Consider the following 57,671-nt stretch of genomic DNA (forward strand, 5'->3'; position numbering starts at 1 on the left):
GGTCTGAGTCCAATTGAATATCGAACCCAGACCTATGTGCCTCGTGTTTAACTGTCCAACTTTTTGGGGTCAGTACAGAATGAGGCCAATTCCATGCCCAAACAACATGAGAATAGCCTCTTAACTGCCGAAAGGCAACGACGGAGGCCGGAATGCCGAAACGTAATCTGCTGTATGGATTAATGGTGATTTGCTTCACCCTGTTGATATTCACGTGGATGGTGCGCGACACGCTGTGTGAGCTGCACCTGAAACGGGGAAACACAGAGTTTGCGGCGATTCTGGCCTGTGAAGTAAAACGTTAAGAGGAGAGGCGGGGGGGTATCCCCGCCGATCGTGATGTTAAGGTAGCCTCAATGCACCCCTTTTACCCCATAAACGCAGGCTGTTTATTTTCATAAGCGGCAATGGCATCATCGTGCTGGAGTGTCAGGCCGATGCTATCCAGGCCGTTCAGCATACAGTGGCGGCGGAACGCATCGAGCGTAAAAGCGTAAGTTTTATCTCCTGCTTTAACGACCTGTTCTTCCAGATCCACCTCAAACTTTATCCCCGGGTTTGCCTGAACCAGGGCAAACAGCTCGTCGACCTGTTCATCGCTCAGCGTGACCGGCAGAAGCTGGTTGTTAAAGCTGTTGCCGTAAAAAATATCGGCAAAGCTCGGAGCAATCACCACCTTAAAGCCGTAATCGGTCAGCGCCCACGGCGCGTGCTCGCGTGACGAACCGCAGCCAAAGTTTTCCCGCGCCAGCAGGATGGATGCGCCTTTGTATTGCGGAAAGTTGAGCACAAACTCCGGATTTGGCTGCTGACCGTTCTCGTCAAGAAAACGCCAGTCGTTAAACAGATGTGCGCCAAAACCGGTGCGGGTGACTTTCTGTAAAAACTGTTTGGGGATTATCGCGTCAGTGTCGACGTTTGCGGCATCCAGCGGAACCACCAGGCCAGTATGCTGCGTAAATTTTTCTGCCATGATGTTTTCCTTATTTGATGCTACGGATATCGGCGAAATGACCAGAAATGGCGGCGGCGGCAGCCATTGCCGGACTGACCAGATGAGTGCGTCCGCCGCGTCCCTGACGGCCTTCGAAGTTACGGTTGCTGGTCGAGGCGCAACGCTCGCCCGGGTTCAGGCGATCGTTGTTCATCGCCAGGCACATGGAGCAGCCGGGCAAACGCCATTCAAAACCCGCTTCGATAAAAATCTTATCCAGACCTTCCGCTTCCGCCTGCGCTTTTACCGGACCGGAACCGGGTACCACCAGCGCCTGCACGCCCGGTGCCACTTTACGCCCTTTGGCAATTTCCGCTGCCGCACGTAAATCTTCAATACGTGAATTGGTACAGGAACCAATAAACACTTTATCAATGGCTACGTCCGTCAGCGGCACGCCCGGTTTCAGGCCCATATAGGCCAGCGCTTTTTCTGCGCTGGCGCGCTCAACCGGATCGCTAAAGGAGGCGGGATCGGGGATGATCTCGTTCACGGAAATAACCTGGCCGGGATTAGTGCCCCAGGTCACCTGCGGCGCGATCTCTTCTGCCTGCAAGGTCACCACGCTGTCAAAATGGGCTCCGTCGTCGGTATTCAGCGTTTTCCAGTACGCCACGGCCTCGTCAAAATCCTGGCCTTTCGGCGCGTGCAGACGGCCTCTGACGTAATTAAAGGTGGTTTCATCTGGCGCGACCAGACCCGCTTTAGCGCCCATTTCGATGGCCATATTACACAGGGTCATCCGGCCTTCCATGCTCAGCGCACGGATGGCATCCCCGCAGAATTCGACGACGTGACCCGTGCCGCCCGCGCTGCCAGTTTTTCCGATGATCGCCAGCACAATGTCTTTCGCCGTAATACCCGGCGCAGCCGTGCCCTGGACCTCGATTTTCATAGTTTTTGCCCGGCCCTGTTTCAGCGTTTGCGTGGCCAGAACGTGCTCGACTTCCGAAGTGCCGATGCCAAAAGCCAGTGCGCCAAATGCACCGTGGGTAGCGGTATGCGAGTCGCCGCATACAATAGTCATGCCCGGCAGCGTGACGCCCTGTTCCGGTCCCATCACATGCACAATACCCTGATAAGGGTGGTTCAGATCGTACAGCTCAACACCGAATTCTTTGCAGTTTTTGATAAGCTCCTGCATCTGAATGCGGGCCATTTCGCCCGACGCGTTAATGTCTTTGGTCTGCGTTGAAACGTTATGATCCATCGTGGCGAAGGTTTTACCCGGCTGACGCACCGGGCGACCATGTGCACGCAGGCCATCAAACGCCTGTGGCGAGGTCACTTCATGTACCAGATGCCGGTCGATATACAGCAGCGGGGTTTCGTCTGGCGCTTCATAGACGACGTGAGCGTCAAACAACTTTTCATACAGTGTCTTAGCCATGATTACACCCCTTCGGCAACATAGCGGGCGATGACGTCACCCATTTCATCAGTACTGACCGCCGCCGCACCGTGCGCTAAATCTCCGGTACGGATGCCTTCTTCCAGCGCACGGTTAATCGCCGTCTCGATCGCCGTTGCCGCTTCAGCGGCGTCCAGGCTGTAGCGCAGCAGCAGCGCCAATGACAGGATCTGCGCGATCGGATTAGCGATATTTTTGCCCGCAATGTCCGGCGCAGAGCCGCCCGCTGGTTCATACAGGCCGAAACCTTCTTCATTCAGGCTGGCGGAGGGCAGCATGCCCATCGAGCCGGTAATCATTGCGCATTCGTCAGACAGAATGTCGCCAAACAGATTAGAGCACAGCAGCACGTCGAACTGAGACGGATCTTTAATCAGTTGCATGGTGGCGTTGTCGATGTACATATGCGCCAGTTCAACGTCCGGATAGTCGCCGGCGATTTCATTAACGATTTCACGCCACAAAATAGAAGACTGTAAGACGTTGGCTTTATCAATCGACGTCACTTTACGGCGGCGCTTGCGGGCAGATTCAAAGGCGATGCGTGCAATGCGCTCGATTTCGAAACGGTGATAAACCTCGGTATCAAATGCTTTTTCATGCTGGCCACTACCTTCGCGCCCTTTCGGCTGACCAAAATAAATACCACCGGTCAGTTCACGCACGCAGAGGATATCAAAGCCGTTAGCAGCGATATCGGCGCGCAGCGGACAGAAGTTTTCCAGTCCCTGATACAGTTTAGCCGGGCGCAGGTTGCTGAACAGCTTGAAGTGTTTACGCAGCGGCAGCAGCGCGCCGCGTTCTGGCTGCTGCACAGGCGGCAGATGTTCCCATTTCGGGCCGCCAACAGAGCCAAATAAAATCGCATCGGCCTGCTCACAGCCAGCGACAGTCGCCTGTGGCAGCGGGTTGCCGTGACGGTCAATCGCAATACCGCCAACATCGTACTGGCTGGTGGTAATACGCAAATCAAAACGCTGACGGATTGCATCCAGTACTTTCAGGGCTTGCGCCATCACTTCCGGGCCAATGCCATCACCCGGCAAAACGGCAATATGGTAGTTCTTCGACATTACACGGTTTCCTTGTTGTTCTCTTTATTTTGCGCTTTACGTTGTAACTCTTTTTCCACTTCGGCGGCGCGCCAGATGTTGTTCAGCACGTGCACCATCGCTTTTGCAGAGGATTCAATGATATCGGTCGTCAGGCCAACACCATGGAAGCGGCGGCCGTTGTAGTTAGCTACGATATCGACCTGGCCCAGGGCGTCTTTACCATGGCCTTTAGCAGTCAGGCTATATTTCACCAGTTCAATGTCATAACCGGTGATGCGGTTAATCGCCTGATACACGGCGTCTACCGGACCGTTGCCGTTGGCGGCTTCGGCTTTAACGTCGTCGCCACAGCCTAATTTGACGGCGGCGGTGGCAATGTCAGCTGAGCCGGACTGCACGCTAAAGTAGTCCAGACGGAAGTGCTCAGGCTCTTCCTGCTGTTTATTGATGAACGCCAGCGCTTCCAGATCGTAGTCAAAGACCTGGCCTTTCTTATCCGCCAGTTTCAGGAAAGCGTCGTACAGGTTATCCAGATTGTAGTCGCTCTCCTGATACCCCATCTCGTCCATCCGGTGCTTCACAGCCGCGCGCCCCGAGCGGGAGGTCAGATTCAATTGAACCTGGTTCAGGCCGATGGATTCCGGGGTCATGATTTCGTAGTTAGAACGGTTCTTCAGCACGCCATCCTGGTGAATACCGGAGGAGTGAGCAAATGCGCCGGTACCCACGATAGCTTTGTTCGCCGGGATCGGCATATTGCAGATTTGGCTGACCAGTTGACTGGTACGCCAGATTTCCTGGTGATTGATGCGCGTGTGGACGTTCAAAATGTCCTGGCGAACTTTAATCGCCATGATCACTTCTTCCAGTGAGCAGTTACCGGCGCGCTCGCCGATACCGTTCATTGCGCCTTCAACCTGACGCGCACCGGCATGCACCGCCGCCAGCGCATTACCGACGCCCAGGCCCAGGTCATCATGGGTATGGACTGAAATAATAGCTTTGTCGATGTTAGGCACGCGCTCATACAGTCCCTGAATGATGCCGCCAAATTCGAACGGCATGGTGTAGCCAACGGTATCAGGAATGTTAATCGTACGTGCGCCTGCATCAATTGCCGCTTCCACCACGCGCGCCAGGTCGGCAATCGGTGTACGGCCTGCGTCTTCACAAGAAAATTCAACATCGTCGGTATAGTTGCGTGCGCGCTTAACCATATAGACGGCGCGTTCGATCACCTCATCCAGCGTGCTACGCAGCTTAGTCGCAATATGCATGGGTGAGGTGGCGATAAAGGTATGAATGCGGAAAGCTTCGGCGACTTTCAGCGACTCCGCCGCCACATCAATGTCCTTTTCAACGCAGCGTGCCAGGGCGCAAACACGGCTATTTTTCACCTGACGAGCAATGGTCTGCACAGATTCAAAATCGCCGGGGGAGGAGACCGGAAAGCCCACTTCCATTACGTCAACACCCATACGCTCAAGCGCCAGCGCAATCTGTAATTTCTCTTTCACACTCAGACTGGCCTGTAACGCCTGTTCACCGTCGCGTAAGGTGGTATCGAAAATAATGACTTGCTGGCTCATGGTTTAGGTCCTTGTTGTCTGTCCGGGGCGCTTTGCGACGAGCATAAAAAAACCCGCGCAGTGGCGCGGGTTTTTTTCTTACTGAAGAGGCTTAAAGTTGATTATCGCCCGCCAGTCTACCGCGCAGATGAATTGCGTTTAGTAGTAGTAGACCGGTGAAGCGAGTTGTATGAATCATTTAAGCCATGCTCCAGATGAATACGATATGCTTTTAGTGGTACTTGATAGCCTGGTCGATGTCAACCCTTATGACTTAAAATGGCGAACATTTCGTGTAAATGCCGGTAAATTCTTTAGCTAATTGTGCTGGAAAAGTCGTTCCCTGAAAAATAAAAATAATGTTGCCATCAGTAAACAGCAGCCTGAATGTAACAATAATAACAATATTTGCAATTTGATATTATTTGATATCTTTTTATTGTATTGATTTTATTAGCTTTTGATAATTTCGCCCACTGATTTTAACCGTGTTGGGATTTTTTTGATAATATCTTGTAAATAAGAAGTTCTAAAAGATAGAACACTTAAGTATTACTTAAAATGTTATTAACCAGATGGCCGATTGTGTATTTATACAATTTATGATTAAACTGTATTCATCAAGTAGTGGTTATGGTTTGGATAAAATTTTAGCACTTTTCGCCTGATTTTTATCATCATTGCCATCATGTAAATCTTTATATATTCCTAAAAATCAATATTTCCCTTTTGCAAATTCTATATGCATGATAAATCATATTAACAGGATTTATCGCTGCGTAATGGCAAGGGAACTAGTGTGACAGTGGAGTTAAATATGCAGGCTGAACAAATGGAACATCCTAAAACCCGCGAAGAGATTAAACCGCAACTTCGCATGGTCGATTTAAACCTACTTACAGTATTTGATGCAGTAATGCAGGAGCAAAATATTACGCGTGCTGCGCATACATTAGGTATGTCTCAACCTGCTGTCAGTAATGCGGTGGCGCGTCTTAAAGTGATGTTTAATGATGAGCTTTTTGTCCGTTATGGGCGCGGTATCCAGCCCACAGCAAGAGCTTTCCAGCTTTTTGGCTCCGTGCGTCAGGCGCTGCAACTGGTACAAAATGAATTGCCAGGCTCCGGTTTCGAACCGATTAGCAGCGAGCGTGTTTTCAATCTTTGCGTGTGTAGCCCGCTGGATAACTATCTGACCTCAATCATTTATAATAAAGTTGAAGAAATCGCCCCAAACATTCACTTAGTCTTTAAATCCTCGCTGAATCAAAATACCGAACATCAGCTGCGTTATCAGGAAACCGAGTTTGTTATTGGCTATGAAGACTTCCGCCGTCCGGAGTTTTCCTGCGTACCGTTATTTAAAGATGAAATGGTACTGGTCGCCAGTAAAAAACATCCACGCTTAAAAGGACCGTTGCTGGAAAGTGATATTTACCGTGAGGAGCATGCGGTTGTTGCGCTCGATCGTTTCGCGTCTTTCAGCGCGCCATGGTATGACTCCCCGGAAAAACAGTCCTGTATTGCTTACCAGGGTATGGCATTAATTAGTGTACTGAACGTTATTTCTAAAACGGACCTTGTTTGTATTGCGCCACGCTGGCTGGCTGAAGAGTTTGCTGGCAAGCTGGAGTTGCAAATTCAACCGCTGCCGCTGAAGCTGAACAGCCGTACCTGCTACCTTTCCTGGCATGAAGCTGCCGGGCGCGATAAAGGCCATCAATGGATGGAAGAGCTGCTGGTTTCTGTTTGCCGCCGCTAATTTTTACTTCGTACATAAACCGGGCCTGGTGTCCGGTTTATGCTCTCTGCTGATTCATTTTTAGTATATTATTCTGTTGACGGTGCCAGGCGTTAACGGGCTGACCGCAAAAAATGGATATTTTTCTGTATTTTTCCCAATCTGTAGCGCAAAGCTCATCCTGTTTACACTCTCTAAGCGTTTTACACTAACTTTTCGTTTATTCATGTGATTTCCTCTCTTAAACCCATAAATGGCCATTTGGCTAATTCATTGCCTGCCTCATATCAAGCGGTTATGTTAGATAAACGTGAAGATGGTGAGTGCGTAACGGCTTTCAAAGGGAGATGAATTCCGCTATTGACTAAAAACAAATGCCGGGAGGCAAACCATGGAGATGTTGTCAGGAGCTGAAATGGTAGTCCGGTCGCTTATCGACCAGGGAGTAAAGCAGGTCTTCGGTTATCCCGGAGGCGCAGTCCTTGATATCTATGATGCCCTGCATACGGTTGGTGGTATTGACCATGTTCTGGTACGCCATGAGCAGGCAGCGGTACATATGGCGGACGGTCTGGCACGCGCCACAGGCGAGGTGGGCGTTGTGCTGGTCACCTCCGGCCCGGGGGCGACGAATGCCATTACGGGAATTGCAACAGCCTACATGGATTCTATTCCTCTGGTGATCCTCTCCGGGCAGGTGGCCTCGTCACTCATTGGTTACGATGCCTTTCAGGAATGCGACATGGTGGGGATTTCCCGCCCGGTGGTAAAACACAGCTTTCTGGTCAAGCAAGCGGAAGATATTCCGGGAGTACTGAAAAAAGCGTTCTGGCTGGCAGCGAGCGGTCGCCCTGGCCCGGTAGTTGTTGATTTGCCAAAAGATATTCTGAATACGGCCAATAAATTTCCCTACGTCTGGCCGGACTCAGTCAGTATGCGCTCTTACAATCCCACCACATCCGGGCATAAAGGCCAAATTAAACGTGCGCTGCAAACGCTCATCGCCGCGAAAAAACCGGTGGTGTATGTCGGTGGCGGAGCAATAAATGCTGAATGTCATGATCAGTTACGCTGGCTTGTCGAAAAACTCAATTTGCCGGTGGTGTCTTCTCTGATGGGGCTGGGAGCCTTCCCGGCAACACACCGGCAGGCGCAGGGTATGCTGGGAATGCATGGCACGTATGAAGCGAATATGACGATGCATCATTCGGATCTGATTTTCGCCGTTGGGGTGCGCTTTGACGATCGCACGACTAATAATCTGGCGAAATATTGCCCTGACGCCACCGTGCTGCATATTGATATTGATCCGACCTCTATTTCAAAAACCGTGGCGGCAGACGTGCCGATTGTCGGAGACGCCCGGCGGGTGCTGGAGCAGATGCTGGATCTTCTGGATCAAGAGAATGCCGCGCAGCCGCTGGATGAGATCCGTGACTGGTGGCAGCAAATCGAACAATGGCGGGCCCGTCAGTGTCTGAAATACGATACGCAGAGTGAAAGCATTAAACCGCAGGCGGTGATTGAAGCTATCTGGCGGCTGACAAACGGGGATGCCTATATCACTTCCGATGTCGGCCAGCATCAGATGTTTGCCGCCCTCTATTATCCGTTTGATAAACCACGACGTTGGATCAACTCTGGCGGTCTCGGCACCATGGGCTTTGGCCTTCCTGCGGCGCTGGGCGTCAAAATGGCGCTGCCGAATGAGACGGTGGTGTGCGTGACCGGCGATGGCAGCATCCAGATGAACATTCAGGAACTGTCTACGGCGCTGCAATACGATTTGCCGGTGCTGGTGCTCAATCTCAATAACCGCTATCTCGGCATGGTGAAACAGTGGCAGGATATGATTTATTCGGGCCGCCATTCACATTCTTATATGCAATCATTGCCGGATTTTGTCCGCCTGGCCGAAGCTTATGGTCATATCGGCATTCAAATTAATCATCCGCACGAGCTGGAGGCAAAGCTCGGCGAGGCGCTGGAACAGGTACGCCATCAACGGCTGGTGTTTGTTGACGTGACCGTTGATGGTAGTGAGCATGTCTACCCGATGCAGATCCGTGGGGGTGGAATGGACGAGATGTGGCTGAGCAAAACGGAGAGGACCTGATTATGCGCCGGATATTATCGGTTTTACTGGAAAATGAGTCTGGCGCACTGTCGCGGGTTATTGGTCTCTTTTCGCAGCGCGGCTATAACATTGAAAGCTTGACCGTGGCTCCCACGGACGATCCAACCCTTTCACGCATGACCATTCAGACCGTCGGCGATGAAAAAGTCATTGAGCAAATCGAAAAGCAATTGCACAAGCTGGTGGATGTGCTGCGCGTCAGTGAACTGGGGCAGGGGCCGCACGTTGAGCGGGAAGTTATGCTGGTGAAAGTACAGGCCACCGGCTACGGTCGTGAAGAGGTCAAGCGCAACACCGAGATCTTCCGTGGGCAGATCATCGACGTCACACCGTCTATTTACACCGTGCAACTGGCCGGAACCAGCGACAAACTGGATGCGTTTCTGGCGACCTTACGTGATGTTGCCAGGATTGTAGAGGTTGCCCGCTCCGGGATTGTTGGCTTATCACGCGGCGATAAAATTATGCGCTGATGATGAAAAACACAATAATGAGAAGCCCGACCAGCGCTGTTCGGGCGTTTTTTTGCGAAAACCGGGATGAGCGCATAGAAAAGCGGTTGCCCATGTGATTATTCTGCGCTTAGCATGTTAAAGGAATTTAACCTTAAAAAGGTTATGGAGTATCTTTTCTCTTAAGGGGCAATTGTGAAACTGGATGAAATCGCCCGGCTTGCCGGCGTCTCAAGGACTACCGCCAGCTATGTGATCAACGGTAAAGCGAAGCAGTACCGGGTCAGCGACAAAACCGTCGAAAAAGTCATGGCTGTAGTACGTGAGCACAACTACCATCCGAATGCGGTGGCGGCAGGGTTACGCGCAGGACGCACGCGTTCTATTGGCCTTGTCATCCCGGATCTGGAAAATACCAGCTACACGCGCATTGCTAACTATCTGGAACGCCAGGCGCGCCAGCGTGGTTATCAATTGCTGATTGCCTGCTCGGAAGACCAGCCTGATAACGAAATGCGCTGTATTGAGCATTTGTTACAGCGCCAGGTGGATGCCATCATTGTGTCTACCTCTTTACCGCCAGAGCATCCTTTTTATCAGCGCTGGGCGAATGATTCATTTCCGATTGTCGCCCTCGATCGCGCTCTGGACCGCGAACACTTCACCAGTGTGGTCGGCGCAGACCAGGATGATGCAGAGATGCTGGCCGCGGAACTACGTACTTTTCCGGCAGAAAACGTGCTGTATTTAGGCGCATTGCCGGAGCTTTCGGTTAGCTTCCTGCGTGAGCAGGGTTTCCGTACCGCCTGGAAGGACGATCCGCGCGAGGTACAGTATTTGTATGCCAACAGCTATGAGCGGGAAGCGGCGGCGCAGCTTTTCGAAAAATGGCTGGAGACCCACCCGATGCCGCAGGCATTATTTACCACTTCATTTGCCCTGTTGCAGGGGGTGATGGACGTAACGTTGCGTCGTGACGGTAAATTGCCCTCCGATCTGGCCATCGCTACCTTTGGTGATAACGAACTGCTCGATTTCCTTCAGTGCCCCGTACTGGCCGTGGCTCAGCGTCATCGCGATGTTGCCGAGCGCGTGCTGGAAATCGTGCTGGCAAGCCTTGATGAGCCGCGCAAACCCAAACCGGGCCTTAGTCGCATTCGCCGTAACCTCTATCGCCGCGGTGTGCTGAGTCGCCATTAGAAATATCATCCGACACCGGGTTAGTGGATTGAATCCTGCAGCCTGTGCGCTGATACTGTCAGCGCTTTAACCCGGAGCGTCGTTTTCAGATAAATCCTTATTCTGTTGCTGGCCTTTTATTTCGTTTTTAATTACGCCTCTTAATAGGCCCGTTTTATACCTCAGAAGTAAAATTATATTTCTATTGTATTATTTTGTTACATTGGCTTTGCCCATAACGGCTCCATCCTGCTGCTTTAACCAATTAAACGCATGAATAGTGCGCAACCAGACGCAGGCCCGTAGCCTGAATGACCAGGATGTGCTGTTAACCACCGCAAGAATGTCCTAAAATGCCGCTCGCGTCGCAAACTGACACTTTATATTTTTGTCTGATGAGGACCCTCTCTTTCGTGCTGAAAGAGAAAGCGTCGTTTTTTTCTTACAAATATTCATAGCGTTAATTTGTGCCGCGTATTGCTCTGTATTTAATCAATGCCGTTATTACCTGTCAGGATCTGTTTTTTTACTGGCCCTGAGGTTTTTGCTGGCTTGACAAGCTTTTCCTCCGCTCCGTAAACTCCCTCTGGTGGGAATTTGTGGGATAAAGTGGCGAAAAGGGGTGAGCGGGCATGTTCCGTGGAGCGGCACAGGTCAATCTTGACAGCAAAGGGCGGTTAGCCGTACCTACCCGTTACCGGGAAATGCTGATTGAAAGCGCCTCCGGTCAGATGGTGTGCACCATCGATCTCCATCACCCCTGCCTGCTGCTTTACCCACTGCCTGAGTGGGAAATTATTGAGCGTAAATTATCCCGTTTGTCGGGCATGAATCCCCTTGAGCGCCGCGTGCAGCGTTTGCTTTTGGGACACGCCAGCGAATGCCAACTGGACAACGCTGGTCGTTTATTAATAGCGCCGGTTTTACGGCAACACGCCGGACTGACCAAAGAAGTGATGCTGGTTGGACAGTTTAATAAATTTGAACTGTGGGACGAAACGGCCTGGTATCAACGTGTCAGGGAAGATATCGACGCTGAGCAGTCCGCCACCGAAGAGTTATCGGAGCGGCTGCAGGACTTATCCTTATAAAAATGATGGAAAATTTTAAACATACAACGGTGCTGCTGGATGAGGCCGTTAATGGGCTGAACATTCGTCCGCAAGGCATCTATATTGACGGCACCTTTGGGCGCGGCGGGCATTCACGTCTGATCCTCGGCCAGCTTGGGCCGCAGGGACGTCTGTTGGCGATCGATCGCGATCCCGAGGCCATTGCCGTTGCACAAACTATTAACGATCCGCGCTTTTCCATCGTCCATGGTCCTTTCTCTGCTCTCGCCGACTATGTCGGCGAACGCGATCTTACCGGTAAGATCGACGGTATCCTGCTTGATCTTGGCGTGTCATCCCCACAGCTCGATGACGCTCAACGTGGCTTCTCCTTTATGCGTGATGGCCCGCTGGATATGCGCATGGACCCGACCCGTGGGCAATCCGCTGCCGAATGGCTGTTGCATGCTGAAGAAGCCGATATTACCTGGGTTCTGAAAACCTTTGGCGAAGAGCGTTTTGCCAAACGTATCGCCCGGGCCATCGTTGAGCGTAATCGCCTTGAACCCATGACTCGTACCAAAGAGTTAGCAGAAGTGGTGGCAGCAGCAACACCGGTAAAAGACAAATTCAAGCATCCCGCGACCCGTACCTTCCAGGCGGTACGTATTTGGGTGAACAGTGAACTGGAAGAGATCGAGCGAGCGCTAAAAAGCTCGCTTGACGTCCTGGCTCCGGGCGGCCGTCTTTCCATTATCAGTTTTCATTCGCTGGAAGACCGTATCGTAAAACGCTTCATGCGTGAGCAAAGTCGCGGTCCTCAGGTTCCGGCAGGGTTGCCGATGACGGAAGCGCAGCTCAGCAAGCTCGGTGGCCGACAGTTACGGGCTTTAGGTAAGTTAATGCCAGGCGAAGAAGAAGTGGCAGAGAATCCACGCGCCCGTAGTTCAGTGCTGCGCATTGCAGAAAGGACAAATGCATGATCGGCAGAGTGACAGAAGCCATAGGCAAAGTAAAAGGATCGTTAGGCAGCAACGAGCGCCATGCGTTGCCTGGTGTGATCGGCAGCGATCTTATGCGTTTTGGCAAGCTGCCACTCTGTTTATTTATTTGCATCATTATCACGGCGATCACGGTCGTCACGACAGCTCACCATACGCGCTTATTAACCGCGCAGCGTGAGCAACTGGTTGTTGAACGCGATGCGCTGGATATTGAATGGCGCAACCTGATCCTCGAAGAAAACGCGCTCGGCGATCACAGCCGGGTTGAGCGGATCGCAACGGATAAGCTGCAAATGCAGCATGTTGATCCTTCGCAAGAAAATATCGTGGTACAAAAATAGGACGAGTGTAACGCATGAAAGCAGCGGCTAAGACGCTTAAGTTAAAACGCCAGGAAGAACCAGCCAACTTTATCAGTTGGCGTTTTGCGTTGTTGTGCGGCTGCATTCTGGTGGCGCTGGGCTTCTTGCTGGGTCGCGTCGCCTGGTTACAGATCATTGCCCCGGACATGCTGGTGCGTCAGGGTGACCTGCGCTCGCTGCGCGTGCAGGAAGTGTCTACCTCACGTGGCATGATCACCGACCGCTCCGGTCGGCCGCTGGCGGTCAGCGTGCCGGTAAAAGCAATCTGGGCCGATCCTAAAGAACTGCATGACGCTGGCGGCATCACGCTAGATGGCCGCTGGAAAGCCTTATCAGATGCGCTGAAAATGCCGCTCGACCAGCTTTCTGCGCGGGTAAATGCCAATCCGAAAGGGCGCTTTATTTATCTGGCGCGCCAGGTAAACCCGGATCTCGGCGAGTACATTAAAAAACTCAAATTACCCGGTATTCACCTGCGGGAAGAGTCGCGCCGTTACTACCCTTCCGGTGAAGTGACTGCTCACCTCATTGGTTTCACCAACATTGATAGCCAGGGTATCGAAGGGGTCGAAAACAGCTTCGATAAATGGCTTACCGGCCAGCCGGGCGAACGCATCGTGCGTAAAGATCGCTACGGGCGTGTCATCGAAGATATTTCCTCCACCGACAGCCAGGCCGCGCACAATCTGGCGCTGAGCATCGATGAGCGTTTGCAAGCGCTGGTATACCGCGAACTGAACAACGCGGTGGCTTTCAATAAAGCCGAGTCAGGCAGCGCGGTGCTGGTGGATGTCAACACGGGCGAAGTCCTGGCAATGGCCAACAGCCCTTCGTATAACCCAAATAATCTGAGCGGAACGGCGAAAGATGTGATGCGTAACCGCACCATTACTGACGTTTTCGAGCCTGGCTCAACCGTCAAGCCAATGGTGGTCATGACCGCGCTGCAACGCGGCGTGGTACGTGAAAATAGCGTCCTGAATACCGTTCCTTACCGTATTAACGGTCATGAAATTAAAGACGTGGCACGTTATAGCGAATTAACCCTGACCGGGGTATTACAGAAGTCGAGTAACGTCGGTGTTTCCAAGCTGGCGTTAGCGATGCCATCCTCAGCGTTAGTAGATACTTACTCACGTTTTGGATTGGGAAAGGCGACCAATTTGGGGTTGGTCGGAGAACGCAGTGGCTTATATCCTCAAAAACAACGGTGGTCTGACATAGAGAGGGCCACCTTCTCTTTCGGCTACGGGCTAATGGTAACGCCGTTACAGTTAGCGCGAGTCTATGCAACGATTGGCAGTTACGGCGTGTATCGCCCACTGTCGATTACCAAAGTTGATCCCCCGGTTCCCGGCGAACGTATTTTCCCGGAACCTATCGTGCGCACCGTCGTTCATATGATGGAGAGCGTGGCATTGCCCGGCGGCGGTGGGGTGAAGGCGGCGATCAAAGGCTATCGCATCGCCATTAAAACCGGTACGGCAAAGAAAGTCGGACCTGATGGTCGGTACATCAATAAATACATTGCTTACACCGCGGGCGTCGCGCCAGCCAGCCAGCCACGTTTTGCGCTGGTGGTGGTCATTAATGACCCGCAGGCAGGTAAATATTACGGCGGTGCCGTTTCCGCGCCAGTGTTTGGTGCCATCATGGGCGGCGTACTGCGCACCATGAACATTGAACCGGATGCGTTGGCGACGGGCGATAAAAATGAATTTGTAACTAATCAAGGCGAGGGTACAGGTGGCAGATCGTAATTTGCGCGACCTTCTTGCTCCGTGGGTAGCTGGACTGCCTGCGCGGGCGCTGCGGGAAATGACACTCGACAGCCGCACGGCGGCGTCGGGCGATCTTTTTGTTGCAGTATTAGGTCATCAGGCGGACGGGCGTCGATATATCCCGCAGGCGATAGCGCAAGGTGTGGCTGCCATTATTGCTGAAGCAAAAGATGAGGCAACCGACGGTGAAATCCGTGAAATGCACGGCGTACCGGTTATCTATCTCAGCCAGCTTAATGAACGACTCTCTGCACTGGCAGGACGTTTTTACCATCAGCCTTCTGAACAGCTACGTCTGGTAGGGGTGACCGGCACTAACGGCAAAACCACTACCACGCAGCTACTGGCCCAGTGGAGTCAGTTACTGGGTGAGACGAGCGCAGTAATGGGGACCGTGGGTAACGGTCTACTGGGAAAAGTGATCCCGACTGAAAATACGACCGGCTCAGCGGTTGACGTTCAGCAGGTACTGGCGGGGCTGGTCGAGCAGGGGGCTACTTTTGCTGGTATGGAAGTCTCTTCTCACGGACTGGCACAGCACCGCGTTGCGGCACTGAAATTTGCCGCCTCGGTATTTACCAATTTAAGCCGCGATCATCTTGATTACCATGGCGACATGGACCATTACGAAGCGGCAAAATGGCTGCTGTATTCCACTCATCATTTTGGTCAGGCCATTGTCAATGCTGACGATGAAGTGGGCCGCCGCTGGCTGGCTAAGCTGCCGGATGCCGTTGCGGTATCAATGGGCGATCATATCAATCCGGATTGTCATGGGCGTTGGCTAAAAGCTGTCGGTGTGGATTATCACGATAGCGGGGCGACGATTCGCTTCGACTCCAGTTGGGGTAACGGTCAAATTGAAAGCCGCCTGATGGGCGAGTTTAACGTTAGCAACCTGCTGCTGGCACTGGCGACGCTGCTGGCGCTGGGCTATCCGCTGACTGATTTACTGAACACCGCGGCCCGCTTACAGCCAGTTTGTGGACGCATGGAAGTCTTTAGTGCGCCGGGGAAACCTACGGTGGTGGTGGATTACGCCCACACGCCGGACGCGCTGGAAAAAGCGCTGACGGCGGCACGCCTCCACTGCACCGGTAAGCTGTGGTGCGTCTTTGGTTGCGGCGGCGATCGCGATAAAGGCAAACGTCCGCTGATGGGGGCCATTGCCGAACAGTTCGCCGACATTCCGGTGGTAACCGATGATAACCCGCGTACCGAAGAGCCGCGCGCTATCATCAACGACATTCTGGCCGGTATGCTTGATGCAGGCCGGGCAAAAGTGATGGAGGGACGCGCACAAGCGGTGACGCACGCCATCATGCAGGCTACCGAAAATGACGTAGTTCTGCTGGCAGGAAAAGGTCACGAAGATTATCAAATCGTGGGTAACCGTCGTCTGGATTATTCGGACCGCGTTACCGCAGCCCGTCTGCTGGGAGCGATCGCATGATTAGCGTAACGCTGAGCCAACTGGCTTCTGTTCTGAACGGCTCTGTGCAGGGTAACGATCTGACCATTGATACGGTCACAACCGACACCCGTAAAATAACGCCAGGCTGCCTGTTTGTCGCGCTGAAAGGCGAACGCTTTGATGCCCACGATTTTGCAGTTAACGCGAAAGAAAGCGGCGCGGGCGCGCTGCTGGTGAGCCATCAACTGGATATCGACCTGCCGCAACTGGTGGTCAATGATACCCGCCGCGCTTTTGGCGAGCTGGCGGCCTGGGTGCGCCAGCAGGTGCCGACTCGGGTAGTGGCCCTGACCGGTTCCTCCGGTAAAACCTCAGTTAAAGAAATGACCGCCTCGATCCTCAGCGAGTGTGGGAATACGCTTTATACCGCCGGCAATCTCAATAACGATATCGGCGTGCCGATGACGTTGCTGCGTCTGACGGCGGAGCATCAGTACGCGGTTATTGAACTCGGTGCCAATCACCAGGGCGAAATTGCCTGGACCGTCGGGTTGACGCAGCCAGAAGCGGCACTGGTCAACAATCTGGCCGCCGCCCATCTGGAAGGGTTTGGTTCTCTGGCGGGCGTGGCAAAAGCGAAAGGCGAAATCTACACCGGTCTGCCGGTTAACGGTATCGCCATCATGAATGCCGACAACAACGACTGGCTGAACTGGCAAAGCATTATTGGCGAACGCAAAGTCTGGCGCTTCTCCCCTAATGCCGCCAACAGCGACTTTACCGCCACCAATATCCACGTGACCTCGCACGGCACAGAATTCACCCTGCAAACCCCCACCGGCAATATCGACGTGCTGCTCCCTCTGCCTGGTCGCCATAACATCGCCAACGCGCTGGCGGCGACGGCGCTGGCGATGGCCGTCGGCGCGGGTTTACCGGCCGTTAAACAAGGTCTGGCAAGGTTACAGGCTGTGCCGGGACGGCTTTTCCCGGTGCGACTGGCAGAAAACCGGTTGCTGCTTGACGACACTTACAACGCCAACGTCGGCTCCATGACCGCCGCCGTACAGGTGCTGGCCGAAATGCCCGGCTACCGGGTAATGGTGGTCGGTGATATGGCAGAGCTGGGCGATGAAAGCGAAGCCTGCCATGTTCAGGTTGGGGAAGCCGCGAAAGCGGCCGGTCTCGATCGCGTTATTAGCGTCGGCACACAAAGCCGGGCGATTAGCGAGGCCAGTGGCGTGGGCGAGCATTTTACCGACAAACAGGCGCTGATTACGCGCCTGAAAGCACTGATTGCAGAACAGCAGATTATTACCCTTTTAGTGAAGGGTTCACGTAGCGCCGCCATGGAAGAGGTGGTACTCGCACTACAGGAGAATGGGACATGTTAGTTTGGCTGGCCGAGCATTTGGTCAAATATTATTCCGGCTTTAACGTCTTTTCCTATCTGACGTTTCGCGCCATTGTCAGCCTGCTGACCGCGCTGTTCATCTCCTTATGGATGGGCCCGCGCATGATCGCCCGCCTGCAACAGCTTTCCTTTGGTCAGGTTGTCCGTAACGACGGCCCGGAATCACACTTCAGCAAACGCGGCACGCCGACGATGGGCGGGATTATGATCCTGACCTCGATCGTTATTTCTGTGTTGTTGTGGGCCTATCCGTCTAACCCTTACGTCTGGTGCGTGCTGGTGGTATTGGTGGGTTACGGCATTATCGGCTTTGTCGATGATTACCGTAAAGTGGTCCGTAAAGATACAAAAGGTCTGATCGCCCGCTGGAAATATTTCTGGATGTCGGTCATTGCGCTGGGCGTGGCGTTTGCGCTTTATCTGGTCGGCAACGACACGCCAGCCACGCAACTGGTAGTACCGTTCTTTAAAGACGTGATGCCGCAACTGGGCATTTTCTACATTCTGCTGGCCTATTTCGTTATCGTCGGGACCGGCAACGCCGTTAACCTGACCGATGGTCTGGACGGCCTGGCCATTATGCCGACCGTGTTCGTTGCCGGTGGCTTTGCGCTGGTGGCCTGGGCGACGGGTAACATGAACTTCGCCAACTATCTGCATATTCCTTATCTGCGGCACGCGGGCGAACTGGTTATCGTCTGCACCGCCATTGTCGGCGCAGGATTAGGCTTTCTGTGGTTTAACACCTATCCGGCGCAGGTTTTTATGGGCGATGTGGGATCGCTGGCGCTGGGCGGCGCGCTGGGTATTATCGCCGTGCTGCTGCGTCAGGAATTCTTACTGGTGATTATGGGCGGCGTTTTTGTGGTGGAAACCCTGTCGGTGATCCTGCAAGTGGGATCGTTCAAACTGCGTGGCCAGCGTATTTTCCGCATGGCACCCATCCATCACCACTATGAACTGAAAGGCTGGCCGGAACCACGCGTCATTGTGCGTTTCTGGATTATTTCGCTGATGCTGGTGCTGATTGGCCTGGCAACGCTTAAGGTGCGTTAATCATGACAGACTACCAGAATAAAAAAGTGGTCATCATTGGTCTGGGGTTGACCGGGCTGTCATGCGTGGACTTTTTCATCGCGCGCGGCGTAATACCGCGCGTCATGGATACTCGCGCTACGCCCTCCGGGCTGGATAAGCTACCGGAAGGCGTCGAAAGCCATCTGGGCAGTCTGAATGAGGACTGGTTACTGGCAGCGGATTTAATTGTTGCCAGCCCGGGTATTGCGCTCGCGCATCCGTCACTTAGCGCGGCCGCTGATGCAGGTGTTGAGATTGTCGGTGACATTGAGCTGTTTTGCCGCGAAGCGCAGGCCCCGGTTATTGCGATCACTGGCTCGAACGGTAAAAGCACCGTCACGACGCTTATTGGCGAAATGGCAAAAGCGGCAGGTGTCAATGTGGGCGTCGGCGGCAATATTGGTCTGCCCGCGCTGATGCTGCTGGATGCCGCGCGCGAACTGTATGTGCTGGAGCTTTCCAGCTTCCAGCTGGAGACCACTTCCAGCCTGCAAGCGGCGGCGGCAACCATCCTGAACGTCACCGAAGATCACATGGACCGGTATCCGCTGGGCCTGCAACAGTATCGCGCGGCGAAGCTGAAAGTATATGAAAACGCCACGGTCTGTGTAGTGAACGCTGACGATGCGCTGACTATGCCGGTGCGCGGTGCTGATGAGCGCTGCGTCAGTTTTGGCGTTGACGTCGGCGATTATCACCTTAACCGCCAGCAGGGTGAAACCTGGTTGCGGGCAAAAGGCGAGAAGGTGCTGAACGTGGCGGAGATGAAGCTCACCGGCCAGCACAACTATACCAATGCCCTGGCGGCGCTGGCGCTGGCGGATGCGGTTAATCTGCCGCGCGCCACTAGCCTGAAAGCGCTGACTACCTTCAGTGGTCTGGCGCATCGTTTCCAGACCGCGCTGGTGCATAACGACGTTCGCTGGATCAACGACTCTAAGGCCACCAACGTAGGCAGTACAGAAGCGGCGCTTAATGGGCTTCAGGTTGAGGGTACGCTGCATTTGCTGCTGGGTGGCGACGGAAAATCTGCGGATTTCTCCTCCTTAAAACGCTACCTCAGCGGCGACAATATTCGCCTGTGGTGTTTTGGCCGCGACGGCGCTGAACTGGCAGAATTACGCCCGGAAATCGCTAAGCAAACAGAGACGATGGAAGAGGCGATGCGTCTGATTGCCGCGCGCGTGCAGCCCGGCGACATGGTATTACTCTCTCCTGCCTGCGCCAGTCTGGATCAGTTTAAAAATTTTGAGCAACGGGGCGATATCTTTACCCGTCTGGCGAAGGAGCTTGGTTGATGCGTTTATCCCTCCCACGCCTGAGAATGCCACGCCTGCCTGGATTCAGCGTCCTGGTATGGCTATTTACGGCGATGAAAGGCTGGGTTATGGCGTCGCGTCAGAAAGATGCGGACAGCCTGATAATGTACGACCGCACGCTGCTCTGGCTCACGCTGGGGCTGGCGGCGATTGGTTTTGTGATGGTGACATCAGCCTCAATGCCAGTAGGGCAGCGGCTGGCGGACGATCCTTTCCTGTTTGCTAAACGCTATGCACTCTATCTGTTTCTGGCATTTTGCCTGGCGATGATCACGCTGCGGCTGTCGATGGATTTCTGGCAGCGCTACAGTACCTCGCTGCTGATTGCCTCCATCATTATGCTGCTGATTGTGCTGGTGGTGGGCAGTTCAGTTAACGGGGCTTCGCGCTGGATTGCATTCGGGCCACTACGTATTCAGCCAGCAGAATTTACCAAGCTGGCGCTGTTTTGCTACATCGCCAACTATCTGGTGCGTAAAGCTGACGAGGTGCGTAACAACCTGCGCGGCTTCTTAAAACCGATGGGTGTTATCTTCGTGCTGGCGATCCTGCTGCTGGCGCAACCGGACCTCGGGACGGTGGTGGTGCTGTTTGTGACCACTCTGGCAATGCTTTTCCTGGCAGGCGCAAAGCTGTGGCAGTTCATCGCCATCATTGGAATGGGGATTTCGGCTGTGGTTCTGTTGATCCTCGCAGAACCGTATCGTATCCGCCGCGTTACTTCTTTCTGGAACCCGTGGGAAGATCCATTCGGTAGTGGCTATCAGCTCACCCAATCGCTAATGGCCTTTGGTCGCGGCGAACTGTGGGGGCAGGGGCTGGGTAACTCGGTACAGAAACTGGAATATCTGCCGGAAGCGCACACCGACTTCATCTTTGCAATTATCGGCGAAGAACTCGGTTATATCGGTGTGGTACTGGCGCTGTTGATGGTATTCTTCGTCGCTTTTCGCGCGATGTCGATTGGCCGCAAGGCGCTGGAAATCAATCAACGCTTCTCAGGTTTTCTGGCCTGTTCAATCGGCGTCTGGTTTAGCTTCCAGGCATTAGTTAACGTCGGCGCTGCGGCAGGTATGCTGCCGACAAAAGGGCTGACGTTGCCATTAATCAGTTACGGTGGGTCGAGCCTGTTAATTATGTCGACGGCCATCATGATGTTATTGCGCATAGATTATGAAACGCGTCTGGAAAAAGCCCAGGCGTTTACACGAGGTCAACGATGAGCGGTCAGGGTAAGCGGTTGATGGTCATGGCAGGCGGCACCGGCGGACATGTGTTCCCGGGGCTGGCGGTCGCCCATCATCTGATGGCGCAGGGCTGGCAGGTACGCTGGCTGGGAACCGCCGATCGTATGGAAGCAGACCTGGTACCGAAAAACGGTATTGAGATCGATTTTATTCAGATCTCCGGGCTGCGCGGTAAAGGAATTAAAGCTCAGCTACTGGCACCGCTGCGTATTTTTCACGCCTGGCGTCAGGCGCGGGCGATTATGAAACGCTTTAAGCCGGATGTGGTGCTGGGAATGGGCGGCTATGTTTCTGGTCCCGGCGGGTTGGCGGCGTGGTCGCTGGGTATTCCGGTGGTACTACACGAGCAAAACGGCATCGCAGGGCTAACGAACAAGTGGCTGGCGAAGATTGCCAAAAAAGTAATGCAGGCATTTCCCGGTGCGTTTGCGCATGCCGATGTGGTCGGCAACCCGGTGCGTACCGATGTGCTGGCGCTGCCGTTGCCGCAAACGCGGCTGGCGGGGCGTGAAGGCCCGGTACGGGTATTAATTATCGGCGGATCGCAGGGCGCACGGGTTTTAAACCAGACGTTGCCGGAGGTGGCGGCGCAACTGGGTGAAAAAATTACTATCTGGCATCAGAGCGGAAAAGGCGCGCAGCAGACCGTAGAGCAGGCGTACGCCGCCGCAGGTGAGCCGCAGCATAAAGTGACCGAATTTATTGATGATATGGCGGCCGCTTACGCCTGGGCCGACGTCGTGGTATGTCGTTCCGGCGCGCTGACGGTGAGCGAAATCGCCGCCGCAGGTTTACCGGCGTTGTTTGTGCCATTTCAGCATAAAGACCGTCAGCAGTACTGGAACGCGCTGCCGCTGGAAAAAGCGGGGGCGGCAAAAATTCTTGAGCAGCCACAGTTTACCGTGGAGGCTATCGTTGCAACCCTGGCAGGGTGGGACAGAGAAACCCTGCTAAAAATGGCGGACCGCGCGCGCGCGGCTTCCATTCCTGATGCAACAGAACGTGTCGCAAATGAAGTAAGCCTGGCTGCCCGGGCTTAACTGTGGTGGTGCCGTTTGCACCGCATGAATATTGAAGTTATGGCGTTAAAGAATGAATACACAACAACTGGCTAAACTGCGTTCAATCGTGCCCGAGATGCGTCGCGTCCGGCACATTCACTTTGTCGGCATTGGCGGTGCTGGCATGGGTGGTATTGCCGAAGTTCTGGCCAATGAAGGCTATCAGATTAGCGGCTCTGACCTGGCACCAAACCCGGTCACGCAGCAGTTGGCGTCGCTGGGAGCGACCATTTATTTTAATCATCGCCCGGAAAACGTGCTTGATGCGAGCGTGGTGGTGGTCTCTACGGCAATTTCTGCTGATAACCCGGAAATCGTTGCCGCCCATGAAGCGCGCATTCCGGTCATCCGTCGTGCGGAAATGCTGGCAGAACTGATGCGTTTTCGCCATGGTATCGCCATTGCCGGAACCCACGGTAAAACGACCACGACCGCGATGGTCGCCAGTATTTATGCTGAAGCGGGCCTGGACCCGACGTTTGTTAACGGCGGGCTGGTCAAAGCCGCAGGCGTCCATGCACGTCTGGGCCATAGCCGCTACCTGATTGCCGAAGCGGATGAGAGTGATGCGTCGTTTCTGCATTTGCAGCCGATGGTTTCTATTGTCACCAACATCGAAGCCGATCACATGGATACCTATCAGGGCGACTTCGAAAACCTGAAGCAGACGTTTATTAATTTTCTGCATAACCTGCCGTTTTACGGTCGTGCGGTGATGTGCGTGGACGATCCGGTGATCCGCGAGCTGCTGCCGCGCGTGGGCCGCCAGACGACAACTTACGGTTTTAGCGACGATGCGGACGTACGCATTGAAAATTATGCGCAAAACGGGCCGCAGGGACACTTCACAATCCTGCGTCAGGACAAGCCGGTGTTATCCGTCACCCTGAATGCGCCGGGCCGCCATAACGCCTTAAACGCGGCGGCGGCGGTGGCGGTGGCGACCGAAGAAGGCATTGACGACGAGGCGATCCTGCGCGCGCTGGAAAATTTCCAGGGCACCGGTCGTCGCTTTGATTTCCTTGGTGAATACCCGCTGGAAGAGGTTAACGGTAAGCAAGGGACGGCAATGTTAATCGATGATTATGGTCATCATCCAACGGAAGTTGATGCCACCATTAAAGCCGCGCGCGCGGGTTGGCCGGACAAAAATTTGGTCATGCTTTTCCAGCCGCATCGATTCACCCGTACTCGCGATCTTTACGATGATTTCGCCAGGGTATTGACACAGGTCGACGCGCTGTTGATGCTGGAAGTCTATCCCGCCGGCGAAGCACCGATCCCCGGCGCGGACAGCCGCTCTTTATGTCGTACTATCCGTGGACGTGGCAAGGTCGATCCGATTCTGGTTTCCGATCCGGCGCAGGTTGCCGATATGTTGGCTCCGGTATTAACCGGCAACGATCTGATTCTGGTTCAGGGCGCAGGTAACATAGGTAAAATTGCGCGTAACTTATCGGAAATCAAACTGAAGTCGCAATCTCAGGAGGAAGAGCGCCGTGGCTGATAAGATAGCAGTGCTGCTCGGCGGTACCTCCGCAGAGCGTGAAGTTTCACTGAATTCTGGTGCAGCGGTACTGGCAGGTTTACGTGAGGCGGGCGTTGACGCCTGGCCTGTCGATCCGCATGAAACAGATATTACCCATCTTAAAGATATGGGGTTTCAGAAAGTGTTTATAGCCTTACATGGACGTGGCGGTGAGGATGGAACGTTACAGGGATTACTGGAGCTTTCAAATCTCCCCTATACCGGTAGTGGCGTCATGGCGTCCGCTATCTCCATGGACAAACTGCGCAGCAAATTGCTCTGGCAGGGAGCGGGTTTGCCTGTAGCTCCCTGGGTCGCATTGAGCCGCAAAGCCTTTGCTGAAGGGCTTTCTGCGGATGTACGCCAGCGCATTACTGACCTGGGGTTACCGCTTATTGTTAAGCCGAGCAGGGAAGGTTCCAGCGTTGGTATGTCTAAGGTTACAGAACTTGACACTTTACAGGCTGCATTAACGCTGGCTTTTCAGCATGATGAAGAAGTTTTAATCGAAAAATGGCTCAGCGGGCCTGAATTTACGGTCGCGATACTCGGTGAAGAAATTTTACCGTCAATTCGCATTCAACCTGCTGGAACCTTCTATGATTATGAGGCGAAGTATCTCTCTGATGAGACGCAGTATTTTTGCCCAAGCGGTCTGGAAGCTGAACGTGAAGCGAAATTACAGTCGCTGGTGGTAAATGCATGGAATGTTCTTGGCTGTCGCGGCTGGGGACGAATCGACGTGATGCTGGACAGCGATGGCCAGTTTTATCTGCTGGAAGCGAATACCTCTCCGGGTATGACCAACCACAGCCTGGTGCCGATGGCGGCGCGTCAGGCAGGGATGAGCTTTTCGCAGTTGGTAGTACGAATTTTGGACCTGGCGGGTTGATATGTCGCAGGCTGCGCTGAACACGCGAAACCGCGAAGAGGAAGTGGCTTCTTCTTCCCGGCGAAATAATGGAACACGTCTGGCGGGCATTATTTTCCTGCTGGCGGTGCTGTGTACCGTGTTAATTAGCGGCTGGATGATATTGGGCTGGATGGACGATGCGCAGCGTTTACCGCTTTCAAAACTGGTGGTAACTGGCGATCGCCATTACACACGTAATGACGATATTCGCCAGTCTATTCTGGCACTTGGCGCGCCGGGCACGTTTATGACGCAGGACGTCAATATTATTCAGAGCCAGATTGAACGGCTGCCGTGGATTAAACAGGCCAGCGTAAGAAAACAGTGGCCAGACGAATTAAAGATTCATCTGGTTGAATATGTGCCGATAGCACGATGGAATGATCAGCATATGGTCGATGCTGAGGGTAATTCTTTCAGCGTGCCTTCCGATCGCACCAGCAAGAATAATTTGCCGATGCTCTCAGGTCCTGAAGGAAGCGAAAATGAAGTACTACAAGGCTATCGCGATATGGGGAAGGTGCTGGCAAAGGACAAATTCACGTTAAAAATGGCGGCCATGACCGCGCGCCGTTCCTGGCAATTAACGCTTAATAATGATATCAGGCTTAATTTGGGACGCGGTGATACGATGAAACGTCTGGAGCGCTTTATAGAACTGTATCCAGTTTTACAACAGCAAGCGCAGACCGATGGCAAACGGATTAGCTACGTTGATTTGCGCTATGACTCGGGCGCGGCGGTCGGTTGGGTACCGGCACCGACTGAGGAACCTAATCAACAACAGAATCAGGCACAGGCAGAGCAATAATGATCAAGGCGACGGACAGAAAACTGGTAGTTGGACTGGAGATTGGCACCGCAAAGGTGGCCGCTTTAGTAGGGGAGGTTCTGCCCGACGGTATGGTCAATATCATAGGCGTGGGCAGTTGCCCGTCGCGTGGTATGGATAAAGGCGGGGTAAACGATCTTGAATCGGTAGTAAAATGCGTGCAGCGCGCTATCGATCAGGCTGAATTAATGGCTGACTGCCAAATCTCCTCGGTTTATCTGGCGCTTTCAGGTAAACATATTAGTTGTCAAAATGAAATTGGCATGGTGCCGATTTCAGAAGAAGAAGTAACGCAGGAAGACGTCGAAAACGTCGTGCATACGGCGAAATCGGTGCGAGTGCGTGATGAACATCGCGTACTGCATGTCATTCCTCAGGAATATGCCATTGATTACCAGGAAGGGATTAAAAACCCGGTAGGTCTGTCAGGCGTGCGTATGCAGGCAAAAGTGCACTTGATCACCTGTCACAACGATATGGCGAAAAATATTGTTAAAGCTGTGGAACGTTGTGGTCTTAAAGTTGACCAACTGATTTTTGCCGGCCTGGCGTCCAGTTATTCGGTACTGACAGAAGATGAACGTGAGCTGGGTGTCTGTGTCGTAGACATCGGCGGTGGTACAATGGATATCGCTGTTTATACAGGCGGAGCGCTGCGTCATACCAAAGTGATCCCGTATGCCGGGAATGTGGTCACCAGCGATATCGCTTACGCCTTCGGTACGCCACCGAGTGATGCCGAGGCAATTAAAGTACGTCATGGCTGTGCATTTGGCTCCATTGTCGGTAAAGACGAGAGCGTAGAGGTGCCAAGCGTAGGTGGACGTCCACCGCGCAGCCTGCAACGCCAGACGCTGGCAGAGGTTATCGAACCGCGATATACCGAGCTGCTCAATCTGGTTAACGAAGAAATTTTGCAATTGCAGGAGATGCTGCGCGAAAAAGGGGTGAAACATCACCTGGCAGCAGGCATTGTATTAACCGGCGGCGCGGCGCAAATTGAAGGTCTGGCGGCCTGTGCGCAACGCGTATTTCACACGCAGGTGCGTATTGGCGCACCGCTGAATATTACCGGTCTGACAGATTATGCTCAGGAGCCGTATTATTCCACGGCGGTGGGGCTGCTTCACTACGGGAAAGAATCCCACTTAAATGGTGAAGCGGAAGTTGAAAAGCGCGTAACGGCATCTGTTGGCTCGTGGATTAAACGGCTTAATAGTTGGCTACGAAAAGAATTTTGATTTTTTTAAGAGAACGCAGAAAATTAGCGATCTCAGGCGACAGGCACAACGGAGAGAGAAATTATGTTTGAACCTATGGAACTGACCAACGACGCGGTGATTAAAGTCATCGGCGTCGGTGGCGGCGGTGGCAATGCCGTCGAACATATGGTGCGTGAGCGCATCGAAGGTGTTGAATTCTTCGCAGTAAATACCGACGCACAGGCCCTGCGTAAAACGGCGGTCGGACAGACGATTCAGATCGGCGGTGGTATCACCAAAGGTCTGGGCGCTGGCGCTAACCCAGAAGTGGGTCGCAATGCGGCTGATGAAGACCGCGAAGCCTTGCGTGCTGCCCTTGATGGGGCTGACATGGTCTTTATTGCCGCCGGTATGGGTGGCGGTACCGGGACCGGTGCTGCGCCTGTGGTAGCGGAAGTTGCAAAAGATCTCGGTATCCTGACCGTTGCTGTCGTGACTAAGCCTTTCAACTTTGAAGGCAAGAAGCGTATGGCATTCGCGGAGCAGGGTATCACTGAGCTGTCCAAACACGTGGACTCTCTGATCACTATCCCGAACGACAAACTGCTGAAAGTGCTGGGTCGCGGTATCTCCCTGCTGGATGCGTTTGGCGCAGCGAACGACGTGCTGAAAGGCGCGGTGCAGGGTATCGCTGAACTGATTACCCGTCCGGGCCTGATGAACGTCGACTTTGCCGACGTGCGCACTGTCATGTCCGAAATGGGCTACGCAATGATGGGTTCAGGCGTGGCGAGCGGTGAAGACCGTGCGGAAGAAGCGGCTGAAATGGCTATCTCTTCTCCGCTGCTGGAAGATATCGATCTTTCTGGCGCACGTGGCGTTCTGGTCAACATTACGGCGGGCTTCGACCTGCGTCTGGATGAGTTCGAAACGGTCGGTAACACCATCCGTGCGTTTGCTTCAGATAATGCGACCGTGGTTATCGGTACTTCGCTGGACCCGGACATGAACGACGAACTGCGCGTAACTGTGGTTGCGACCGGTATCGGCATGGACAAGCGTCCTGAAATTACCCTGGTCACTAATAAACAGACGCAACAACCTGTGTTGGATCGTTATCAGCAACACGGCATGGCTCCGCTGACGCAGGAACAGAAGCCGGTAGCGAAGGTGGTTAACGACAACACCTCTCAGGCAAAAGAGCCGGATTATTTGGATATTCCTGCCTTTTTGCGTAAACAAGCCGATTAAGAATTGGCTGGAAGTTGGGCATCTTAGCTCTTTGTGCTAAACTGCTCGCCCGAATGTATAGTACACTTCGGTTGGATAGGTAATTTGGCGAGATAATACGATGATCAAACAAAGGACATTAAAACGTATCGTTCAGGCGACTGGCGTCGGTTTGCATACCGGCAAAAAAGTCACCCTGACGTTGCGCCCTGCGCCGGCAAATACCGGGGTCATCTATCGTCGCACCGACTTGAATCCACCGGTAGATTTTCCGGCCGATGCCAAATCTGTGCGTGATACCATGCTCTGTACTTGCCTGGTTAATGAGCATGACGTGCGGATTTCAACGGTAGAGCACCTGAACGCCGCATTAGCTGGCCTGGGTATCGACAACATTATTATTGAAGTTGACGCGCCTGAAGTGCCAATTATGGACGGCAGTGCCGCACCGTTCGTTTACCTGCTGTTAGACGCAGGCATCGACGAGCTGAACTGTGCGAAGAAATTCGTTCGCATTAAAGAGACAGTTCGCGTTGAAGATGGCGATAAATGGGCTGAATTCAAACCGTATAATGGTTTTTCGCTGGACTTTACCATCGATTTTAACCATCCGGCGATCGATTCCAGCAACCAGCGCTACGCGATGAACTTCTCGGCAGACGCCTTTATGCGTCAGATCAGCCGTGCACGTACTTTCGGTTTTATGCGTGATATCGAATACCTGCAGTCCCGTGGTTTGTGCCTGGGCGGTAGCTTCGATTGTGCCATCGTTGTTGACGATTATCGCGTATTGAACGATGACGGCCTGCGTTTTGAAGACGAATTTGTTCGTCATAAAATGCTGGATGCTATCGGCGACCTGTTCATGTGTGGTCACAATATTATTGGCGCGTTTACCGCCTATAAATCAGGCCATGCACTGAATAACAAACTGCTACAGGCGGTCCTGGCAAAACAGGAAGCCTGGGAATATGTCACCTTTGAAGACGACGCAGAACTGCCGCTGGCATTCAAAGCGCCTTCTCTGGTTCTGGCATAACGCTCTAAAATTCGACTGGTTAACCTGGCACCCTCTCCGTCCAGGGAGACCAGTCGTTTTCTTTTCTGCTGTTCCTGATATTTTCGCTTAACCTTTTCTCCTTCGCCTGTTGTCTGATTGCCGTTTTCTTAAGCTGTTTATCGCTTTTCCAGGCTTTATTACTACTGCCGGGCCAGGGCATTAATGGTAATATCATTGCAGGATATAAATAGTAAGCGCCAGGCGCTTATAGATTTTAAAGACGGGTGGTTTACGTGAGTGGGTTACTGACGCGCTGGCGACAGCTAGGCAGACGATATTTCTGGCCGCATCTCCTGTTGGGGATTGTTGCGGCTGGTTTCGGCTTGCCCGCGCTCTGTAATACTGAACCCGCTTTGCCAGCAAAAGCGACGGCCAGCAGCCACGATCGTCCTTCAAGCGTTAATTTTACCCAACTGGCACTGCTGGAGGCGAATCGTCGTCCCTCGTTTGCGGTAGATTACTGGCATCAACATGCCATTCGCACCGTTATCCGCCATCTTTCTTTTGCCATGGCTCCGCAGGTACTGCCGGTTGCCGAAAAGCCTCTTTCGCTGAAAGCACACCACATCGCGCTTCTTAACACCCTCAGCGCGATGCTGACTCAGGAAAGTAAACCGCCGGTCATAACCCGTCAGATTGCCGTTGCTTCTTTCGTCCCTCACCCCGCTTTTAGCGCCTGTGTCTGGATTAGCCAGGCGCAGGGCATCCGCGCCGGACCTCAACGCCTTAGCTGAATCAGTCTTCTTTCATCTAATTTTTGACTCCGCATCGCGGGGCGTTTGAGATTTTATTATGCTAATCAAATTATTAACTAAAGTTTTCGGCAGTCGTAACGATCGTACCCTGCGCCGTATGCGCAAAGCGGTAAACCTGATTAACAGCATGGAACCGGAAATGGAAAAGCTCTCTGATGCAGAGCTGAAAGCCAAAACCGAAGAGTTCCGCACGCGCCTTGCAAAAGGTGCTACCGTCGAAAGCCTGATCCCGGAAGCTTTTGCTGTGGTTCGTGAAGCCAGTAAACGCGTGTTTGGCATGCGCCACTTTGACGTGCAGCTGCTTGGCGGGATGGTGTTGAACGAACGTTGCATCGCGGAAATGCGTACCGGTGAAGGTAAAACCCTGACCGCAACGCTGCCCGCCTATGTCAACGCGCTGTCAGGTAAAGGTGTTCACGTCGTGACCGTCAACGATTACCTGGCACAGCGTGACGCGGAAAATAACCGTCCGCTGTTTGAATTCCTTGGCATGACCGTAGGTATTAACATGTCTGGCCTGCCAGCGCCGGCCAAACGTGAGGCTTATGCGGCAGATATCACTTACGGGACTAACAACGAATACGGCTTTGATTATCTGCGTGACAACATGGCTTTCAGCCCGGAAGAGCGCGTACAGCGTAAACTGCACTATGCGTTAGTGGATGAGGTGGACTCCATCCTGATCGATGAGGCGCGTACACCGCTTATCATCTCTGGTCCGGCAGAAGACAGCTCAGAAATGTACAAGCAGATGAATAAAATCATCCCGCATCTGATCCGTCAGGAAAAAGAAGATTCCGACACTTTCCAGGGCGAGGGGCACTTCTCCGTGGACGAAAAAGCGCGTCAGGTTAACTTAACCGAGCGTGGTCTGGTACTGATCGAAGAGCTGCTGGTTAAAGAAGGCATGATGGAAGAGGGCGAATCGCTTTACTCGCCGGGCAACATCATGATGATGCACCATGTCACCGCTGCGCTGCGCGCCCATGCGCTGTTTACCCGCGACGTTGACTATATCGTTAAAGATGGTGAAGTCATCATCGTTGACGAACATACCGGCCGTACCATGCAGGGTCGCCGCTGGTCAGACGGTTTGCATCAGGCGGTAGAAGCCAAAGAAGGCGTGGAAATCCAGAATGAAAACCAGACGCTGGCCTCTATTACCTTCCAGAACTATTTCCGTCTGTATGAAAAACTGGCCGGTATGACCGGTACTGCGGATACTGAAGCATTCGAGTTCAGCTCCATCTATAAACTGGATACCGTCGTTGTGCCAACGAACCGTCCAATGATCCGTAAGGATATGGCGGATCTGGTGTATATGACCGAAGCGGAAAAAATCCAGGCGATCATTGAAGATATTAAAGAGCGTACGGCGAAAGGTCAGCCGGTGCTGGTGGGGACTATCTCGATTGAAAAATCAGAGGTGGTGTCGAACGAGCTGGTGAAAGCGGGCATTAAACATAACGTACTGAACGCTAAATTCCACGCCAGTGAAGCAGATATCGTGGCGCAGGCAGGCTACCCGGCCGCCGTGACCATTGCCACTAACATGGCGGGTCGTGGTACTGACATCGTGCTGGGCGGTAGCTGGCAGGCAGAGGTTGCCGCGCTGGAAGAGCCGACAGCGGAACAAATTGCCCAGATCAAAGCGGACTGGCAGGTGCGTCACGAAGCGGTGCTGGCTTCCGGCGGTCTGCATATCATCGGTACCGAACGCCATGAATCGCGTCGTATTGATAACCAGCTACGCGGTCGTTCCGGTCGTCAGGGGGATGCGGGTTCTTCTCGTTTCTATCTGTCGATGGAAGATGCCCTGATGCGTATTTTTGCCTCCGACCGTGTGGCCGGAATGATGCGCAAGCTGGGCATGAAACCGGGCGAAGCTATTGAGCATCCGTGGGTAACCAAAGCGATTGCCAATGCGCAGCGTAAAGTGGAAAGCCGTAACTTTGATATTCGTAAGCAGCTCCTCGAATATGATGATGTGGCAAACGATCAGCGCCGCGCCATCTACACCCAGCGTAACGAGCTACTGGATGTCTCTGACGTTAGCGAAACCATTAATAGCATCCGTGAAGATGTGTTCAAAGCGACCATTGATAATCACATCCCGCCACAGTCGCTGGAAGAGATGTGGGATATTCCTGGTCTGCAAGAGCGACTGAAAAACGATTTCGACCTCGAACTGCCGATTTCTGAATGGCTGGATAAAGAGCCGGAGCTGCATGAAGAGACCCTGCGTGAGCGTATTCTCGCCAGCGCGATTGAGGTCTACCAGCGTAAGGAAGAGGTCGTTGGCGCGGAAATGATGCGTCATTTCGAAAAAGGCGTCATGCTGCAAACGCTCGACTCCCTGTGGAAAGAGCATCTGGCCGCCATGGACTATCTGCGTCAGGGTATCCATCTGCGTGGTTATGCGCAGAAAGATCCGAAGCAGGAGTACAAGCGTGAATCCTTCTCAATGTTTGCTGCGATGCTGGAATCGCTGAAATATGAAGTGATTAGCACCCTGAGCAAAGTACAGGTGCGGATGCCGGAAGAAGTGGAAGAGATGGAGCAGCAGCGCCGCGAGGAAGCTGAACGTCTGGCGCAGATGCAGCAGCTTAGCCACCAGGACGATCACACCGCCGCGGCACAAGCGATTGCGGAGCAAACCGGCGAGCGTAAAGTCGGGCGTAACGATCCGTGCCCATGCGGTTCGGGTAAAAAATACAAACAGTGCCACGGCCGTCTGAGCTGAGGTCTGGAGTCAACGCAAAAGGCGCAGATTTCTGCGCCTTTTTTATGGGGCTAATTAAATGAAAAAACTGCAAATTGCCGTTGGCATTATTCGCAATCCACAAAACGAGATTTTTATTACCCGGCGTGCGGCTGACGCCCATATGGCTAATAAACTGGAGTTCCCCGGCGGGAAAATCGAAGCCAGTGAAACCCCGGAGCAGGCGCTGATCCGTGAGTTGCAGGAAGAAGTTGGCATTACGCCTTGCGAGGCAACGTTATTTGAGAAGCTGGAATACGCATTCCCGGACCGCCACATCACGCTCTGGTTCTGGCTGGTGGAACGTTGGGAAGGAGATCCGTGGGGTAAAGAGGGGCAGCCGGGTCGCTGGATTGCGGTCAGCGAGCTTAATGCCGACGCGTTCCCGCCAGCCAATGAACCCGTGATCGCAAAGCTGATAAAGAGGTTCTGACGTCGGCTTATAGCGTCACAATCTGACCGGCGGCGCTACACTTGCACGGGCCTACGATCGTACCCGCCTTATTGTTGTAATATAACGATGCTGGCCGGGTAACGTGAAGCCGCCACCCGGCAATGTGGCACAATAATAACCTTACGGTTTCTCTTCGCTCCAGTCATCGCTGTCCGACAGATCGCCTGCGCTCGGTATACGCTTCTCTTCTGCAGCCCACTCACCAAGGTCGATAAGCTGGCAGCGCTTGCTGCAAAACGGGCGAAATGGACTGGTTTGATCCCAGATTACGGCTTTACCGCAGGTGGGGCAGTTAACCACGGTGGCATCAGACATGCTTTCTCCTTAGCAACAAGCCAGTTCGAAGTCGAGACGGTCGGGGATTTGACCATTTTCACTATCGAGTGGTAAAAAACGGATTGCGAAACGGCTTTTATGCCCGGAAATTTGCGGATAGAGCTGATCGCTCATCGGCAATTGCAGACGTAATAAATCGGCATCTTCGCCGTTATCCTGATAAAAGCCATGCAGGCTGGTCTGTTTACGGAAAGGTGCTGAATTGCGGACCAGGTCCATAATTAATGACAGTGCTTGTTGAAGCGGTTGCAGACTGGTGAGCCATTGCTCTGTTTGCTGATCGCGCTGGACCTGCGGCAGATGAAGCCAGATGTGCAGGGTGGGTAAATCAAAACTACAACAGCCACCGGGAATACTCAGACGCTGGCGTACCAGACCTATAAGACGATCTTCGCGTAATAACTGACCCATGCGCGGAGCTGACATCAGGGTGCTGCTACAGGCTTTGAGCTGCTGGCGCAGGGCTTCGATACGATTTAAGTCTACGCCTGGCACGTCGGTCCAGGCTTGCAATTTTTTCTGCTGGCGTTCAAGTTCTTTTAACAGTTCCGTGCGGACTTCACCGCGCTCAAGTACGTCGAGCAGATCGCCGACGTTGCGAAAAAAATGTAACGCGCCTGCATGATCGGTCACCGGCAATGTGGCGGTCAGTTGCTCGATTAAAAACTCAATGCGCAACCAGGTGCGCATTTTTTCGTTGAGCGGATGTTCAAAAAGAATATGGGTATGGTGCATTACGGTTTTTCCTTTGAAACAGCCTGCGCCGCAAACTTCAGATACTGAGCGTGCAGACGGGCAACATCCGATGCTATCGCATCCGGTGCGCCGTTGTTATCAATGACGTCATCCGCCACGGCCAGACGCTCTTCGCGCGTTGCCTGAGCAGAGAGAATTTGTTCGGCATGTTCACGCGTCACGCCGTCACGCTGCATGGTTCTTTGTAGCTGCGTGTCGCGAGACACATCGACTACCAGAACACGATCGGCTTTCTCATAAAGCCGGTTTTCTACCAGGAGTGGCACAACCCACAGTACCCAGGGCGAGGTAGCCTGACGAATTTGACGCCGGGTTTCTTGCGCAATGAGCGGATGCAAGAGTGCGTTGAGCCACGATTTATCATCGGGATGAGCAAAAATACGTTCACGCAAAAGACGACGATTTAGCGTCCCCTCTGGCGTCAGGATCGACGAACCAAAACGTTCAGCTATGGTATTCAGCGCTGGCGTTCCGGGTTCGACAACCTGTCTGGCGATAATATCGGCATCAATGACGTTAACGCCCAGCAGGGAGAAGGCGTCCGCAACTGTACTTTTGCCGCTGCCGATGCCGCCCGTTAACGCTACCGTATACCTCATAAAAGCCAGTCCCGGAATAGATTGATATTCAAAATCAGAGGGTTAAAAAAAGCGAATTCATAGCGAGAGATAATAATTATTTTCTCACCGTTCACCAGGTAAATTTATAGGATTGTAGCGTAAAAAAAGAGAAAATCGCAGTCTTGCGCAGACATGATTAGTGCGTATGATAACGTCACTGGAGTTGCGCTTTTTCTATTGCCCTTAACCCCAGGAACCCTACATGCGTATCGAAGAAGATCTGAAGTTAGGATTTAAAGACGTTCTTATCCGCCCAAAACGCTCCACTCTTAAAAGCCGTTCTGAAGTTGAACTGGAACGCGAAATCACCTTTAAGCACTCCGGTCTGAGTTGGTCAGGCGTGCCGGTAATCGCAGCGAATATGGATACCGTGGGCACCTTCGGCATGGCAAAAGCGCTGGCGTCGTTTGGTATCCTTACGGCAGTGCATAAACACTACACCCCTGAAGACTGGAAAGGCTTTATTCAGAGCGTTTCTGAAGATGTGCTTAAACACGTTATGGTCTCAACGGGAACCTCCGACGCCGACTTTGAGAAAACCATTCAAATCCTTAATTTGCATCCGGCACTGAGCTTTATTTGTATTGATGTGGCGAATGGCTACTCCGAGCATTTTGTTCAGTTTGTCTCTAAAGCACGTGAGGCCTGGCCGAACAAAACCATCTGTGCGGGCAATGTGGTCACCGGTGAAATGTGTGAGGAGTTAATTCTCTCTGGTGCGGACATTGTTAAAGTTGGCATCGGCCCTGGCTCTGTTTGCACTACCCGCGTGAAAACGGGCGTTGGCTATCCACAGCTTTCGGCGGTCATTGAATGCGCCGATGCAGCGCACGGTCTTGGCGGACAAATCGTCAGCGACGGTGGCTGCACCATGCCTGGTGATGTCGCAAAAGCCTTCGGTGGCGGTGCTGATTTCGTCATGTTAGGCGGCATGCTGGCCGGACATGAAGAGAGCGGCGGAACCGTAGTCGAAGAGAACGGCGAGAAATTTATGCTGTTCTACGGTATGAGCTCCGAGTCGGCAATGAATCGCCATGTCGGTGGCGTCGCTGGTTATCGTGCCGCTGAAGGCAAAACAGTGAAACTACCTTTGCGTGGCCCGGTGGAAAATACGGCGCGTGATATCCTCGGCGGCCTGCGTTCAGCCTGTACCTATGTAGGTGCTTCGCGGCTGAAAGAATTAACCAAGCGCACGACGTTCATCCGCGTTCAGGAACAGGAAAACCGCGTTTTCAACAGCCTGTAATGACTCAGCGCTGGCGCAAGCCAGCGCGTTTATCCCATGCCGCTCATCGCGTCTCCCAGATGGAAAATGGGTAAATACATCGCCACCACCAGCGTACCGATAATGGCCCCGGTCACAATCAACAGCAACGGTTCCAGCAGCGTTGCCAGATTATCGGCTACCATTTGCGTTTTCTCGCTGTGATGGCGGGCAAGATTCTCCAGCATGGTATCCAGTGCGCCAGATACCTCCCCGGTTCTGATCAGTTGCAGACACAGCGGGCTAAACTCACCGCTACTTTTCAGCGCCTGCCAGATAGGTATGCCCTGCGTGATGTCCTGATGTGCCTGGCGTAAAACATGCTGCCAGTAAGGGCACTCCAGCGTTTCACCGGCGTTTTGTAAACCCTGCAAAAAAGCAATTCCTGCCCGCTGCGTCAGCGCCAGTACGCTGAAAATATGGCTAAGTTTTTGCCCACGGATCAGGCTGCCTGCGATCGGACATTTCAGCAGCCATTTTTGCCGCAGCATCAGCCAGCCGGTATGGTGGCGAAGTCTGTTGAGCACTATGATCAACAGTAATGTTACGCCGACAAGGCACCATCCCCATTGCTGAATAAAGCCAGCAAACGCCATCACTCCGCGCGTGAGGGCTGGGAGGGGCGTATTAAATGTCTGGTAAATCGCCGCAAATTCCGGCAAGACCCAACACACCATCGCCATGATGACGGCCAGCGCGAGCGACAAAATGATAATCGGATAGCGTAATGCTTTTCTGACTTTGGCCGCCAGGCGCTGCTGGTTTTCTTGCTGCTCCGCCAGATGAAAACAGCACTGTTCCAGTTGACCTGTGAGCTCTCCGGTGCGGATCATCGAAAGCCATAGCGGAGGAAACGCTTCTGGCCACTGTTTCAGAGCGAGAGAAAATGCCACGCCCTTTTCCAGTTCCTGACCTAATGATTCCAGTAATGCCTGCCACTGCTTAGCGGGCTGTTGCTGTGCCAGCAAATGTAGCCCATCAGGCAGCGTAAGTCCGGCGTGGAGAAGCGTAGCCAGTTGTCGAATAACATCACAGCCATGCCCGCTTCCCCACAGTGATGACCGTACTGCACAGCGTTTCAGCCCAATGGGCGTAAGATGTTGCTGCTGGAGTGCCAACAGTACCGCGGCTCGACTGATGTCCCATCTGACGCCCTGGCGTATTTCACCCTCATGGGTCAGCCCTCGCCACTGCCAGAGCTGCCTAATTTTCATAGGGTGTACCTAATACACGTAATAATTCTTCTACCGTCGTCAGACCCTGCTCCACCGCCAGACAACCATTTTCAAACAATGTGGTCATTCCGTCCCGGCGGGCCTGGGCGTGAATATCTTCAGTGCTAAGTTCACCGGCAATGGCCTGGCGCAGCTCGCCCTCAACGGGAAGTACCTCAAACAACGCGATGCGGCCATAAAATCCGTGATAACAATGGTCACAGCCGCCAGCGTGCCAGCGGGGCAGGGGACGCCGCCACAGAGAGGGTGGCACTGCAGTATGCTCACCATTTCGTGTCCGACAATGTGGACAGAGTTTGCGCACCAGGCGCTGGGCAACGACCAGCAGGAGAGAGGAAGAGAGCATCCAGCGTGCGACGCCCATTTGTTGCAAACGCACCAGCGCCTCGGTGGTGGAGTTGGTATGCAATGTTGAGAGTACCAGATGCCCGGTTTGGGCGGCTTTAATCGCAATTTCGGCGGTATCGCCATCGCGGATCTCGCCCACCATAATGATATCCGGGTCCTGACGAAGAAAGGCCCGGAGAACATTTTGAAAAGTCAGCCCGGCACGTGGGTTAATCTGCGTCTGGTTGATGCCTTCCAGCGGAATTTCTACCGGGTCTTCGACGCTACAAATATTAACCGCCGGCGTGTTGAGCGACTGAAGTGCGCTATAGAGCGTTACCGTTTTGCCGCTACCGGTAGGGCCGGTCACCAACAGCAGACCCTGTGGCCTTTTCAGCGCGCTGCTAAATGCTTTATGTTGGCATGCTGTCATACCCAGTTGCCGGATATCCAGCGTCTGTTCCACCTGATGCAGCAGACGCAGTACCACTTTCTCGCCATATTTGGCTGGCAATGTAGCAATGCGGAACGACACGGATTTTCCCGCCAGCTCCACGGTAAATTGTCCGTCCTGCGGGACGCGGCGCTCGGCAATATCGAGGTTACCCAGCACTTTTAAACGTGCGATAACGGTAGCAGTCTGTGCGAACGGGAGCGCGGTTAAAGGGTGTAGAACACCATCAACGCGCAGACGGACCCGCATGCGATCTGCAAGTGGCTCAAAGTGGATATCGGAAGCCCGCTGCAAAAGCGCCTGCTCCAGGGTTTGATTAAGTAATTCAACTGCCGTCCCGCTGCCTTTATTGACGGCTGGCAGATGGGTTTGCGTCGCCATGTGCAGATGCTGGTCCATTTTTTCCTGCGACCAGCATTCAATGTCGATTCGCTTTTGCGTGGCGAAGCGTAACGATTCCAGTAGCTGACTACCAGGTTCGCCGACAACAGCAATGTTGAGCATTTCATCGTCACTGTTTAATAACACCGCACCATAACGTTTGCATAAGGCGATAAGTTGTTCCCGTTTCATCACACTGTCTCCTTACTGTAGGTCGAAGCGGAAAACGTCTTCACAGGCTTGCTGGAGAGCACTGTCCTGCTGGATATTGCACACTCGCTGCCAGCCTGTTATGCCATTGGCATTGTCCCATCCCGGCGTCATTATTACGCTAAGGCCGTTGAGACTCTCCTGTCCGGTCAGCGTGACAATGCCCTGCGCCACGCGCATCTCAGATACGTAGCGGGTCGTGGTGGGTGAAGGAATGCCATTTTTCCCTCCATCACAATCGGCTAAACCGCCATGATCCAACGCGCAGAGTTCAATGGCGGTACGGTAGGGGATAAAGGTTTGTAGCATGTCGGTCAGTGCGGCTTTGCGTAGATAGTTCTGATAGGCGGGAATGCCGATGGCGCTAAGAATGGCAATGATGCCAATGACGACCATCAATTCAATAAGCGTAAAACCCTGCTGTCTGTTCATCATGTGCTCCCTGGTAAATACGGGCACTTTGGCAGCAGAAAAACGAACCGACGAGCGTTAAAAAATCAATCGTGAAGATGCCTTCCCGACATTTTAATGGTGTTGCACTGGCGTTGCAGTAAGTTGCGAGGCACGACGAAAAACGGACCCGCAGGTCCGTTTATAGATGCTGAAGATCAGCGAAAACGCATTGATAAATCCAGTGCACGAATGTGCTTGGTTAGCGCGCCAACAGAAATGAAATCCACGCCAGTTTCGGCAAATTCACGCAGTGTTTCATGGGTAACGTTGCCGGAGACTTCAAGCTGCGCTTGTCCACGGGTGCGCTTCACCGCTTCTCGCATCAGTTCGGTGGTGAAGTTATCGAGCATAATGATATCCGCACCCGCTTTTAGCGCCTGATCCAGTTCATCAAGGTTTTCGACCTCCACCTCAACTGGCACATCCGGATGCAGCCAGAATGCTTTCTCTACCGCCTGGCGTACGGAGCCGGAGGCGATGATATGATTTTCTTTTATCAAAAATGCGTCTGAAAGGCCCAGACGGTGGTTGGCACCGCCGCCGCACAACACCGCATACTTCAGGGCGGTACGCAGGCCCGGCAGTGTCTTACGCGTGTCGAGTAACTGCGTGTTTGTGCCTGCCAGCAGATCGACATAGCGGCGCACTTCGCTGGCCACGCCGGACAGCGTTTGCACAAAATTCAGCGCCGTCCGTTCGCCGGTGAGCAACACACGGGACGGGCCATCCAGTTCAAATAACGGCTGGTCTGCTACCACGCTATCGCCGTCCTCAACATGCCAGCTCACGCGAACGTCATCACCTGCAAGCTGGATAAATACCTCTTCAACCCAGCGCTTACCACAAAACACACCGGGTTCACGGGTGATCACCACCGCGTGAGAGCGGCTTTCTGGCGGTAACAACTGTGCGGTAATATCGTTATTTGCATCGACCTCGCCGCCTAAGTCTTCACGCAGCGCCTGCGCCACCGTGGCAGGGATGTCCAGAATAATACGTTGTAGAAGAGCGTCACGTCGATGGTCGGGGTTATAACGGCGTGCGGGCATGATAAAACTCCAAATTGGTAACCAGGCTTCGGGTTGAAACATGCTACTCTGAAGCGCATATTCGCACCACTAATAAGGAGATTCTGTATGTGTTTACACGAGGGCTGGCTGGCCGGGGCACGACGCGTTCTGTCCCCGCATTTCGATTGCCGCCCGGATGATGAAAATCCCTCGCTACTGGTGGTGCATAATATTAGCCTTCCTCCCGGTGAATTCGGTGGTCCGTGGATCGACGCGTTATTTACCGGCACCCTTGATCCGCATGCGCATCCATTTTTTGCCGATATTGCGCATCTGCGCGTTTCTGCCCATTGTCTTATTCGTCGCGATGGAGAAATCGTGCAGTATGTTCCTTTTACTAAACGGGCCTGGCATGCTGGTGTTTCTTGCTATCACGGTCGCGAGCGCTGCAACGACTTTTCAATCGGTATTGAACTGGAGGGGACAGATATCCAGCCGTACACCGATGCACAATATCAGCAACTGGCGACGATAACGCGTGCATTAATTGAGCTTTATCCGGCAATCGCCGACAATATGACCGGCCACAGCGATATTGCCCCCGGACGTAAAACCGATCCTGGCTCCGCATTTGATTGGGTGCGGTTTCGGGCGCTGGTTAGCGCCACGTCAAAAAAGGAGATGCCATGACGCTTTTTACCCTGCTATTGGTATTGGTTGCCGAGCGCTTATTTAAGCTGGGAGAACACTGGCAGCTCGATCACCGGCTGGAGGTTTTGTTCCGCCGTGTTCATCGTTTCTCTATGGCGCGAACGGTGCTGATGACCATAGCCATTATGCTGGTAGCATTTCTGCTACTACGCGCTCTGTATGGTTTGTTTTTTAACGTACCGCTGCTGGTCGCATGGCTCCTGCTGGGCCTGCTGTGTATTGGCGCGGGCAGGGTACGTCTACAATACCATGCCTATCTCAAAGCCGCGGCCCGTGGTGACAGCCATGCGCGTGATACCATGGCCAGCGAGCTTACGTTAATTCACGGCGTACCGCCTGGCTGCGATGAGCGTGAGTACCTGCGTGAGCTGCAAAATGCGCTTTTGTGGATTAACTTTCGTTTCTATCTGGCCCCGCTGTTCTGGTTTATTGTCGGTGGTGTATGGGGGCCAGTGACGCTGGTGGGCTATGCCTTTCTGCGCGCCTGGCAGTCGTGGCTGGCGCGCTACCAGACGCCGCATCACCGTCTGCAATCGGGCATTGATTTTATTCTTCACGTTCTGGACTGGGTGCCAGTGCGCCTGGTCGGGGTCATCTACGCCCTGATTGGACATGGGGAAAAAGCGCTCCCCGCATGGTTTGCCTCGTTGGGCGATCGTCATTCCTCGCAGTATCAGGTTTTAACGCGCCTGGCGCAGTTCTCACTCGCGCGCGAGCCACATATCGATCGGGTCGAGACGCCGAAAGCCGCCGTCTCTATGGCGAAGAAAACCTCGTTTGTACTGGTCGTCATTGTGGCGCTGCTGACCATTTACGGCACGCTGATTTAACTCGCGTGCCGCGCTTAGGTTACAGCGTATCCGCAGGCGGAATGCCGAAGTCTGGCATTCCCCGTCCAATATATTTTAGTGTTGAGAAGTCAGGAATTAGCGATGCCGCATCAGGATCATTAAAGGCAACCCAATTGTTCATAATAAGTACTTTTCCGTATGCAAGGTAAAATGAATAAGTCTCATCCGGGTAAGCATACGGCCCGTTAAGCCATAGGGGTAACAACTCTTCCGTTGAATATCCATGATCGCCTGAAAATAAATAGCGTGCGCTGAAAACCATCTCATGTAGACAGGCGGTGATTAAAAATGTCGATAACGAAGGGCTTACCCTGGTAAAACCAACCATTTCGCTAGAGAATAATTCACCGGAATTACTGTATACGGGCGGATCGTCAAAATACGTCGAATCGTCGTTAATAGAGGTTTTGCAGCACCAGTTATCTTGATTTTCAAAGAAAAATTGTAGTGATTTTCCGCCGTCAGTTAATTGAATTTGCTCCACTCCGGCCAGACAATCCTGAGCCTGAAAAAGGCGTGGTATTTTGCCTGGCATATGATCTATATCAGGATTAGGGCATGGCCAGTTGCCTGCGAATTGGTATAAACGGCGTAAAGGGAATGGTAGCCAGACAGGAATATCTTCATCTCGTAAACCATACTCAGGTAAACGCGGCCCGCACAAGGAGATGATAAAATGCTCAAGGTCAGAGATGTTTTTAAGAGCGCCTGAAATGCGCCTCTCTGAGGATCGATAGTCCATTATATATACTCTGTGCGGTTCAATAGTAACCATCTATAAACTATATCATTTAGAATGTATGTTTATTGCACGGACTGACACTATATTGTTCTCTATCATAAAATTTGCTCCTGCCATACTACTGACCATTTACGGCACGCTGATTTAAGTAGCGTGCCGCGCTTACCTTACAGCGTATCCGCAGGCGGAATGCCGAAGTCTGGCATGCCGTTTTCCTGCCAGTGAATATGCTTCAGGCGGGTATGGCGATTCGGATCGTACAGCGGATCGCCCTCAATCTCCGTGTAGTTGCGGGCATGATAGACCAGCACGTCCTGACCGTCGGGCGTGCGGGTAAAACTGTTATGCCCCGGTCCGTACTGGCGATTTTCATAACTGGTACGGAAGACTGGCTGGGGTGATTTATGCCAGTTTTTAGGATCGAGCGGGTCGGCCTCCAGCGCGATCCACAGGAGTCCCATGCAGTAGTTCTCGTCGGTTGCGCTGGCAGAATAGCTGACAAAAAGTTTATCGCCGTGGACGAGCGGGGCGGGGCCTTCATTTACCAGAAAGCCACGACATTCCCAGTCAAACTCAGGGCGGCTTATCATCACCGGCTCACCTTTCAGCGTCCACGGGTTTTCCAGCTCTGCCAGGTAGAGGTTAGAATTTCCAGGAATATCCGGCGCTTTTTGCGCCCACAGATACCACTGTTTACCCTGGTGCTTAAACGTGGTGGCATCAAGCGCGAAGGTATCAAAGGGCGTCATGACCTGACCTTTCTCACGCCATTCGCCGGTTAGCGGGTCAGCGTCAGCACATTCCAGCACAAACATACGGTGCTGGAACATACCGAGATTATCCAGTGCCTGGGTGTGGGCAGCGGCAAAGTAGATGTACCATTTCCCGGCGATCCTGTGCAGCTCGGGTGCCCAGATAAGCTCACTCATCGGGCCGGTATCTGGCTTGCGCCACACCGTAACGGGCCGGGCCTCAGGCAATGCTTCAAGCGTGGCGGCGCGGCGAATCTCCAGACGGTCATATTCCGGGACCGAGGCGATAAAATAATAATCCCCCTCATGGTGGAGAATAAAAGGATCGGCGCGCTGTTCAATAAATGGATTGGGCCAGTTTTTCATCAGGCATTCCTTGTTTTTTCCGTTGATGGCAGTTCCTGATAATCATTCAGTTCACGGTAATTGACGCGCCGTTTTTCCAGATCGGTCTGGATTTGCTGCATAAATTCGCGGTTCACTTTTAACAGGCGAACCACGCCTGCGGTGATCAAATAACCCACGCCAGGAATGACGGTAAACAACAGCACAATACCGTTGACTGCCGTTGCGCTTTGCGCTTTCGCGCCCGCATCATAGCCGTACCAGGAGAGTAGAAAACCCACCATCGCGCCGGCGATGGCCAACCCGACCTTCAGGAAAAACAGATTGCCGGAGAAGCTGATACCGGTAATGCGTTTACCGGTTTTCCACTCACCGTAGTCATCCACGTCGGCCATCAGCGACCAGTGCAGGGGGGAAGGGATTTGATGCAGGATGTTGAGCAGGAAATAGAGCACGACAATAGTGACTGTGGCGTGCGGATCAAAAAAGTAAAAGGCGCAGGAGAAGATCGCCAGTGCGATATTGGTCCAGAAGAATACCTTCAGCTTACACCAGCGATCGGTGAGCACTTTCGCCAGCATGCTGCCGATCATCATCCCGACCACGCCAAGGCTGATAAACAACGTTGCAAAATGGGTGCTCTGGCCCATGACCCACGTTACGTAATACATGGTGGCGGCCATGCGGATGAAGCCGGGACAGACGTTACACAGCGTCAGCAGTAAAATGCGCACCCACTGATCGTTTTTCCATACGTCTTTGAGATCTTTTTTCAGTTCATCATTGGTCGGCACTGCCGGACGCACCCGCTCGCGAACCGTGGCGAAGCAAAACAGAAACATGCACATGCCAATAAATGCCAGCACGGTCATCGCCATCTGATAGCCTTTGGCTTTGTTTGCACCCCCGAACCAGTCCGCCATTGGCAGCAGCGTCAGCGACAGGAGTAACGTGGCGATGCCGACCATCACGAAACGATAAGACTGGCAGGCGACGCGTTCTTTTGGATCATTGGTGATGACGCTGCCCAGTGAGCAATAAGGAATATTAATGGCGGTGTACGTAATGGAAAGCAGGAAATAGGTGACAAACGCATAGATAACTTTGCTGCTGTAGCTCCACTCCGGGGTGGTAAACATCAGCACGCTAAAGAGCGCATAAGGAAACGCTATCCACAGCAACCAGGGGCGAAAACGGCCATATTTGCTTCGGGTCCGGTCGGCCAGTGCACCCATAATCGGATCGGTCACTGCATCTATTACCCGAATGGAAAGCAAAAGCACGCCGACCAGCGCCGGTGCAAGACCGAAAATATCCGTATAAAAGTAGTTAACAAACAACATAATGGCACCGAAGATGATGTTACATCCGGCGTCACCCATTCCGTAACCGATCTTCTCTTTCACTGACAGCTTAGTATTGTTCATTGCCAGACTCTCCCTTGTAGTAGAAGAGAATTATTTGCTGGCTACCGAATAAATGCGTTGCAGGATAGAGGCGCGGATATGGACAAAACGGCTCTGGGGAGGAAAATGTGAGGAAGGTAACACCCCTCACCCGGTCGGGTAAGGGGCTATTGAGCTTTAATGTACTTTAACGGTTCTGGCGCTTTTCTGTTTAAACAGATAGCCGATACCCAGCACGATAAGCCATACCGGGATCAGGTAAACGGAGATAGCCATCCCGTCCGTCATCAGCATAATCACCAGCACCGCGGCCATAAACAGCAGGCAGATCCAGTTGCCCAGCGGGTAGAAAAGCGCCGGGAAACGTGGTGTAACGCCCTGCTGATGTTTGGCGCGACGGAACTTAATATGCGCCAGGCTGATCATCGCCCAGTTGATCACCAGCGCAGAGACCACCAGTGCCATCAGCAGACCAAACGCGGATTCCGGTGCCAGATAGTTAATCAGCACGCATAAAGCCGTTACCAGCGCAGAGACCAGAATGGTGTTTACCGGCACGCCGCGTTTATCGACACGCATCAGCATTTTCGGCGCGTTGCCCTGCTGCGCGAGGCCGAACAGCATGCGGCTATTACAGTATACACAGCTGTTATAGACCGACAGCGCCGCCGTCAGTACCACCACATTCAATGCGTTGGCCACAAAAGTGTCGCCCAGCTCATGAAAAATGAGCACGAACGGGCTGGTATCTGCGGTGACGCGAGTCCACGGCAGCAGGGAAAGCAACACGGCCAGCGAACCAACGTAAAAAATCAGAATACGGTAAATAACCTGATTGGTCGCTTTCGGAATGCTTTGCTCCGGGTTATCGGCTTCTGCCGCGGTGATGCCAACCAGTTCCAGACCGCCAAAGGAGAACATAATAATGGCCATCATCATGACCAGCCCGTTAATGCCGTGCGGCAGGAACCCACCTTGCTCCCACAGGTTACGAACGGTCGCCTGCGGGCCGCCGTTGCCGCTGAACAGCAGCCAGCCGCCGAACAGGATCATCGCCACCACGGCAATGACTTTAATAATGGCGAACCAGAACTCCATCTCGCCAAACACTTTTACGTTGGTCAGGTTAATGGCGTTGATGGCAACAAAGAACACGGCCGCCGAAACCCAGGTCGGGATTTCCGGCCACCAGAACTGGATATACTTCCCGACCGCCGTCAGTTCTGCCATCGCCACCAGCACGTACAGCACCCAGTAGTTCCAGCCGGACGCAAAGCCCGCAAAACCGCCCCAGTATTTATAGGCAAAGTGGCTGAAGGAACCGGCTACCGGCTCTTCCACCACCATCTCGCCCAGCTGACGCATGATCAGAAAGGCAATAAACCCGGCGACGGCATAGCCCAGAATGATGCCGGGGCCAGCGGACTGAATTACGGACGCACTGCCCAGGAACAGCCCGGTACCGATGGCTCCCCCTAAAGCAATAAGCTGAATATGGCGGTTTTTTAGCCCGCGCTTCAGCTGGTCGCCATGCTGTTGACCTTCCATCTTGAAACCTCGTGAGTGATGTGGTTGACGCTGTTGTAAGTATGTAGTTCCGTTTTTTGTATTATTTTGTTTACGCAAGCGCTATCTGAATTATGTTCAGTACGCTTTTAACTGACACACAATAATGGTATGAGAAACGGAATGCACCTGCTTTATGCAGGGGCTCAGAACAGTTGAGTAAAAAGAAAGCATTTGTAAATTCTCCGCTTTTCCCGTCCTGCCTCCCTTAACTCGCATTAAATCACTATATTTGCATATTTATGCATTTTAACGATTGATGAATCGGTTCAGATATCCATAACTAAGGTTTCGCTAACGTTAAATCTACCTCGTTCTGAGTAAACACAACATTTGTGCAAAGTTACATTTCTGAAACGCTAAATCTGTAAGGTTGTTAAAATGTGACGTGTTTAATGATGTGAATCAAAACCTGTATAGACATAAGGTGAATACTTTGTTACTTTAGCGTCAAGAATATGAAATTGGTAAGACCAATTGACTTCGGGCAAAAGGCGTAAGACAGGGAACTATGGCCTACAGCAAAATCCGCCAACCTAAGCTATCCGATGTGATAGAGCAGCAGCTGGAGTTTCTCATCCTTGAGGGGACGCTTCGCCCCGGTGAAAAACTTCCGCCAGAACGCGAACTGGCAAAACAGTTCGACGTTTCCCGTCCCTCCTTGCGTGAGGCGATTCAACGTCTCGAAGGTAAGGGCCTGCTGCTGCGCCGTCAGGGTGGGGGAACCTTTGTACAGAGCCGCCTGTGGCAGAGTTTCAGCGATCCGCTGGTAGAACTGCTGTCCGACCATCCTGAATCCCAGTTCGACCTGCTGGAAACCCGTCACGCGCTGGAAGGCATTGCCGCTTATTACGCGGCGCTGCGCAGCAATGATGAAGATCGCGCGAGAATGAGCGAGCTGCATCAGGCCATCGAACGGGCACAGCAATCGGGGGATCTTGACGCCGAATCCGACGCTGTCGTCCAGTATCAAATTGCCGTTACAGAAGCGGCACACAACGTGGTTTTGCTTCATCTGCTACGCTGCATGGAGCCTATGCTGTCCCAGAACGTGCGCCAGAACTTTGAGTTGCTGTACGCGCGCCGGGAAATGCTCCCGCTGGTCAGCAACCATCGAACCACCGTTTTTGAAGCCATTATGGCCGGTGAGCCGGAACGCGCACGCGAAGCCTCGCATCGCCATCTGGCCTTTATTGAAGAGATTTTGCTCGACCGCAGCCGTGAACAGAGCCGTCGTGAACGCTCCATGCGCCGTCTTGAGCAACGCAAGAATTAGTGATTTTTCTGGCAGAACCTGAACCAGAAGATGTTGTACCAACAGCGCCAATACTTAGAGCGCGGCAACTAAACGCAGAACCTGTCTTATTGCGTTTTCCAGCGAAAATGCAATGGGACAGGTTCCAGATAAATCAACGTATTAGATAGATAAGGAATACCCCCATGTCAGAACGTCTCCAAAATGACGTGGATCCGATCGAAACTCGCGACTGGCAACAGGCGATCGAATCGGTCATCCGTGAAGAAGGTGTTGAGCGCGCTCAGTATCTGATTGATCAGCTGCTTTCTGAGGCTCGCAAAGGCGGCGTGAAAGTGGCGGCAGGTGCAGGGGCCAGCAACTATGTAAACACTATTGCCGTTGAAGACGAACCGGAATACCCGGGCAATCTGGAGCTGGAGCGTCGTATCCGTTCTGCTATCCGCTGGAACGCCATCATGACCGTTCTGCGCGCGTCGAAGAAAGATCTGGAGCTGGGCGGCCACATGGCATCCTTCCAGTCATCTGCGACCATCTACGAAGTGTGCTTTAACCACTTCTTCCGTGCACGCAGCGAAAAAGATGGCGGCGATCTGGTTTACTTCCAGGGCCACATCTCTCCGGGCGTTTACGCTCGCGCATTCCTCGAAGGTCGCCTGACCGAAGAGCAAATGAACAATTTCCGTCAGGAAGTTCACGGTAAAGGTCTGTCTTCTTATCCGCACCCGAAACTGATGCCGGAATTCTGGCAGTTCCCGACCGTGTCTATGGGTCTGGGGCCAATCGGTGCGATTTATCAGGCTAAATTCCTGAAATATCTGGAACACCGTGGCCTGAAAGACACCTCTGAACAAACCGTTTACGCGTTCCTCGGCGACGGCGAAATGGATGAGCCAGAATCTAAAGGTGCGATCACCATCGCCACCCGTGAGAAGCTGGACAATCTGTGCTTCATCATCAACTGTAACCTGCAACGCCTTGACGGCCCGGTAACCGGTAACGGCAAGATCATCAACGAACTGGAAGGCATCTTCGCGGGCGCTGGCTGGAACGTGATCAAAGTGATGTGGGGCGGTCGTTGGGATGAGCTGCTGCGTAATGACACCAGCGGTAAACTGATGCAGCTGATGGAAGAAACCGTTGACGGCGATTATCAGACCTTCAAATCCAAAGACGGTGCTTACGTTCGTGAACACTTCTTCGGCAAATATCCGGAAACGGCTGCCCTGGTAGCAGACTGGACTGATGAGCAGATTTGGGCGCTGAACCGTGGCGGTCACGATCCGAAGAAAGTGTACGCTGCACTGAAAAAAGCGCAGGAAACCAAAGGCAAAGCCACGGTTATCCTGGCCCATACCATTAAAGGTTACGGCATGGGCGATACCGCTGAAGGTAAAAACATCGCTCACCAGGTGAAAAAAATGAACATGGACGGCGTGCGTTATATCCGCGACCGCTTCAATGTTCCGGTTAGCGATGAGCAGGTTGAAAAACTCGCTTACCTGACCTTCCCGGAAGGCTCTGAAGAGCACACTTACCTGCACGCCCAGCGTCAGAAGCTGAATGGCTATCTGCCGACGCGTCAGCCTAAGTTCACCGAGAAGCTGGAACTGCCTGAGCTGGCGGACTTCAAACCGCTGCTGGAAGAGCAGAACAAAGAAATCTCCACCACTATCGCGTTCGTGCGTGCGCTGAACGTGATGCTGAAGAACAAGTCCATTAAAGACCGCCTCGTGCCGATCATCGCTGATGAAGCGCGTACCTTTGGTATGGAAGGTCTGTTCCGTCAGATTGGTATTTACAGCCCGAACGGCCAGCAGTACACCCCGCAGGACCGTGAGCAGGTTGCTTACTACAAAGAAGACGAGAAAGGCCAGATCCTCCAGGAAGGTATTAACGAACTGGGTGCAGGCGCATCCTGGCTGGCAGCGGCGACCTCTTACAGCACCAACAACCTGCCGATGATCCCGTTCTACATCTATTACTCGATGTTCGGTTTCCAGCGTATCGGCGATCTGTGCTGGCAGGCGGGCGATCAGCAGGCGCGCGGCTTCCTGGTCGGCGGCACCTCCGGTCGTACCACGCTTAACGGCGAAGGTTTGCAGCATGAAGATGGTCACAGCCACATTCAGTCGCTGACTATCCCGAACTGTATCTCCTACGACCCGGCTTACGCCTATGAAGTTGCCGTGATCATGCATGACGGTCTGGTGCGTATGTACGGTGAAGCGCAGGAAAACATTTACTACTACATCACCACCCTGAACGAAAACTACCACATGCCGGCCATGCCGGAAGGTGCTGAGGAAGGTATCCGTAAAGGTATCTACAAACTCGACACCCTTGAAGGTAGCAAAGGTAAAGTTCAGCTGCTGGGTTCCGGTTCTATCCTGCGTCACGTGCGTGAAGCGGCAGAGATCCTGGCGAAAGACTACGGCGTGGGTTCTGACGTCTATAGCGTCACTTCCTTCACTGAACTGGCGCGTGATGGTCAGGATTGTGAGCGCTGGAACATGCTGCACCCGATGGAAACCCCGCGCGTGCCGTACATCGCTCAGGTGATGAACGACGCACCGGCAGTGGCATCCACTGACTATATGAAACTGTTCGCCGAGCAGGTTCGTACTTATGTACCGGCTGATGATTACCGCGTACTGGGTACCGATGGCTTCGGTCGCTCCGACAGCCGTGAAAACCTGCGTCACCACTTCGAAGTTGATGCTTCCTATGTGGTTGTAGCAGCGCTGGGCGAACTGGCTAAACGTGGCGAAATCGATAAGAAAGTGGTTGCGGACGCAATTACCAAATTCAACATCGATGCAGAAAAAGTTAACCCGCGTCTGGCGTAAGAGGTAAAAGAAACATGGCTATCGAAATCAATGTACCGGACATCGGGGCTGATGAAGTTGAAATCACCGAAATCCTGGTCAAAGTGGGCGACAAGGTTGAAGCTGAGCAGTCGCTGATCACCGTAGAAGGCGACAAAGCCTCAATGGAAGTCCCGTCTCCGCAGGCGGGCGTTGTGAAAGAGATCAAAGTCTCTGTCGGCGACAAAACCGAGACCGGTAAACTCATTATGATTTTCGATTCCGCCGACGGTGCAGCTGATGCTGCACCTGCTAAGGCAGAAGAGAAAAAAGAAGAGCCGAAAGCAGCTGCTCCGGCAGCGGCAGCGGCAGCGGCGGCTAAAGACGTTAACGTACCTGACATCGGTGGTGACGAAGTTGAAGTCACAGAGATCATGGTTAAGGTTGGCGATAAAGTTGAAGCTGAGCAGTCCCTGATCACCGTAGAAGGCGATAAAGCCTCTATGGAAGTTCCGGCACCGTTCGCAGGCACCGTAAAAGAAATCAAAATCAACACCGGCGACAAAGTGTCTACCGGTTCACTGATTATGGTCTTCGAGGTGGAAGGCGCAGCACCGGCGGCAGGCGAAGCCAAACCGCAGGTGAAAGAAGAAGCGGCCTCTGCACCGGCAGCAGCGGCGGGCGCGAAAGACGTCAATGTTCCGGATATCGGCGGCGACGAAGTTGAAGTCACCGAAGTGATGGTAAAAGTTGGCGATAAAGTTGAAGCTGAACAGTCGCTGATCACCGTTGAAGGCGACAAAGCCTCTATGGAAGTCCCGGCACCTTTCGCAGGCACCGTGAAAGAGATCAAAATCAACACCGGCGACAAAGTGTCTACCGGCTCGCTGATTATGGTCTTTGAAGTGGAAGGCGCAGCCCCGGCAGCACCTGCGGCTAAGCAGGAAGCGGCAGCCCCGGCTCCGGCCGCGAAAGCGGACAAACCGGCAGCCGCCCCGGCTGCGAAAGCTGAAGGCAAAACCGAGTTCGCTGAAAACGACGCTTACGTCCATGCCACTCCGCTGATCCGCCGCCTGGCGCGCGAGTTCGGTGTGAACCTGGCGAAAGTAAAAGGAACGGGCCGTAAAGGTCGTATCCTGCGTGAAGACGTTCAGGCTTACGTGAAAGACGCTATCAAGCGCGCTGAATCTGCACCTGCTGCTGCCGCTGGCGGTGGTATCCCTGGCATGCTGCCATGGCCGAAAGTGGACTTCAGCAAGTTTGGTGAAATCGAAGAAGTCGAACTGGGCCGCATCCAGAAAATCTCTGGCGCGAACCTGAGCCGTAACTGGGTAATGATCCCGCACGTTACGCACTTCGACAAAACGGATATCACCGATCTGGAAGCGTTCCGTAAACAGCAGAACGCCGAAGCTGAGAAGCGTAAACTGGACGTGAAATTCACCCCGGTAGTCTTCATCATGAAAGCGGTGGCCGCGGCGCTTGAGCAGATGCCTCGCTTCAACAGCTCGCTGTCTGAAGATGCACAGCGCCTGACGCTGAAGAAATACATCAACATCGGTGTCGCAGTAGATACTCCGAATGGCCTGGTGGTTCCGGTCTTTAAAGACGTGAACAAGAAGAGCATCACCGAGCTGTCTCGTGAACTGACGACCATCTCCAAAAAAGCGCGTGATGGCAAGCTGACCGCTGGCGAAATGCAGGGCGGTTGCTTTACCATCTCCAGCATCGGCGGCCTGGGCACCACCCACTTCGCGCCGATCGTTAACGCGCCGGAAGTGGCTATCCTCGGTGTGTCTAAGTCCGCGATGGAGCCGGTCTGGAATGGTAAAGAGTTTACGCCGCGTCTGATGATGCCGATCTCTCTGTCCTTCGACCACCGGGTGATTGACGGTGCTGATGGTGCGCGCTTTATCACCATCATCAATAACATGCTGAGCGACATTCGCCGCCTGGTGATGTAATGAAAAAGCCGGCCTGACGGCCGGCTTTTTTCTGGTAATCTCATAAGGTTTGTGCGGTTACTGGTGAAAGCGAGTTTTCGTGAGCCGTTTGTTGTTTCAAAATTGTTAACAATTTTGTAAAATACGGGCGGATAGAACGTCCCGGTGGATGAAGGGCGACAGTACCTGGACTGCCGGAAATCAATAAGAGGTCATGATGAGTACTGAAATTAAAACTCAGGTCGTGGTACTTGGGGCAGGCCCCGCAGGTTACTCTGCCGCCTTCCGTTGCGCTGATTTAGGTCTGGAAACCGTCATTGTTGAACGTTACAACACCCTTGGCGGTGTTTGTCTGAACGTGGGCTGTATCCCTTCTAAAGCGCTGCTGCACGTAGCAAAAGTTATCGAAGAAGCCAAAGCGCTGGCTGAACACGGCATCGTCTTTGGTGAGCCGAAAACCGATATCGACAAGATTCGTACCTGGAAAGAAAAAGTTATCAACCAGCTGACCGGCGGTCTGGCGGGTATGGCTAAAGGCCGTAAAGTCAAAGTCGTTAACGGTCTGGGTAAATTTACCGGCGCTAACACGCTGGAAGTTGAAGGTGAAAACGGCAAAACCGTGATCAACTTCGACAATGCGATCATTGCCGCTGGCTCCCGTCCGATCCAGCTGCCGTTTATTCCGCATGACGATCCGCGCGTGTGGGATTCCACTGATGCCCTGGAGCTGAAATCAGTTCCGGAACGTCTGCTGGTCATGGGCGGCGGTATCATTGGCCTGGAAATGGGCACCGTTTATGATGCGCTGGGTTCGCAGATTGACGTAGTTGAAATGTTCGACCAGGTGATCCCGGCGGCGGATAAAGACATCGTTAAAGTCTTTACCAAACGCATCAGCAAGAAATTCAACCTGATGCTGGAAACCAAAGTGACTGCGGTTGAAGCCAAAGAAGACGGTATCTACGTTTCTATGGAAGGCAAAAAAGCCCCGGCGGAGCCGCAGCGTTATGACGCGGTGCTAGTCGCTATCGGTCGTGTTCCGAACGGTAAAAACCTTGACGCAGGCAAAGCGGGCGTAGAAGTGGATGACCGTGGCTTTATCCGCGTGGATAAACAGCTGCGCACCAACGTGCCGCACATCTTTGCTATTGGCGATATCGTCGGTCAGCCGATGCTGGCGCACAAAGGCGTTCACGAAGGTCACGTTGCCGCTGAAGTCATCGCCGGTAAAAAACACTACTTCGACCCGAAAGTGATCCCGTCCATCGCCTACACTGAACCAGAAGTGGCATGGGTTGGCCTGACTGAGAAAGAAGCGAAAGAAAAAGGCATCAGCTATGAAACCGCCACCTTCCCGTGGGCTGCTTCTGGCCGTGCTATCGCCTCCGACTGCGCCGACGGTATGACCAAACTGATTTTCGACAAAGAAACGCACCGGGTGATCGGTGGCGCGATTGTCGGCACCAACGGCGGCGAGCTGTTGGGTGAAATCGGTCTGGCAATCGAAATGGGCTGTGACGCAGAAGACATCGCGCTGACCATTCACGCGCACCCGACGCTGCATGAATCCGTGGGCCTGGCGGCAGAAGTGTTCGAAGGTAGCATCACTGACCTGCCGAACCCGAAAGCGAAGAAAAAGTAATTCTGTAACGATAGCTGTTGTGAATTAGCCGTTCTTTTTTACATTAGCTGTTTGAAGGGAGAAGAGTCGAATCTTCTCCCTTTTTTTATGCTGTGGCGACAGGGTACAGTGCTTTACAGACGCAAGGCGAATCAGGTACCAATCGGAACAGCCTTTTCGCAGCGCGCCACTTATCCTTCACGCGAGGCGTGTCGTCTTATCCGGTTTATTATGTTGACCCCGTCAGCCCTCTTATTTACCACTTATTTTACTGATCCACTGCCTGCCAGCCCGCTTGCGGGGCAAAATGCGTTATGGACTGCGTCTGCGTTTCCGTCTGTGCGCCCAGATTGGCCTGATAAACCCGGTCCTGCATATCAACCATAAAACTCATTATGCCCGTTTTCCCCCATGCTACAGGCCAGGCGATCAGCGCGACGCCATTATTGTCTTCACCGTCTGACAAAATACGGAAATGGTAACCATGATAGCCATCGCCCGGCTGATTGCTAAAGGCGGGGCCGAGCGGGCTGGGATCTTCACCCGGCTTGACTGGCCAGTACAGACCATCTTGTTGGCCTTCACTGCTTACCAGCTTATGCGCCCACATTTTCTTCTGCTGGAAATATTCATTTTCAGCATCAACCCAGGCATGCATCGCTTCGATTGCGCCCAGTTCATTGCGTCCGATGGTTCGGGTCAGGATCTCATCGGCTGCTGCAGGCATGTCAAACTGCCAGCCAGCCTCGGTTTTGGTCAGCGGTACAGGCAACTGCCAGTTCTCCACACCCACATTAATATGGGCAGTGTTATCTGTCTGATCGATATGATGGCGGGTTTTCCAGTCGCGCAGAAAACGGGCTACAGCCTGTGGATCAACGCCTTCTGGTGGGAAATAACTCTGCCAGTCGTCACCCAGCAGCTGTTGCAGGGCATCTTGATCATGAGATGTGACGGCAGTGACCAGCGTTTCGGCGGCCTGCTCGGGCGTATTAAATGCTTGTTGAGCTTGGGCCACTGCGGGCAACACCAGCAAAATCAACGCCCTGAGCATCGGTAATGGTTTCATCTATTCCCCCTTAATGATGACGACGTTCGGCGACGCGTTCGCGAACGGCTGAACGTTGCTCGCTGCTGAGACGATTTTCCAGTCGGCGGCTTTCGTTACCCCGGTTCTGCTGCGATCGCCATGAAGGCGAGCGGCTATCGTTGCCACTCAGTGCATTCGCCCGTCGTTGCTGGACGTTTTCCCGCCGCTCCTGACGTTGTTCCGGTGTTGACGAATTCAGCCGTTGCTGAACGTTGTCCCGCCGCTCCTGACGTTGTTCCGGTGTTGACGAATTCAGCCGCTGCTGGACGTTTTCCCGCCGCTCCTGACGTTGCTCAGATGTCGTAGAGCTCAGGCGTTGCTGGACATTTTCCCGCCGCTCCTGACGATGTTCGGGCGTTGACGAATTCAGCCGCTGCTGGACATTTTCCCGCCGCTCCTGACGTTGTTCGGGCGTTGACGAATTCAGCCGCTGCTGAACGTTGTCCCGCCGCTCCTGACGTTGCTCAGATGTCGTAGAGCTCAGGCGTTGCTGGAGGTTTTCCCGTGCCTGCTGACGCTGCGCCTGCGTTGACGTGTTCAGACGCTGCTGGGCATTGTCACGCAGTTGCTGGCGCTGATCTGGCGTCGTGTTGGCAAGGTTTTGCTGAAGTTGCATTCTGGCTGCGTCACGCTGCGTGTTACTGGTGTCATAGCCACGATAGTTATTACGTTGTGCAATTTGTTCAAGCTGCTTTGAGGCGGCCTGGCGCTGTGTATCCCGGCTGGCAGTAGCCGCAGACTGAGGAAGGGACTTACCTGTTTTTTCCTGCAGCTGCGTTAGTGCGGTCTGCCTTTGGGTAGCACGGCTGTCGGGGGACGCCGTTGCGCTTAATCCACCGCTGACATTGACCGGATGCGCATTATTAATGTAGGGCACGCCGTTACGATAAGCCGGATTATGCTGCCAGATACGGGTATTGTCGGTGAGATGCTCGCCGGTGATACGGTTGTAATTATTGACGTTGATATTGATGTTATCGCCATTATGGATATAGCCACCGTTGTGGTAATCATGATCGTCATGGTGGTGGTCATCGTCATCATGGTGATGATGATCATCATGATCCCAGTCGATACTGCTGAACAATGCGTAGGTGGTTGCCACACCGAGGCTATAACCGAACCCTTTCACAAAGCTGCTGGCAAACTGCTCGCCGGGAGGTGGCGGCAGATAGACGGGGGGATAGGTGGTATTAGGCCAGCTACCGTAGACGGTCGTCGGATTGTAAGTGGGAATATAAACGACCTGCGGATCTGCCGGCTCGATTTTAATTATTGTCCGTGGTGTGGAGTGAATGACGGTCGTGGTTCCATTTTGCGCAGTGCTGGCAACGGTTGATTCACTGGTCACCTTTTGCTGTGGCGTCGTCTTCAGCGTCCCTGTCTGCTGCGCCAGCGCACGCAGTTTCTGCACTGAATCCATCACATCTTGCGGCTGTGCCAGGAAAGCATTTCCCAGATTTTCTACCCACTGTGGGTCCTGGCCCATCAGCGCCACCAGTTGTGGAAAGGCCACCAGCGACTTCACGCTGGCATCCCAGGGCTGATTACTTACGGCTTTAATGGCCGCATCGCCCTGCAGAGTGGGGTGATCTTTCGACCATTGTACCGCTTGTACCACACTGGCCGGATAGGTTGATGCCATCAGTACCTGCGAGAGCAGGGCATCCGGATAAAGGGCTATGGGCGCTACCCATTGGTCAATTTGCGCGGGTGTAAAGGTGGCTGCGGCAGCAGGCGCGGGCACAGAATCAGGTACTGTCTCGCTGACGCTGGTCGTTACAGGACTGCGGCTTTTAACGTAAAGCACCCCGGATGCCGCAAACAATCCCAGGCTGCACGCTAAAGCGATAACGTGTGGCTTAAACGGCAATGTCATTTTTGTCTCCCGGCATCTATTGATACCCGTCAGTAAAGAGAGCCGCGCCGAATGGCGTAAGCAATGGCAGGAGTATATTCCCCGGCCTGATTGTTTTTTGACGTAAACAGGGATCGACCCTTAAGTTGGCAGGATCTGGACAAATAGAGTGTATACAAACATTGCGGCGGATATATTTTTACCCGCCAGAAAGCAGATTTTGCCTGCGCTAAACTCCTTTTCACGATTCAGCAACTATTTAATGTTGCTTTTTTGTAAACAGATTAACACCCCGCTAAAATCCTGCTATTCTGCCCGTTGCGGTACCGGGCATTTACCCTACAAACTGCTGTCTCACAGGAGCGTGAAGAGAATCGCCTGCCGCACTATGACAATGAGAGCGAGGAGAACCGTCGTGCTAGAAGAATACCGTAAGCACGTAGCTGAGCGTGCCGCTGAAGGGATTGTAGCGAAGCCCTTAGATGCAACCCAGATGGCCGGGTTAGTTGAGCTGCTGAAGAATCCGCCCGCGGGCGAAGAAGAATTCCTGTTAGACCTGTTAATTAATCGCGTGCCGCCAGGCGTTGATGAAGCCGCTTATGTTAAAGCCGGCTTCCTGGCCGCTGTCGCCAAAGGCGAAGCCCACTCTCCGCTGGTCACGGCGGAAAAAGCCGT

51 protein-coding genes (1 of these 51 running past the window's edge) are annotated in these 57,671 nt (G+C 53.2%); 32 read left to right on the plus strand and 19 right to left on the minus strand.

Annotation, left to right across the window (positions count from 1 at the left end):
- Positions 1 to 152 precede the first annotated feature (152 nt).
- The gene (locus tag CHU32_RS16405; RefSeq protein ID WP_103678029.1) at positions 153 to 305 is read left to right on the plus strand and encodes a Hok/Gef family protein; all 153 of its coding nucleotides are present in this window, start codon (positions 153 to 155) and stop codon (positions 303 to 305) included.
- A 62-nt stretch (positions 306 to 367) separates the two neighbouring features.
- Here the strand turns inward: CHU32_RS16405 and leuD are convergent, their stop codons facing one another.
- The 5 genes from leuD to leuL all read right to left on the minus strand — a co-directional run bounded on the left by leuD (position 368) and on the right by leuL (position 5,227).
- Positions 368 to 973, minus strand: coding sequence for a 3-isopropylmalate dehydratase small subunit (gene leuD / locus CHU32_RS16410; RefSeq protein WP_103678028.1), 606 nt, complete (start codon positions 971 to 973; stop codon positions 368 to 370).
- Positions 974 to 983: 10 nt separating this feature from the next.
- A complete protein-coding gene (leuC, locus tag CHU32_RS16415; protein WP_103678027.1) occupies positions 984 to 2,384 on the minus strand; it encodes a 3-isopropylmalate dehydratase large subunit in 1,401 nt (466 codons plus the stop codon).
- A 2-nt stretch (positions 2,385 to 2,386) separates the two neighbouring features.
- Positions 2,387 to 3,478 carry a 3-isopropylmalate dehydrogenase gene (leuB, locus tag CHU32_RS16420; protein ID WP_103678026.1) on the minus strand — a complete coding sequence of 364 codons (1,092 nt, stop codon included), beginning with the start codon at positions 3,476 to 3,478 and terminating at the stop codon, positions 2,387 to 2,389.
- On the minus strand, positions 3,478 to 5,049 hold the full coding sequence (gene leuA, locus CHU32_RS16425; RefSeq protein WP_103678025.1) for a 2-isopropylmalate synthase: 1,572 nt from the start codon (positions 5,047 to 5,049) through the stop codon (positions 3,478 to 3,480). The genes leuB and leuA overlap by 1 nt, the downstream gene beginning before the upstream one ends.
- 91 nt (positions 5,050 to 5,140) lie before the next feature.
- Complete coding sequence (gene leuL / locus CHU32_RS28940) at positions 5,141 to 5,227, minus strand: leu operon leader peptide (RefSeq protein WP_103678024.1); 87 nt, start codon at positions 5,225 to 5,227, stop codon at positions 5,141 to 5,143.
- Positions 5,228 to 5,827: 600 nt separating this feature from the next.
- Between leuL and leuO the strand changes: the two genes are divergently transcribed.
- Positions 5,828 to 6,790 (plus strand): transcriptional regulator LeuO, encoded by a 963-nt coding sequence (gene leuO / locus CHU32_RS16435; protein WP_103678023.1) that lies wholly within the window; start codon positions 5,828 to 5,830, stop codon positions 6,788 to 6,790.
- A 60-nt stretch (positions 6,791 to 6,850) separates the two neighbouring features.
- Here leuO and CHU32_RS28265 read toward each other — a convergent pair whose 3' ends face one another.
- Positions 6,851 to 6,997, minus strand: coding sequence for a hypothetical protein (locus tag CHU32_RS28265; protein ID WP_176691699.1), 147 nt, complete (start codon positions 6,995 to 6,997; stop codon positions 6,851 to 6,853).
- Positions 6,998 to 7,160: 163 nt separating this feature from the next.
- Between CHU32_RS28265 and ilvI the strand changes: the two genes are divergently transcribed.
- The 22 genes from ilvI to mutT all read left to right on the plus strand — a co-directional run bounded on the left by ilvI (position 7,161) and on the right by mutT (position 32,982).
- Positions 7,161 to 8,885 carry an acetolactate synthase 3 large subunit gene (ilvI, locus tag CHU32_RS16440; protein WP_103678022.1) on the plus strand — a complete coding sequence of 575 codons (1,725 nt, stop codon included), beginning with the start codon at positions 7,161 to 7,163 and terminating at the stop codon, positions 8,883 to 8,885.
- Between the two features lie 2 nt (positions 8,886 to 8,887).
- Positions 8,888 to 9,379 carry an acetolactate synthase small subunit gene (ilvN, locus tag CHU32_RS16445; protein ID WP_103678021.1) on the plus strand — a complete coding sequence of 164 codons (492 nt, stop codon included), beginning with the start codon at positions 8,888 to 8,890 and terminating at the stop codon, positions 9,377 to 9,379.
- A 174-nt stretch (positions 9,380 to 9,553) separates the two neighbouring features.
- On the plus strand, positions 9,554 to 10,558 hold the full coding sequence (gene cra, locus CHU32_RS16450; protein WP_103678020.1) for a catabolite repressor/activator: 1,005 nt from the start codon (positions 9,554 to 9,556) through the stop codon (positions 10,556 to 10,558).
- A 611-nt stretch (positions 10,559 to 11,169) separates the two neighbouring features.
- The gene (gene mraZ, locus CHU32_RS16455; RefSeq protein WP_103678019.1) at positions 11,170 to 11,628 is read left to right on the plus strand and encodes a division/cell wall cluster transcriptional repressor MraZ; all 459 of its coding nucleotides are present in this window, start codon (positions 11,170 to 11,172) and stop codon (positions 11,626 to 11,628) included.
- A gap of 2 nt (positions 11,629 to 11,630) precedes the next feature.
- A complete protein-coding gene (gene rsmH / locus CHU32_RS16460) occupies positions 11,631 to 12,572 on the plus strand; it encodes a 16S rRNA (cytosine(1402)-N(4))-methyltransferase RsmH (protein ID WP_103678018.1) in 942 nt (313 codons plus the stop codon).
- The gene (ftsL, locus tag CHU32_RS16465) at positions 12,569 to 12,934 is read left to right on the plus strand and encodes a cell division protein FtsL (RefSeq protein ID WP_103678017.1); all 366 of its coding nucleotides are present in this window, start codon (positions 12,569 to 12,571) and stop codon (positions 12,932 to 12,934) included. The genes rsmH and ftsL overlap by 4 nt, the downstream gene beginning before the upstream one ends.
- A gap of 14 nt (positions 12,935 to 12,948) precedes the next feature.
- Positions 12,949 to 14,715, plus strand: coding sequence for a peptidoglycan glycosyltransferase FtsI (ftsI, locus tag CHU32_RS16470; protein ID WP_103678016.1), 1,767 nt, complete (start codon positions 12,949 to 12,951; stop codon positions 14,713 to 14,715).
- On the plus strand, positions 14,702 to 16,189 hold the full coding sequence (gene murE, locus CHU32_RS16475; RefSeq protein ID WP_103678015.1) for a UDP-N-acetylmuramoyl-L-alanyl-D-glutamate--2,6-diaminopimelate ligase: 1,488 nt from the start codon (positions 14,702 to 14,704) through the stop codon (positions 16,187 to 16,189). Before ftsI ends, murE begins: the two co-directional genes overlap by 14 nt.
- The gene (murF, locus tag CHU32_RS16480) at positions 16,186 to 17,544 is read left to right on the plus strand and encodes a UDP-N-acetylmuramoyl-tripeptide--D-alanyl-D-alanine ligase (protein ID WP_103678014.1); all 1,359 of its coding nucleotides are present in this window, start codon (positions 16,186 to 16,188) and stop codon (positions 17,542 to 17,544) included. Before murE ends, murF begins: the two co-directional genes overlap by 4 nt.
- The gene (gene mraY / locus CHU32_RS16485; protein WP_103678013.1) at positions 17,538 to 18,620 is read left to right on the plus strand and encodes a phospho-N-acetylmuramoyl-pentapeptide-transferase; all 1,083 of its coding nucleotides are present in this window, start codon (positions 17,538 to 17,540) and stop codon (positions 18,618 to 18,620) included. Before murF ends, mraY begins: the two co-directional genes overlap by 7 nt.
- A gap of 2 nt (positions 18,621 to 18,622) precedes the next feature.
- Positions 18,623 to 19,939 carry a UDP-N-acetylmuramoyl-L-alanine--D-glutamate ligase gene (gene murD / locus CHU32_RS16490; protein WP_103678012.1) on the plus strand — a complete coding sequence of 439 codons (1,317 nt, stop codon included), beginning with the start codon at positions 18,623 to 18,625 and terminating at the stop codon, positions 19,937 to 19,939.
- Positions 19,939 to 21,183, plus strand: coding sequence for a cell division protein FtsW (gene ftsW / locus CHU32_RS16495; RefSeq protein WP_103678011.1), 1,245 nt, complete (start codon positions 19,939 to 19,941; stop codon positions 21,181 to 21,183). The genes murD and ftsW overlap by 1 nt, the downstream gene beginning before the upstream one ends.
- Positions 21,180 to 22,247, plus strand: a complete 1,068-nt coding sequence (gene murG / locus CHU32_RS16500; RefSeq protein WP_103750887.1) for an undecaprenyldiphospho-muramoylpentapeptide beta-N-acetylglucosaminyltransferase — start codon at positions 21,180 to 21,182, stop codon at positions 22,245 to 22,247. The genes ftsW and murG overlap by 4 nt, the downstream gene beginning before the upstream one ends.
- A gap of 52 nt (positions 22,248 to 22,299) precedes the next feature.
- On the plus strand, positions 22,300 to 23,775 hold the full coding sequence (gene murC, locus CHU32_RS16505) for a UDP-N-acetylmuramate--L-alanine ligase (protein WP_103678009.1): 1,476 nt from the start codon (positions 22,300 to 22,302) through the stop codon (positions 23,773 to 23,775).
- Positions 23,768 to 24,688: a D-alanine--D-alanine ligase gene (locus tag CHU32_RS16510; protein WP_103678008.1), complete on the plus strand. Its 921-nt coding sequence runs from the start codon at positions 23,768 to 23,770 to the stop codon at positions 24,686 to 24,688. The genes murC and CHU32_RS16510 overlap by 8 nt, the downstream gene beginning before the upstream one ends.
- A gap of 1 nt (position 24,689) precedes the next feature.
- Positions 24,690 to 25,520, plus strand: coding sequence for a cell division protein FtsQ (ftsQ, locus tag CHU32_RS16515; protein ID WP_103678007.1), 831 nt, complete (start codon positions 24,690 to 24,692; stop codon positions 25,518 to 25,520).
- The gene (gene ftsA / locus CHU32_RS16520) at positions 25,520 to 26,782 is read left to right on the plus strand and encodes a cell division protein FtsA (protein WP_103678006.1); all 1,263 of its coding nucleotides are present in this window, start codon (positions 25,520 to 25,522) and stop codon (positions 26,780 to 26,782) included. Before ftsQ ends, ftsA begins: the two co-directional genes overlap by 1 nt.
- Positions 26,783 to 26,845: 63 nt before the next feature.
- Complete coding sequence (ftsZ, locus tag CHU32_RS16525) at positions 26,846 to 27,994, plus strand: cell division protein FtsZ (protein WP_103678005.1); 1,149 nt, start codon at positions 26,846 to 26,848, stop codon at positions 27,992 to 27,994.
- A gap of 100 nt (positions 27,995 to 28,094) precedes the next feature.
- Positions 28,095 to 29,012 carry a UDP-3-O-acyl-N-acetylglucosamine deacetylase gene (gene lpxC / locus CHU32_RS16530; protein WP_103678004.1) on the plus strand — a complete coding sequence of 306 codons (918 nt, stop codon included), beginning with the start codon at positions 28,095 to 28,097 and terminating at the stop codon, positions 29,010 to 29,012.
- Between the two features lie 254 nt (positions 29,013 to 29,266).
- Positions 29,267 to 29,767 (plus strand): secA translation cis-regulator SecM, encoded by a 501-nt coding sequence (gene secM, locus CHU32_RS16535; RefSeq protein WP_103678034.1) that lies wholly within the window; start codon positions 29,267 to 29,269, stop codon positions 29,765 to 29,767.
- A gap of 58 nt (positions 29,768 to 29,825) precedes the next feature.
- Positions 29,826 to 32,531: a preprotein translocase subunit SecA gene (secA, locus tag CHU32_RS16540; RefSeq protein WP_103678003.1), complete on the plus strand. Its 2,706-nt coding sequence runs from the start codon at positions 29,826 to 29,828 to the stop codon at positions 32,529 to 32,531.
- Between the two features lie 58 nt (positions 32,532 to 32,589).
- Positions 32,590 to 32,982 (plus strand): 8-oxo-dGTP diphosphatase MutT, encoded by a 393-nt coding sequence (gene mutT / locus CHU32_RS16545; RefSeq protein ID WP_103678002.1) that lies wholly within the window; start codon positions 32,590 to 32,592, stop codon positions 32,980 to 32,982.
- A 141-nt stretch (positions 32,983 to 33,123) separates the two neighbouring features.
- Here mutT and yacG read toward each other — a convergent pair whose 3' ends face one another.
- The 3 genes from yacG to coaE are packed head-to-tail and all read right to left on the minus strand — an operon-like array spanning position 33,124 to position 34,694.
- Positions 33,124 to 33,318 (minus strand): DNA gyrase inhibitor YacG, encoded by a 195-nt coding sequence (yacG, locus tag CHU32_RS16550; protein WP_103678001.1) that lies wholly within the window; start codon positions 33,316 to 33,318, stop codon positions 33,124 to 33,126.
- Positions 33,319 to 33,327: 9 nt separating this feature from the next.
- On the minus strand, positions 33,328 to 34,074 hold the full coding sequence (gene zapD / locus CHU32_RS16555; protein ID WP_103678000.1) for a cell division protein ZapD: 747 nt from the start codon (positions 34,072 to 34,074) through the stop codon (positions 33,328 to 33,330).
- A complete protein-coding gene (gene coaE / locus CHU32_RS16560; protein ID WP_103677999.1) occupies positions 34,074 to 34,694 on the minus strand; it encodes a dephospho-CoA kinase in 621 nt (206 codons plus the stop codon). The genes zapD and coaE overlap by 1 nt, the downstream gene beginning before the upstream one ends.
- Before the next feature lie 223 nt (positions 34,695 to 34,917).
- Between coaE and CHU32_RS16565 the strand changes: the two genes are divergently transcribed.
- The gene (locus CHU32_RS16565) at positions 34,918 to 35,961 is read left to right on the plus strand and encodes a GMP reductase (RefSeq protein ID WP_103677998.1); all 1,044 of its coding nucleotides are present in this window, start codon (positions 34,918 to 34,920) and stop codon (positions 35,959 to 35,961) included.
- 29 nt (positions 35,962 to 35,990) lie between these two features.
- Here CHU32_RS16565 and hofC read toward each other — a convergent pair whose 3' ends face one another.
- The 4 genes from hofC to nadC form a co-directional block, all read right to left on the minus strand.
- Positions 35,991 to 37,193 carry a protein transport protein HofC gene (hofC, locus tag CHU32_RS16570; protein ID WP_103677997.1) on the minus strand — a complete coding sequence of 401 codons (1,203 nt, stop codon included), beginning with the start codon at positions 37,191 to 37,193 and terminating at the stop codon, positions 35,991 to 35,993.
- Entirely contained in the window at positions 37,183 to 38,568 is a 1,386-nt protein-coding gene (gene gspE / locus CHU32_RS16575; RefSeq protein ID WP_103677996.1) for a type II secretion system protein GspE, read from the minus strand. Before gspE ends, hofC begins: the two co-directional genes overlap by 11 nt.
- A 12-nt stretch (positions 38,569 to 38,580) precedes the next feature.
- Positions 38,581 to 39,018: a prepilin peptidase-dependent pilin gene (gene ppdD / locus CHU32_RS16580; protein ID WP_103677995.1), complete on the minus strand. Its 438-nt coding sequence runs from the start codon at positions 39,016 to 39,018 to the stop codon at positions 38,581 to 38,583.
- Positions 39,019 to 39,194: 176 nt separating this feature from the next.
- On the minus strand, positions 39,195 to 40,088 hold the full coding sequence (gene nadC, locus CHU32_RS16585) for a carboxylating nicotinate-nucleotide diphosphorylase (RefSeq protein WP_103678033.1): 894 nt from the start codon (positions 40,086 to 40,088) through the stop codon (positions 39,195 to 39,197).
- A gap of 87 nt (positions 40,089 to 40,175) precedes the next feature.
- Here nadC and ampD point away from each other — a divergent pair, with 87 nt between their 5' ends.
- Together ampD and ampE are read left to right on the plus strand one after the other, a co-directional pair.
- Positions 40,176 to 40,739 (plus strand): 1,6-anhydro-N-acetylmuramyl-L-alanine amidase AmpD, encoded by a 564-nt coding sequence (gene ampD, locus CHU32_RS16590; protein ID WP_103677994.1) that lies wholly within the window; start codon positions 40,176 to 40,178, stop codon positions 40,737 to 40,739.
- Positions 40,736 to 41,590 (plus strand): beta-lactamase regulator AmpE, encoded by an 855-nt coding sequence (ampE, locus tag CHU32_RS16595; protein ID WP_103677993.1) that lies wholly within the window; start codon positions 40,736 to 40,738, stop codon positions 41,588 to 41,590. The genes ampD and ampE overlap by 4 nt, the downstream gene beginning before the upstream one ends.
- Before the next feature lie 19 nt (positions 41,591 to 41,609).
- On the opposite strand, the gene CHU32_RS16600 is transcribed toward ampE, so the two are convergent.
- The 4 genes from CHU32_RS16600 to aroP all read right to left on the minus strand — a co-directional run bounded on the left by CHU32_RS16600 (position 41,610) and on the right by aroP (position 46,404).
- Positions 41,610 to 42,353 (minus strand): hypothetical protein, encoded by a 744-nt coding sequence (locus CHU32_RS16600; protein ID WP_133159280.1) that lies wholly within the window; start codon positions 42,351 to 42,353, stop codon positions 41,610 to 41,612.
- A gap of 167 nt (positions 42,354 to 42,520) precedes the next feature.
- Positions 42,521 to 43,471 carry a glycoside hydrolase family 43 protein gene (locus CHU32_RS16605; protein WP_103677991.1) on the minus strand — a complete coding sequence of 317 codons (951 nt, stop codon included), beginning with the start codon at positions 43,469 to 43,471 and terminating at the stop codon, positions 42,521 to 42,523.
- Positions 43,471 to 44,877: a glycoside-pentoside-hexuronide (GPH):cation symporter gene (locus CHU32_RS16610; RefSeq protein WP_103677990.1), complete on the minus strand. Its 1,407-nt coding sequence runs from the start codon at positions 44,875 to 44,877 to the stop codon at positions 43,471 to 43,473. Before CHU32_RS16610 ends, CHU32_RS16605 begins: the two co-directional genes overlap by 1 nt.
- A 156-nt stretch (positions 44,878 to 45,033) precedes the next feature.
- Positions 45,034 to 46,404, minus strand: a complete 1,371-nt coding sequence (gene aroP / locus CHU32_RS16615; protein ID WP_103677989.1) for an aromatic amino acid transporter AroP — start codon at positions 46,402 to 46,404, stop codon at positions 45,034 to 45,036.
- Positions 46,405 to 46,933: 529 nt separating this feature from the next.
- On the opposite strand from aroP, the gene pdhR reads away from it, so the two are divergent.
- The 4 genes from pdhR to lpdA all read left to right on the plus strand — a co-directional run bounded on the left by pdhR (position 46,934) and on the right by lpdA (position 54,069).
- Positions 46,934 to 47,698, plus strand: a complete 765-nt coding sequence (pdhR, locus tag CHU32_RS16620; protein WP_103677988.1) for a pyruvate dehydrogenase complex transcriptional repressor PdhR — start codon at positions 46,934 to 46,936, stop codon at positions 47,696 to 47,698.
- A gap of 164 nt (positions 47,699 to 47,862) precedes the next feature.
- The gene (gene aceE, locus CHU32_RS16625; RefSeq protein WP_103677987.1) at positions 47,863 to 50,526 is read left to right on the plus strand and encodes a pyruvate dehydrogenase (acetyl-transferring), homodimeric type; all 2,664 of its coding nucleotides are present in this window, start codon (positions 47,863 to 47,865) and stop codon (positions 50,524 to 50,526) included.
- Between the two features lie 14 nt (positions 50,527 to 50,540).
- Positions 50,541 to 52,448, plus strand: coding sequence for a pyruvate dehydrogenase complex dihydrolipoyllysine-residue acetyltransferase (gene aceF, locus CHU32_RS16630; protein ID WP_103677986.1), 1,908 nt, complete (start codon positions 50,541 to 50,543; stop codon positions 52,446 to 52,448).
- Between the two features lie 196 nt (positions 52,449 to 52,644).
- Positions 52,645 to 54,069 carry a dihydrolipoyl dehydrogenase gene (lpdA, locus tag CHU32_RS16635; protein ID WP_103677985.1) on the plus strand — a complete coding sequence of 475 codons (1,425 nt, stop codon included), beginning with the start codon at positions 52,645 to 52,647 and terminating at the stop codon, positions 54,067 to 54,069.
- 247 nt (positions 54,070 to 54,316) lie between these two features.
- Here lpdA and CHU32_RS16640 read toward each other — a convergent pair whose 3' ends face one another.
- Entirely contained in the window at positions 54,317 to 55,117 is an 801-nt protein-coding gene (locus CHU32_RS16640) for a DUF2950 family protein (RefSeq protein ID WP_103677984.1), read from the minus strand.
- Between the two features lie 10 nt (positions 55,118 to 55,127).
- A complete protein-coding gene (locus CHU32_RS16645; RefSeq protein ID WP_103750888.1) occupies positions 55,128 to 57,017 on the minus strand; it encodes a DUF3300 domain-containing protein in 1,890 nt (629 codons plus the stop codon).
- A gap of 394 nt (positions 57,018 to 57,411) precedes the next feature.
- Between CHU32_RS16645 and acnB the strand changes: the two genes are divergently transcribed.
- Positions 57,412 to 57,671: the beginning of a bifunctional aconitate hydratase 2/2-methylisocitrate dehydratase gene (gene acnB / locus CHU32_RS16655; RefSeq protein WP_103750889.1), read on the plus strand. The gene runs 2,338 nt beyond the window's last position; 260 of the gene's 2,598 nt are visible here — the first part of the coding sequence; its start codon is at positions 57,412 to 57,414; the stop codon falls past the right edge of the window.

This window comes from Superficieibacter electus, assembly GCF_002915575.1.
GTDB classification, from domain to species: Bacteria; Pseudomonadota; Gammaproteobacteria; order Enterobacterales; family Enterobacteriaceae; genus Superficieibacter; species Superficieibacter electus.

What these genes read in the sequence shown, in the direction of transcription:
- CHU32_RS16405 (WP_103678029.1), top strand. Translation starts at nt 153, where the DNA reads ATGCCGAAACGTAATCTGCTGTATGGATTAATGGTGATTTGCTTCACC.
- leuD (WP_103678028.1), bottom strand. Translation starts at nt 973, where the DNA reads ATGGCAGAAAAATTTACGCAGCATACTGGCCTGGTGGTTCCGCTGGAT.
- leuC (WP_103678027.1), bottom strand. Translation starts at nt 2,384, where the DNA reads ATGGCTAAGACACTGTATGAAAAGTTGTTTGACGCTCACGTCGTCTAT.
- leuB (WP_103678026.1), bottom strand. Translation starts at nt 3,478, where the DNA reads ATGTCGAAGAACTACCATATTGCCGTTTTGCCGGGTGATGGCATTGGC.
- leuA (WP_103678025.1), bottom strand. Translation starts at nt 5,049, where the DNA reads ATGAGCCAGCAAGTCATTATTTTCGATACCACCTTACGCGACGGTGAA.
- leuL (WP_103678024.1), bottom strand. Translation starts at nt 5,227, where the DNA reads ATGATTCATACAACTCGCTTCACCGGTCTACTACTACTAAACGCAATT.
- CHU32_RS28265 (WP_176691699.1), bottom strand. Translation starts at nt 6,997, where the DNA reads ATGAATAAACGAAAAGTTAGTGTAAAACGCTTAGAGAGTGTAAACAGG.
- ilvI (WP_103678022.1), top strand. Translation starts at nt 7,161, where the DNA reads ATGGAGATGTTGTCAGGAGCTGAAATGGTAGTCCGGTCGCTTATCGAC.
- ilvN (WP_103678021.1), top strand. Translation starts at nt 8,888, where the DNA reads ATGCGCCGGATATTATCGGTTTTACTGGAAAATGAGTCTGGCGCACTG.
- mraZ (WP_103678019.1), top strand. Translation starts at nt 11,170, where the DNA reads ATGTTCCGTGGAGCGGCACAGGTCAATCTTGACAGCAAAGGGCGGTTA.
- rsmH (WP_103678018.1), top strand. Translation starts at nt 11,631, where the DNA reads ATGATGGAAAATTTTAAACATACAACGGTGCTGCTGGATGAGGCCGTT.
- ftsL (WP_103678017.1), top strand. Translation starts at nt 12,569, where the DNA reads ATGATCGGCAGAGTGACAGAAGCCATAGGCAAAGTAAAAGGATCGTTA.
- ftsI (WP_103678016.1), top strand. Translation starts at nt 12,949, where the DNA reads ATGAAAGCAGCGGCTAAGACGCTTAAGTTAAAACGCCAGGAAGAACCA.
- murF (WP_103678014.1), top strand. Translation starts at nt 16,186, where the DNA reads ATGATTAGCGTAACGCTGAGCCAACTGGCTTCTGTTCTGAACGGCTCT.
- mraY (WP_103678013.1), top strand. Translation starts at nt 17,538, where the DNA reads ATGTTAGTTTGGCTGGCCGAGCATTTGGTCAAATATTATTCCGGCTTT.
- murD (WP_103678012.1), top strand. Translation starts at nt 18,623, where the DNA reads ATGACAGACTACCAGAATAAAAAAGTGGTCATCATTGGTCTGGGGTTG.
- ftsW (WP_103678011.1), top strand. Translation starts at nt 19,939, where the DNA reads ATGCGTTTATCCCTCCCACGCCTGAGAATGCCACGCCTGCCTGGATTC.
- murG (WP_103750887.1), top strand. Translation starts at nt 21,180, where the DNA reads ATGAGCGGTCAGGGTAAGCGGTTGATGGTCATGGCAGGCGGCACCGGC.
- murC (WP_103678009.1), top strand. Translation starts at nt 22,300, where the DNA reads ATGAATACACAACAACTGGCTAAACTGCGTTCAATCGTGCCCGAGATG.
- ftsQ (WP_103678007.1), top strand. Translation starts at nt 24,690, where the DNA reads ATGTCGCAGGCTGCGCTGAACACGCGAAACCGCGAAGAGGAAGTGGCT.
- ftsA (WP_103678006.1), top strand. Translation starts at nt 25,520, where the DNA reads ATGATCAAGGCGACGGACAGAAAACTGGTAGTTGGACTGGAGATTGGC.
- ftsZ (WP_103678005.1), top strand. Translation starts at nt 26,846, where the DNA reads ATGTTTGAACCTATGGAACTGACCAACGACGCGGTGATTAAAGTCATC.
- lpxC (WP_103678004.1), top strand. Translation starts at nt 28,095, where the DNA reads ATGATCAAACAAAGGACATTAAAACGTATCGTTCAGGCGACTGGCGTC.
- secA (WP_103678003.1), top strand. Translation starts at nt 29,826, where the DNA reads ATGCTAATCAAATTATTAACTAAAGTTTTCGGCAGTCGTAACGATCGT.
- mutT (WP_103678002.1), top strand. Translation starts at nt 32,590, where the DNA reads ATGAAAAAACTGCAAATTGCCGTTGGCATTATTCGCAATCCACAAAAC.
- yacG (WP_103678001.1), bottom strand. Translation starts at nt 33,318, where the DNA reads ATGTCTGATGCCACCGTGGTTAACTGCCCCACCTGCGGTAAAGCCGTA.
- zapD (WP_103678000.1), bottom strand. Translation starts at nt 34,074, where the DNA reads ATGCACCATACCCATATTCTTTTTGAACATCCGCTCAACGAAAAAATG.
- coaE (WP_103677999.1), bottom strand. Translation starts at nt 34,694, where the DNA reads ATGAGGTATACGGTAGCGTTAACGGGCGGCATCGGCAGCGGCAAAAGT.
- CHU32_RS16565 (WP_103677998.1), top strand. Translation starts at nt 34,918, where the DNA reads ATGCGTATCGAAGAAGATCTGAAGTTAGGATTTAAAGACGTTCTTATC.
- hofC (WP_103677997.1), bottom strand. Translation starts at nt 37,193, where the DNA reads ATGAAAATTAGGCAGCTCTGGCAGTGGCGAGGGCTGACCCATGAGGGT.
- gspE (WP_103677996.1), bottom strand. Translation starts at nt 38,568, where the DNA reads ATGAAACGGGAACAACTTATCGCCTTATGCAAACGTTATGGTGCGGTG.
- ppdD (WP_103677995.1), bottom strand. Translation starts at nt 39,018, where the DNA reads ATGAACAGACAGCAGGGTTTTACGCTTATTGAATTGATGGTCGTCATT.
- nadC (WP_103678033.1), bottom strand. Translation starts at nt 40,088, where the DNA reads ATGCCCGCACGCCGTTATAACCCCGACCATCGACGTGACGCTCTTCTA.
- ampD (WP_103677994.1), top strand. Translation starts at nt 40,176, where the DNA reads ATGTGTTTACACGAGGGCTGGCTGGCCGGGGCACGACGCGTTCTGTCC.
- ampE (WP_103677993.1), top strand. Translation starts at nt 40,736, where the DNA reads ATGACGCTTTTTACCCTGCTATTGGTATTGGTTGCCGAGCGCTTATTT.
- CHU32_RS16600 (WP_133159280.1), bottom strand. Translation starts at nt 42,353, where the DNA reads ATGGACTATCGATCCTCAGAGAGGCGCATTTCAGGCGCTCTTAAAAAC.
- CHU32_RS16605 (WP_103677991.1), bottom strand. Translation starts at nt 43,471, where the DNA reads ATGAAAAACTGGCCCAATCCATTTATTGAACAGCGCGCCGATCCTTTT.
- CHU32_RS16610 (WP_103677990.1), bottom strand. Translation starts at nt 44,877, where the DNA reads ATGAACAATACTAAGCTGTCAGTGAAAGAGAAGATCGGTTACGGAATG.
- aroP (WP_103677989.1), bottom strand. Translation starts at nt 46,404, where the DNA reads ATGGAAGGTCAACAGCATGGCGACCAGCTGAAGCGCGGGCTAAAAAAC.
- pdhR (WP_103677988.1), top strand. Translation starts at nt 46,934, where the DNA reads ATGGCCTACAGCAAAATCCGCCAACCTAAGCTATCCGATGTGATAGAG.
- aceE (WP_103677987.1), top strand. Translation starts at nt 47,863, where the DNA reads ATGTCAGAACGTCTCCAAAATGACGTGGATCCGATCGAAACTCGCGAC.
- aceF (WP_103677986.1), top strand. Translation starts at nt 50,541, where the DNA reads ATGGCTATCGAAATCAATGTACCGGACATCGGGGCTGATGAAGTTGAA.
- lpdA (WP_103677985.1), top strand. Translation starts at nt 52,645, where the DNA reads ATGAGTACTGAAATTAAAACTCAGGTCGTGGTACTTGGGGCAGGCCCC.
- CHU32_RS16640 (WP_103677984.1), bottom strand. Translation starts at nt 55,117, where the DNA reads ATGAAACCATTACCGATGCTCAGGGCGTTGATTTTGCTGGTGTTGCCC.
- CHU32_RS16645 (WP_103750888.1), bottom strand. Translation starts at nt 57,017, where the DNA reads ATGACATTGCCGTTTAAGCCACACGTTATCGCTTTAGCGTGCAGCCTG.